Raw genomic sequence first — 57,671 nt, forward strand, 5'->3', positions numbered from 1 at the left:
ACGGATAGCTTTTGCTTTGCCAGTGTTGAGGATTGCTTGCACAATTTATTGATTCAAAATATCTTCAATCCAATTTATAAATCTGACTGCACTTCTAGTTTGAAAATGATTCTTATTCGGTATGTAATAGCAAAGTTCTGACTGAACGGGTCTCGTTTTGTATTGTTGGAGAAGATTAGATTTCAACAATCTATTAGCGAGCGTCGTAGAACAGAATACTAACCCATTTCCAGCCATAGCCTGCTGAATGCCGAACAGTTCTTGATCAAATTTTTTAAGTTTAATATTGGCCCCTTCCAATCCATTTGCCTTCAACCAAGTGTCTAATGGAGGCTTGGGTAATGATTTATTCTTCCATTGCGTTGTATACAAGGTAATGGGTTCATTAAACCAAGAGGGAGGCGCGACTCCATTAGTCCCAAATATATCGAATGACTCCGTTCTAATGACATCAAAATCTTCAACAGTTGAAATATCACCGAACCGAATGGGAATAGTATGTGATTGATTATCGAGTGATTCGCCAGTCGATATCTCCAGCGAAATACCTGGGTTGTTTTGTTCAAATTCATACTGGTAAGGAATCAACACCATAGCCGCTAATGATGATGTAGTTGTCACTCTGACCGTAGTGCCAACCTTTGCGACGTATTCCAGAGCATGATCAATTTTCAAAAACCCGTCCGTGGTTGCTCTCGCTAATAGTTTGCCTGTTTCTGTGAGTGAAACTCTCCTTCCCTGTCGATGAAACAAATTGACATTCAACCGACTTTCCAGATTGCTAATGTGGTGAGAAATGGCTGTCGGTGTCAATGCCAGTTCTTCTGCAGCTAACTTAAAGCTTCCCTGACGCGCAGCCGACTCAAAAACTTTCAACGCCTGTAACGATACCTGCAAATTTAATCTCCTAATAAACCATTAGCCGCTTGACTAAATAGATGATTTAAACTCATCTACAAGTGTAACTTTTTCGTTTGTACAACGCGAGAAAGACTCTCAGAATAGTACCTATCATTAATCAACTAAGGTCATCACTATGAGTACACTATTACATGTATATTCAAGCGTTAGAGCTGCTATCAATCCAAATCCAGATCACAACTCCATATCAAAAAATATTGCTATCCGATTTATTGATACATGGAGAAAGAATCGTCCTATAGATGAGTATATCTATCGTGATGTTGGTGTAAACCCTCCTGACTTCATCACTCAGGATTGGGTTGGCGCTGTGTTTACACCTGAGGAAAAGAGGACCCCAGCACAGAAAGAGACGCTGGCATTATCAGATAAACTGATCGCTGAAGTGGTAGCAGCCGATATTATCTTGATATCTTCTCCCATGTATAACTACGGCATGCCTGCTCAGCTAAAAGCATGGTTCGATCAAATTGTACGTATAGACAAAACGTTTGATTTCGATCTCGCACGAGGAGATTCCCCATTACAGCCACTACTTTCTGGAAAGACATTGATTATCGTGACCTCTAGTGGAGAGTTCGGTTTTCAAAAAGGTGGAATAAGAGAAGGCTCTAATCACCTGACGCCACACTTACTTACACTAAGTAAATATTTAGGAGCGGATACGGTGTATGAGATCGCTGCTGAATACCAAGAATTTGGCGACGATAGACATAGCAGATCTGTAGCTGATGCAAAATATCGCGCCGAGAGAATAGCCACAGAACTTAGCTTTCCGGTCGTGGCCACATCACCAGAAAATGTGGTCAAAAATCTGTAACCCTATTAATGAAGACATTCTCATCCATTTTGGAGAAGACATAGTTGATGAAGATATCATCTACGTTACGGGCTGTCCTGCCAGCTATTACCATCAATCAGCTTGTAACCTGATGTTACCAAACAAATGACTTAACGAAGCCTTGGATTAAACGCTTGTCGTAAAACACGATGAGCAATGGTGATGGGTAAGGACATATGATCTTCGTCTTCTTGGAGGTAATAGGCACTTCGCAAACCATAGGCCGACAGGGCTTTCATTCGGTCTGCCAGCAGTTCAATATCCTGCCGTTCCTGCACGTCATCGCCCTCTGCCACCAGCAGATACAGGCTTTTATCGACGAGTGATACTTCACCCGCTTTCACTTGTTCCATGAAGGTTCTCTCATGCGTTATAAGGTAACGGCTTGCCCACCACAAGCTGGGGCTGGAGACGATGTAATGTTGGAATAAGGTTGGCTGGGTGTACATCGCATAGAGTGTGAACATGCCACCGAAAGAGTGTCCATAGAGTGATTGCCTTTCTTGGTTAATGTCATAACGACGAGCGATTTCGGGCTGTAAGATGTTTTTTAAGAAGTCGACAAATTCATCCTGCCCACCTTGAGGTGGGTCATTCACTTCTTTGGGTACAGGTGGTGAAAAGTCATAAGAACGTCGATAAAAATCAAACGGCTTATCGGTGGGATAGGCCACCGCCACAATCAGTGTGTCGGCATAGTCTGATTCCATTCGCTTAGCATCATGAAAGGCAGCAAACACGGAGTTACCATCTAATATGTATAGCACCGGCATCGGTTTAGCTGGCGTTTGGTTTTTAGGCAAACTCACCATAATCTGATAATCCTGCCCTGCTTTGTTTTTCAGTGTGAACTGCTCAGTGGCAGGTAATGAAACGGACTGAGCCACTACCTGCAAAGGCAGGTAGCAGCATATGATGATGAGAAATTTAAGTATCTGTCTTAATCTCAACATCAGACTTACCAGTTGTAGTTAAAGCTGGCGATGACTTTTCGACCGATGCCACGGTAGCAGTAGCCCGCTTCACACACCTCATATTCTTTATCAAACAAGTTAGAGGCATTCACGGCAAGCGTTGCTCCCCTCACCCACTGATCCAGACTATAAGACGTTCTCGCTTCCACAATCGAGTAAGATTCGTTTTTATCGGTGTTCTCGGTATTGCTGTATGACTCACCGACATAACGGACACCTAATCCAGCTTGCAGGTCATGGGTCACATCATAGTTACCCCAGAAAGAAGCGAGATGTCTTGGCACACCAGTAAATTGATTACCTTCATCACCATCATTACTTTCGGTGATTTTGGCATCTTGGTAGGTATAGCTCGCCACCAGGTTCAGGCCAAAATCAAAGTTCATATTGGCTTCTAACTCCAAGCCTTGAACACGACGCTCGCCTTTCTGAATACTATTGTTAATGTTGTTAGGATCTTGTGTCAGCACATTGCTTTCAATCAAGTTAAACACGCTGGCCGTGAAGAAACTCTGATAGCCGACTGGCTGGTATTTGATCCCCGCTTCCCACTGCTCGCCTTCAGTTGGTTTGTAGTTTGAACCGTAAGCATTGGTACTAAACTGTGCAATGTATGACGTTGCATAGCTGATGTACGGGCTAATGCCGTTATCAAATGCATACAACACACCGGCACTACCCGTGGTTTTTTCATCATCGATGTCTGTCCAAATACCACTGAAGTAATTGTATGAGTCTTTATCCACCCAATCATGACGCAGCCCTAACGTCACACGCCATTTGTCGATACTGATCTGATCCTGCATATATAGACCAAACTGTTCATTTTCCGTTTGGGTATTACCGAATGAGTACAGTGTGGATGGCTTAGCAATAGATTGATGGTAATCCGGATTCCACATATCTATTGATGGTGCATCGCCATAGGCATATTTCACTCGGCTATTGACCTGATAAAAATCCAAACCGGTGAGTAATGTATGCGTCAGCTGACCGGTGGAAAAATGACTTTCTACGGCGGTATCAATGGCAGTGTTATGCATATCCTCATAGACGCCCGTTGCTGTGCGGTTCAGTGTATGACCATCCGCCGCCAAGGATGAACTCGTGTATTGATTGGTAGTATCAATATAGCTATATCTGGCATTTTGTCTGACAGTGAAGGTGTCATTAAAACGGTGTTCAAACTCATAGCCAATAGAGGTTTGTGTTTGCAAAAGCTTGTCGAAGTCTTCATCACCCGACCAGAAATCAGTCAGTTCACCAGAAGGTAGCTGGAATGGACGTGGTGAACCTGCCGTTTCATAACGTTGACGCTGTGCTAACAAAGTCAGGCTGGTATTGTCATTAGGACGCCATGTCAGAGACGGTGCGAAGTAGACATTATCATCAATCACACCGCGGATATCGGAATCACTGTTACGCGCCAAGCCGACTACCCGATAAGTCCACTCATCGGTTTCACCCAATTTACCGGCAAAATCAAATTGGCCTTGGTAGTGATCATCAGTGCCTGCCTGAACTTCCACTTCACGAATAGTTTCTGCTGTGGGGCGCTTGCTTACGCGGTTGACCAAACCACCCGGGCTGATCTGCCCGAATAAAACAGAGTCAGGTCCTTTGACGACTTCAATACGCTCCAAACCATACGGCTCTGTTCTGAAATACGATAACCAGCCGGTATTGGTTTGACGTAAACCATCACGGTAATCGGCATTGGTCGTCACTTCATATCCACGAATCGTAATCTGATCAAAGCGTGGGTCATAACCCGAACCACCAATTTGAACACCAGCAGCATAGGCCACGGCATCTTCAACGGTTTGCACTTTGCGATCTTTGATTTGATCGGCCGTTACCACCGTCACAGAGCGAGGTGTTTCAATCAGAGGCGTATCAGTTTTCGTGGCTGAGGCACTGCGTGTGGCTAAATAGCCATCCACTGGACTGGTGGCTGTTTCTCTCATGCCATCAGCATCAATGTTGACCACCGGTAAATCTACACCATCTTCTGAACCGTCTGTAACTTGTTTAACGGTATAGCTGGTCGCTGAGGTTTTAACGGCGACCAGGCCATGCGGTGATAACAAGCGCTGTAAGCCCGTTTGCACATCAACAGTGGAATCCAGACCACGACTGCGTTTATTGGCTGTGATTTGTGAGTTCACTGACAGATCGATATTCGCAGCCAAAGCAAAACGATTTAGCACATGATCAAGTGGCCCTGCAGGAATATTAAAGGCCTGTGTAGTGGCCTGAACGTTTTCAGCATGGACTTGGAAAGATGTAGTAACAACAGCTGAGCCAATAGCCACAGCCATCATCATGCTGAGAGGCAAGGTTTTAAATACGTGTCGATGTGGACGCGATGTTTTCAGGTAGGACATATCAACCTCATAGTGAATAAAGTGTCTTTACCTGTACTTCGATTGAACAAAGCAAATCCGTAATGTTTTTTTCAGTATTGATGAAATAATTTTTAACAGACTGAAAATAAATAACATTTCCATTTAAAGGCGTGCTTTCCATGACACTTATAGGAGAGTCATCACCAGAAAAGCAAAACGTAAAAAAACTTGATCAGGCGACCTTTAAACGATAATGTATCTCATTATCAAATGTAAGTCATTGTTTTCCACTCATGTCTCAACACAATATCGACACCTTATATCGGGAACACCATAGCTGGTTACATCGCTGGCTGCGTGGTCGTTTGGGATGTGAACACAGTGCCGCTGATATCGCTCACGATACTTACCTCAAAGTGATGCTTTCTAACGCACTGCCAACAGATGATCAGCCGCGACGCTATCTGACACGTATCGCCAAAAGCCTGATGATTGATTTATTTCGTCGTCGGCAAATTGAAGCAGCTTATCTTGAGACGGTTCGCTTATTACCTGAGCAGGAAGCACCCAGTGAAGAAACCCAACATATTGTGGTAGAAACCTTGTTGGAAATTGACCAGATGCTGCAAGCCTTACCTAAGCATGTGCGTCAGGCTTTTTTGATGAGGAAGCTGGACGGCCTGAGTTACAAAGAGATTGCCACGAAGATGAATGTGTCTGTGTCTTCCGTAGAAAAGTATGTGGCCAAGGCATTAACAGCCTGTTATCTCCAGAGTTTGAAAGCATCGTCATGAGTTCTTCTTCGCATCCACAACCCGAGATAATCGATACAGCCGCAACATGGATGGCCAGGCTCTGGGCAGATGATGTCAGCCCGGAGGATAAACAAGCTTGTGAACACTGGCGTCAGCAAAACCCGGAGCATGAAAAAGCCTGGCAAATTTTAGCGTCCATGGCTGAACGATTTGATCGCCTTCCAGAACATGCTGCCAACAGTACCTTACTCAATGCAACATCGACCAGCAGTCGTCGTCAGTTTTTACAATGGGTGGGAATATTTATCGGCTCTGCCAGTGTGGGTTATGGCCTGCAAAAAACACAACTCTGGCAACAGGCGATGTCTGATTACAGTACCGGTATCGGTGAAACGCGTGCTGTGCAGTTAGCCGATGGCAGTCATCTTAGACTCAATACCGATACGGCTATTGATGTTGTGTTTAATGGCAAACAACGTCTGATTCATCTTAAACACGGTGAAGTGTTTATTACCACGGGTCATGCAGCTGAGTTTGCTGGTCAGCCATTTATTGTGGTGACAGCTGAAGGGAAAATTGAGGCCCTGGGCACGCAATTTAATGTCCGACAAAATGCCGATTCAACCGAAGTTACCGTGGTTCAGGACAGCGTGTTAATCCATCATGCACAACAAAAACTCACCTTAAAAGCTGGCGAAAGGATTCGGTTTAATCAGCTTGAGTTAGCAGAAGCCGTTAAAGCGGACCCTGCCTTCACCAGTTGGACTCAGCATAAGCTGGTAGCAGAGCAAATGCCCGTGTCTGAATTTATTCATGAGTTATCACGCTATCGTTCCGGCACTTTACGCTGTGATGCAACGGTTGCTGATCTCAAAGTCAGTGGCGTTTTTCCACTTAATGATACCGATAAAGCCTTGCAACAAATGGCACAAGCGCTGCCCGTGTCTATTCAGTCTCGCACACGTTATTGGGTGACGGTTGTTCCAAGAGACCGTGGATTATGACTCAAGCGCTGACGAATTCAGATCCTATCAATCAAGCTTGCGTCTGGGCGGCAAGGCTCTGGGCAGATGATGTGTCTGAGCACGATAAGCAGGCCTTTCAAGATTGGCTTGATGCTGATCCTATCCATCAAAAAGCATGGCAACAAGTCGTTAATCTTCAGCAGCAATTCAATGCTGTGCCCGACAGACGAGTTGGTAGTCAAGTATTACAGCATCGCCCCGGTATAAGTCGTCGTCAACTGCTCACCGTCGTCGGTATTGGCGTGGGGATGGGCGCAATGGGTGTTCAGCACTGGGGATCTTTATCCATGCCTGGCACGCGATATGCCACGGCAAAAGGCGAGATTCGTCATTGGCAACTGACGGATGGCACAACATTGGCCTTGAATACCAATAGCAAAGTTGATGTCGATTATGATGCCGACACACGCAAAATCATATTGCATTACGGTGAAATCGCAATTGAGACTGGTAAAGATGCCCGACCTCTCACTATCGTTGGCCGAGATGGCGTGCTTGAACCATTAGGAACACGATTTAATGTGTTGCAATCTGAGCTAGAAACACAGTTATCGGTCTTTGAAGGCCGGGTGAGAATTACACCAACAGAAACACCGAATTCACAGACCATTATTCCTGCTGGTGAAGGCGTTACCTTTTCAGCAGTACAAATCGCTCAGCCATTCCAGACTGCTCCTGCCTACAATTTATGGCAGAAAGGTAAACTCGCCGTAGCTGATATGCCACTGGATGAGTTTGTCCGCCAATTAACCCGATACCGCTCAGGTATTGTTCGTGTCAGTCCTGAACTCAAACGGTTAACAATTACGGGTATTTTTTCTGTGCGAGATACTGATCGGGTACTGGAACAGCTCACTGAAATTTTGCCGGTGAAAGTCAGTTACTTCACCCCCTACTGGGTCACCATCAAACCACTGACATCTTAATTTTTTGTGTCATTAGCGACTTTTCCAGCTAATCATTCCGCTTAAATTTTTCTCATAAAAACAAATGGATAATCACTTCATATGCATCAACTCGCCTAACAGCCAGTTAATGCGAATAATTATTATTACGGGTTTTCATTCCACGTTCGGTATTACAAGTACAAACCACTTTTACTGACTAATAAATACTGAAGGAACTGAAACATGCCGTTACGTCGTTTTTTACGACTTCCCACTTTATTCATCACGCTTAATATGTGTGCTGTCACCGGCCTGTTTGCCGGTGTTAGCCAACACGTTTATGCACAAGACAGCAACACGGATGTTCAGTCTTTTTCTTTATCTGCAGGTAGCCTGGATCAGGTTTTACGTCAATTTGGCCTCAATGCCGGTGTCGCCTTGTATGTTGACTCATCTCTAGTCAATAAACAGCACAGCAATGGCTTGGTGGGTGACTATACCGCACAGCAAGGATTACAAACTCTATTGGCTGGCAGCGGACTGACCTCCGTCCAACAGCCTGACGGCAGCTATCGTATTGAACCCGTTACCACTCTCAGCCTTTCTGAAGATGAAAGCAGTGTGGATTTAGGAAAAATCGACATTGTGGGTGACACGATGCTGTTTACCCAAGACACTATTGGTTATAACGATGTATTTGATAAAAACATCTCCAGCACCTATGTCGGTAAACAAGAGTTAGAGCGATTCAAAGGTTCATCACCCGCCGATATGCTCAGTGGCATGCTCAATGTTTACAGTGCCGATGCCCGTAACAGTGGCGGTATTGATCCGAATATCCGAGGCATTCAGGGCCCTGGCCGTGTGCCACTCACCATCGATGGCACTGAGCAGGCGATTACTATCTGGCGTGGTTATAACGGTGCCAATAACCGAAGTTATATCGACCCGAACCTTATCGGTAATATCAAAGCGATAAAAGGCCCCAACCTGGAACGTAATGTTCATAGCGGTATCGGCGGTGCCATAGTGGCTAGCACGCTTACCGTGGATGACATCCTAAAACCGGGTGAAGAATTCGGCGGCGAACTCAAACTCGAAGGCAGCAATAATGCGGTGGATGCAAGTGTGCCACGTTTATCAGGTGGCCAGTCCTACACCGATATTCCCGGTTTTGATGCTCAAGGCGATATCTACGATCCAACGCTCTATGTCGAACCCCATTCAGGTGGGCAAGACTATTTCGATGACTATGCTTATCGTCTGGCTGTTGGTACCCGTCAGGAGGCATTTGATCTCATGGGGGCTTACGCTTACCGCAAGAAAGGTAACCATTTCGCAGGGAAACATCAGGATGGTTTCTACTCCCGTGGCTCAGATAATCTTCAAGACAATATGATCCCTGATATGGCCAACATCTATAAGCCAGGGGATGAACTGCCCAATACCTCAAGTGAAATGGAATCCTGGTTAGCAAAAGCCAAATTCAAATTCAGTGATAACCACAACCTATCATTTGGTTACCGCGATACTTCCACTACCTATGGCGAAATTTTCCCGTCCCGAATTTCATGGGAAAGAGCTGTCGATGAGGGTGTGCCACAATGGCCATTAAGTGAGGTCAAAGCCAAAGCGTATAACGTCGAATACGAGCTCAACCCTCAGACCAATCGTTGGGTCGACTTGTATGCCAGTGTCTGGAGAACGGATACCGTCAGTGATACCTACACGGCGGGCGGTTACCCGAATGAACCCTATGATCGTAATGCCTCGGGTAATACCACTCTTCGTAATACAGCACTAAGAAATGCCAAAGAAGATCGTCGAGGTGTCACCTTGAGCAATACCTTTGCTTTGATGGATAACCTCGATCTGACCGTGGGCGGCCGTTATCAGCATGAAAAATTACGTTCTGATGATCGTTATGATCCGACGGGTAGCTTCCGAATGTATCCCAAAGCTGGACGTCGTCAAGAAAAAGAAATGAATTTCAACTTTGCCTGGAAACCCACACACTTTCTTAGTGTGGATGCCGGCATGCGTTATTCCTCTTTCTGGACGTTTGATGATTTTCGTAAAAGCCAATTGGATGCGGGTAATACCAGTCTCAATAGTTATGCGCCTACTTTGGGAAGGACCATCTATATCGAATATGACAGAGTCATTACTCAGGCTGATGTGGACCCGCAAATACAAAGCTGGGAGGATAGCCGCGCGTTTTGGGAGTCATTGGGTGTTGACGTTGATGCAGCTATACAAGGTATTCAGGACACTGTCGGCACTACTGAAACTGCCACACAGGAAACGGTCTGGAAAGTCGGTAAAGATGGCAAATATTATAGAAATAATCACCCCTGCTTAACGGCTGATGTTGATGTGACGGCTTGTCTTAACGGAGCGACAGTCATTGGCAATGTGCAAACCATTAAAAAGGTGAAACACCTTAAAGGTGATGGTTGGGCTCCGGTTCTGTCTGTTGCGATGGATCTGAATGATGATAGTCGTATCTATGCTCGCCATAGCCAAGCTTATCGTTTCCCCAGTTTATTTGAAAATACCATCAGCTTTTCAGCCTCACTGCCCAATCCAAATTATGAGTTAAAACCAGAGCATATTTATAACTATGAGGTGGGTTATGTTCATAACCTGGCGGGGTTTTTTGATGCGGATTATGCCGATATCAAACTCAGTTACTTTTATAACCGCACTGAAAACGTTATCGAGCGAGATCCTAACCTCAACTTCAGTAACCTGGAGAAACAAACGCTGGAAGGGATTGAATTTCAGGGTCGCTATGACAACGGCGGTTTCTTCACCAACTTGAGCCTAGCCTATAACTTCGAAAATGAAGTCTGTGATGAATCCACTGCTGTTGTGCTCGATTATCGATCCACCAGTGATTGTGTTGAAGATGGCTTTGTCGGTGGTTATCTGGTGAGCATGGCCATGCCGGAATACACCGCAAACTGGACGCTGGGCGGGCGATTTTTCAATCGTAAATTAGAGCTAGGAAGTCGTGTCACCTATTACTACAAACACGAAGACAAGTTTGAAAGTAACTACCGTGATCCTTCAGCCATTAGTTACTACGCGAATACCCCCCTGTCATGGGACACCATTCTGCTATTTGATGCCTATGCCAGCTACCAGTTAAACGATGACATCAGTGTAGAACTGACCGGCACTAATCTTAGTAATGAATATTACATCGATCCGATGAGTCGTTCTGCTATTCCCGCCCCGGGGCGCACATTCAAACTCAGCCTCACGGCTAAATTTTAATCATGGAACAAGGAGGTGGTTTCTCAAAAAAAAGCAGCGTTACCGAATAACTAACTATTTTTTAAATACGAGGACAATATGATGAAAACAGTACAAAAACTATCAATTCTTGCTTTAGCTTTAGGTCTAAGTGGTATGGCTCATGCCACAGAGTCGGGCCAAAGCTATTTTGGCGATATTACTGTTGGTGGCACGACAAGTACCTCACCTGATCATCCAGGTACAGTTGGTGCTCCTGGTGTTGGTGTGACCGCTTTTTATGGTGGCGCGATGGTTAGCTTCTCAGGTCTCACCAGTATGGTCAGTGCTGATGGCAATGGTATCTATACGATTACTCCAGCCATGATGCCGCCTTCTCATGCCGCTTTGGGTTATTTTGACTTCGCTAAAGTATCAGGAGAGGAAGTTTACTTTGGTGAATGGTCACAAAATGGCACCACAAATGACCCAACCCGAGTGGTCTACTACTCTGGTGATGACACAGGCACTACCATGCCAACCACTGGTACAGCCGCCTACACTGTTAAAGGTATCAACAATTACAACGGCTCTAACTTACTGACCGGAACGCTGAATGCTAACTTCGGCACGGGTAACTTATCTGGAACAATGAGCCGAACTGGTCTGAGCATTGCTATCAATGCCTCGATTAATAGTGCTGATGCCAGCTTCTCAGGTGACGCTGTAGCTAATAGCTCAGCGATTGGTACATCTGAAGGTCACTTCTATGGTGCAGATGCTGCCGCTTTAGCAGGGATTGCTAAGTTTGCTAACCGTGATTATGACACTGCTTTTGGTGGTGCGAAGTAATCATTGTTAGTTCAAGGATGAAACATGGCCAGATGCTTTCGAGCATCTGGCTTTTTCCTTTTCATGAGTTTCAACATGATGTTTGATGTATACCGATCTCACCATTACCCCACCTCAGGATGGGTAGCGTTTTTGTGCCTGACCGTTCTATCGTTAACCAGTCCGAACAGTTGGGCAGATGATAAAGACACGTCTCTTCGTTTGAACCAGGGCATTGAGTTACGCGCTGATCAACAAGAGCAGGAAATCCTGAAAGATGAAGACTATCTGCGAGGTGAGCGACCCAGTTTAATCATCGATGGTCAGTCATATACCGTCCAGCACAACAGTAATGATGTCGGCCGTGCCTTGTATGTGTCATTGCAGAAAAAACAGTGGTCATCGGTGAAGTTTTTTCTAGAAGAATATGAAGAGTTTGCTGATGCAGATCCTATGCTGCTCGCTTATGCACGGGGCGCTATTGCTCGGATGGAAGGCAATCTGGAACAGGCAGAATCAGAATACCGTCAGCTTATCGAATTAAAACCCGACTTTTTACCCGGTCAGTTAGAGCTCGCACGCGTGCTGTTTGAAAATAGGAAAGATGCAGAGTCAGATAAGGTGTTTGGCAGCATTCAACAGACACTCAATCCCGCCGATGCACGTCAGCAAGGCGTTAGCACGACTGTAGATAGTTTTTTACAGGCGTTAGATAAACGCCAGTCATGGCAAGGCTCATTTTCTATTGGCCCCACCTGGGTTGATAACTTAAACCAATCATCTGAAAGTTACAGTTGTTTACTCTATTTTGGCAATGTCTGCTTCTACGAACGCGAGACACCCGAAGCAGTGGAGGCACATGGTCTGGACTACGAAGCCACACTGAATAAACGATTCGCTTTATCCGGTCATCATGGTGTGTTTTTCCGCTCATTATTATTTGGTCAAAGTTACAAAGACCACTCTGATTTTAATGAAAGCCAAATTACCTCACAGCTCGGTTATAGCTACCACACTCAACGCAATCAATTTTCACTAGCACCGTCTTTTGATTTCTCTCGTTATGGTCATCGATCCATGTATGGAGCCTGGGGACTACATAGTGAGTGGTTACATTATGTGTCCGATCGTGTGCTGTTTAAACTTGAAGCCGATTATAAAGATCAGCAATATCGACAAAAAGACTACGCTGCTTACAACGGTGATATTTGGTCAGCTTATGCCACCGCCTGGTATGTATTCCCTGATCAATGGACGCTATTTGGCGGGGTGGACTGGACCAAGAAAGAAGCAGAGACAGAACCCTTCGCTTATCAACAATATGGCATAAGAGCAGGTGTCTCCAAAGAGTTTAGTGACAACATCAATGCCGTCCTTTTCACCTCTGTGCGTCAACGTAAGCATGATGAATTTAACGCTTTACTGGGTGAGCAGCGTGAAGATATTGAACAAAACTACACCCTTATTGTGCGGTTTCCCGGACTGAGTTTTTATGGGCTGGAACCAAACCTTACCTTCAAGCATCGCAAAGTACATAGCAATGTGAATTGGCTTTATTCTTATGATAGGAATAGCGCCAGTTTGAAATTGGAAAAGCGGTTTTAATAAATTTCAAAAGCAGCCAAAAGCAGAAAATAATCAGGACTATTTATGTTGATACCACCCCCATTTTTTATCTTACTGGTTTGCCTCGTTTTCAATTCATTGAGTGTGCAAGCTGCTGAGCAAAATGAATGGCAACAGTGGCAGTCTGAAGCATCCAGCGCCTATCAAACGGGCAATTATGATGCCGCTGAAACTGCGATTCGTAAAGCCATTGCTCGTGCTGAAAAAGCTGATAATGGTGATATCTACAAAGCCAGCAGCCTCAATCTATTGGCATTTATTCAGGAGGCAAAAGATCAGCCTGAGCAGGCAATGGCCTCCTTATCAACCGCGGTGACCTTAGCCAAAAAAGCATCCGCTTCGCCTGATGAACAGCTCGCCACCTTATTATTTAATCAGGGCGTGTTACTGCAAAAAAATCATCAGCTAAATAAAGCCGATAGCGTGTTGGGTGAGTCGATAGAACAATTCCAGCTCAGCCAGAGTGATGGTAACGGCAAGATGTGGCAGGCCATTTTATTAAAGACGCAAATCCTGATCTCACTAGGCAATCAGCAGCAGGCATTACATCTGGTTTCAACCACCTTATCCGACTCAATGGATAAAACAGGTGCTCAATTACCCTTATCCATAGAAAGCGATTTAGTGTTATCAGCTGCTAATATTCAATTAAAAGAGGGTCAGTATTATCAAGCCATCACCTCACTTGAACAGATGAAAAAGAAACTCAATGATGAATCAAAACTGGCTGATGAACGGTTGTCAGAATTACTGAATTTACTCGCCATAGCCTATGACAAATCTGGTCAGACAGATAAAGCAGCTGCAATCCGAAAGCAAAGTCTCAATGCACAAAATGATAGCCCCTCCTCGATGGCAACCGTGATGCAGCTCAATGAATTAGGTTTATATCAGCAGCAACAAAACCATCTTGAACAGGCAGCACAGTATTATCAGCAAGCCTTGTCCCAACTTAAGTTATTGAACAAAGAACACAGTATTGAGCAAGCCACCATTTTAGGTAACCTCGGCGCGTTACAACTGGCGACACATGATACAAAAGCGGCTGAAGCGTCTTTATCGCAGAGCTTAGTGTTATATCAAAGTTTGCAAAAGCGGCCAGTTGAGGCAGCTGGCATCGCTGGTTATCTCGGCACTTTGTATTACAACAAACGGCAATTTGCTAAAGCCGAAACAGCTTTTTTAAGCGCCGTAGAGAACTTGCAAAAGACCCAAGCTGCAACAGATGAAAACCTGCTACTGGCTTTGCAAAATATACAGTCACTTTATATCGCTTGGGATAAGCCTGCTAAAGCCGCTCAGTACAATCAAGCCATCCAGAAGATTAAACAACAACTTCAATAAAAATCAGCTGCTGCATTACGGAAATCACCATCTGCTTCGGTATATCAGATAACACAGACATTTTATGAACAGGATAAACCGATGACAGACCAAATGACGCTTTCAAATGCTTTACGCAGCGAAACACATGATTTACATGAAGTACTGGATAAACGCGTGATGCAACTAAATCCGTTTGCTGATAGCAAACATTATCAAGGGTTTCTGCGTATGCAATTACGTCTGCATACTGCAGCAGAACCGCTCTATCACAATACCAAGCTCTTAAACTTACTGCCTGACTTGAGTGGTCGTAGCCGTCTTAATGCCGTTTTATCAGACTGTGACGACGTTGAATTAAATAATACGCTCATCGCAGAAGATCAGCGTATCGCAAGCTACATCAGGATTTCAGATGAATATGAGGGCCTTGGTTGGTTATACGCGCTTGAAGGTTCAACGTTAGGCGCGGCAATGTTACTCAAACATGTCAAAAACCAACTGAACTTGTCTGAAACGTTTGGTGCCAGCCACATGGCCGCACACTCGGACGGACGTGCTACTCACTGGAAACAGTTTAAAGCAATGTTAGATCAACTTGAGTTAACACAATCACAACGTGAAAAAGCATTAGTGGGTGCAACACAGGCTTTTATTTTTGTCACTGATGCCGTTAACGATGTAATGATAGATGATGCTGTAGCGAGTTAAACCATGGTTATAACCTTATTGTGGCGCCTTTTCGCATTGATTTTTCTCGGTATTGCCTTCGTAGGCCTGATATTACCGGGCTTGCCTACGACCGAGTTTGTCTTGATGGCACTCTGGTGTTCGGCAAAAGGCTGGCCACAATTGCACCACTGGTTATTACATCATCCACGATTTGGTCATATGATCCAGCAATGGCAGCAACACCGAGCAATACCGCGTCGTGCCAAAGTGATAGCTCTAGTGTCGATGACAATAAGCTGTTATCTGCTATTTTTAAGTGGACTACCACTGTGGGTGAAGTGTGTGAGTTCAAGCATGATGGTGGCGGTGTTGTACTGGTTAATCACCCGGCCAGAACCATCAAGCATCACGAGTTAGTCTGATGAGAGTGAGGCAGCAAGACATGCCTGCAAACCTTTGGCGATATATTTTTCCACTGAGGAGACAGAGACATTTAAGTGCTTAGCAATGTCCTTATAGCTCATGCCATCAAGTTGCCTCATCAATAGGGCTTGGCGCACATTGGCAGGCAAACGATGTAATAAACTATCAATTTGGGTTAAGGCTTCTATCATCAATGTTTGAGTTTCAACCGAATGGGCTGTGTCCTCCGGTTGTTGTTTCAGAAATTCCAGATAGGCTTCTTCAACACGACGACGACGAAACACATCAATCACCAGACCTTTGGCAATATGCGTTAAATATTTACGAGCATCTTTTTGCTCGGGTAGTCGACCATTCGTGAGTATACGTAGATAGGTATCCTGAATCAGGTCGGCGGTGGTTTCAGGGCAACCCATTCGGCGTTGAATAAATACCGACAACCAACCACGGTGCTCCAGGTACAGATTTTCAATAGTGTCTGTGTGTGTAGCACGCATGATGGTCTCCTTCTCTTATTAAAAGCCTACAAATCTTAACGAGAATCATTATCATCTATAAACTAAAAAATTGCAAATCAGTCTTTTAGTTAATAGTTAATTGATTTTTACTGGATTTATCCCCTCCGAGTCGCATCCTTTTCGCTAATCAGAATAGCTTAAGGATGGATAAATTCCGTTATTCGTTTTTAACTGAGATCACACAATGTTTGCCAAATCTTCAGGGAAAAATAGTAGCAACCAGTTCTGAAGGAGTGAGTTTGAAGCGTTTTTTAAAGGCCGTAATAAAGTTTGAGGGGTGTGCATAACCGGCTATAAAGGCGGCTTCACCAATGGATTTCTTGTCGACCAATAATGCTTTTTTTGCCATATCCAGACGTCGTTGGCGACAGTAATTATTCACTGTTACCCCATAGGTCGTTTTAAACTTACGCTGTAAAGTGCTCACACTCAGCCCTATCGCTGAAGCCATTTCTGCAACGGTCATGGATTGCATAAGCATGTCATCAATTTGATGTCTTAGCTGGTTTTCCTGTGATGCAGTTGCATAGAATTGACTTGTCTCCTGTGGCCTTTCTACTCGATGGAGTGACGATAGTACCTTTAAATTTTCAGCGATCAGTTGAAAGATGATCGCCTCTTTCAGTAACTCATCCTGAATAGTCGTGTGTTGGGCTTTAAATAAATAATCACTGGCCAGCTTTGCAACAACATCAGAAGCTTGCCAATGGTAAAAAGCAGCATGAGCTTGAAATAGCTGTTGAATATGCTGCTTTTCATCTGGTGTAGTCGCTCTTTCCTCAAGCCATTGTCGTTCGATAAATATATTGAGTTTATTCACATGCATACCGCGTTCGAAACGGCGACTAAGCATTTCAGGTTGATTAATAATAAAAGCGGAACACTCCACATGGCCCTCACCAAGACAACCTAGCTGATAACGTTGCGAGCCAAGCGAAAATGACACTTTTCCATCAAATAAGATGGTCATGCTGATCGCAGGAGGCAGTTCTGCAAAGCTGATTCTATCCGCCATTTCTATTAAGTTACCGGCATGCACAGACAGACCATGTCGATCAAAATGATGATGAAAGAGGCCTTTTAAAACGACTTCATCCTGTGCCGTGTCTTCTGAAAAGCTGAGGTAACGCACATTCATTCGGTTCAGTTCAGACAGATAAATCATATTATCCAGTCTCGCTGTCACCTGATTATCTTGTTTGTTTGGTGAATAGTCATTCTGTTCAGCTACTGTCAGGGCTGTTTTTTCATCATTTAATTGCACGCTTTCGAGTGACTGGTGATATTTCATAACACTATGACGTTTGCTCATAACTCTTTTTGGGAACTTGCTCTATAGCCACATTATATAATGATAATGATTTTCATTTACAAAAAATAACAAGAAAATCGGTCTACGCATAATGTTAAGGGGATTTATGAACAAACATATTTTAGCCATCGCAATATCAGCGTGTATGAGTACACAAGTCTTTGCTGACGACGCGGTAAACAGCAACTCAAAACAGAGCAACCGTGTTGAGTTAGGAAGCATCACTGTTGAAGGTGAAAAACAAACACGGACTCTGAAAGACACAGCTTCTTCCGTTTCTGTCATTGATCAAGAAGCATTGAAATCAAACCAATACCACACCTTGCGTGATGCTATTTCTTCTGTACCGAATGTTGTTGTACAAACCGGTGCTGTAGCGAATGTTCGTGGTGTTTTAGGTAATGGTGCTGCAGGTGGCTTTAATGCTGTAACAGGTGGAGCCAGTGCTCGTTTTTCAACATTGATTGATGGTGTTAACCAACCTTTTATCGCTGACTTAGTCGGTGATTCTGGCTTGTGGGATATTGAGCAAATTGAAGTCTTCCGTGGCCCTCAATCTACCAATAATGGACGTAATAGTATCGCTGGTGCCATGTATATCAAGACAGCTGATCCAACGTTTGATTGGGAAGGCAAAGTGAGATTGGGCTACCGTAATAACGAACGCTATATAGACAAAGCAGTCATGCTGTCTGGTCCTGTTATAGAAGATACATTGGCATTTCGTTTTTCTGGTCAGTTAATTGATGGACAAACCGATACCAGCAACGAACCCTATGAAAGTAATCCAACCAATATTGATTTGAATGAGCTTGATACCAAACAAGGTCGTTTCAAATTACTTTGGACACCGACTGATGATTTGGAGTTAATGTTCACTCACTCTCAATACACTGAAAAAGGTGATGGAGGCCGTCGCTATTTTGAAGATACTAACACCGATGCGTATTTCAAAACCTTTTTCCGTGATATGGACACAGAAAGTGTGATGAACAGCATTGATGCACATTATCAAATCAACACGCGTACTTCTGTAGACATTAAGCTGGCTCAATTAGACTACCAATATGCGTTTGAAACGTACCAAGCGGATCCTGCTGATACACAAAATCTGGATATTGATGATAAAAGCAGAAACATTGATGTGAAATTAAATTTTGGTGAAGGTAACCATGCCTTTAACGGGTTTATCGGTCTCGACTATTACAAACGTGATCAAGATATCGATAGTATTGGTGGCTCTGCTGACTATAACGGTGACGACACCACCGACTCAAAAGCAATATACAGTGAACTTAACTTCGGCTTAACTGAGAAGTTAATTTTAACAACCGGATTGCGTTATCAGGATGAATCTCAAGAGCGTGATTTTACTTATGGTGGGCTACCATATACGTTGAAAGAGGACGATACGATTTTGCTGCCCAAAGTCGCGTTGAAATATGACATCACGCCAGAAACTCGGATCGGTGTCAGTGCTGTAAAAGGCTATAACTCTGCCGGTGGTGCACTCTCTGTAACGGATAATGCCTATTACTACTTTGACGAAGAAAAAGTAGATACTTACGAGGCATTCCTTCGCACCAGCTTTGATGATAATCGCTACGAAGTCCATGCGAATGTGTTCTTCAATGACTTTGATGGTTATCAAGGTGTGAATTCGCTTCGCCGCATTGACAATATCAAGAAAGTGGAAACCTACGGAGCCGAAATAGAGGGTACAGCCTGGGTGACGGATAATCTTCAAACTCGTCTAGGAATCGGTTTATTACACACCGAAATCAAAGATGCTGGTGACGACTATACAGGGCTTGATGGTAATGAACTTAACTCAGCCCCCGATAAAACGGTCAATTTTGCTGCTACCTATTATGTGTCTGATGATTTTGATCTCGGCGGTAATATTCAATACACCAGTGGTTATTTCAGTGATGTAGAAAATACGAAAGAGCGTGAAGTCAGCGGTTTTACTTTAATAAACTTACGCGCCAATTATCGTATTGCTGATCTGGAGTTATCTGCATTTGTTAACAACCTGACCGATAAACGCGCTCGCCGTTCTCGTGAACCTGTTGGTGCTAGAGTCCCGGTAGCGTATGCAGACTTTGTTGAGGCGCGTAACGTCGGTATCTCTGCCACGTATTCATTCTTTTAAGCCTTAGTCACAGGTAAACCAAGCAGCCGTTATCGACGGCTGCTTTTATTTTTAGAGATCCCACAGTATGACCATTTATCCTTATCTTGCGCTAATGCTGTCGTTCGGCGGAAGTGTGTGTGTTTATTTAGCCTCACGTCACCAACTTTGGTTGAACAAGGTCTGGCCTGCCCCTTATTTACGCTATATAGGGTTAATTCTGCTCGGTATCAGTCTGGTGTTAGTGATCACCACCATGCAGCTTGTAGCAGGTGTGTTCATGCTGCTGGTCTGGGTAATGCTTCTCTTGGTCTTATTCCCCTATATTGGTGCCTGGAAATCACTGAGGAGAGCACGCTAATGACAAGCACGCCATTTCGAGCAGACTGGATCAGTAAATCTTTAGCCGGCATCGTCTTAGGCTTTTTTGCTGCGATGGCCATCTGCGGTTTGTTTTTTCTTTTGCCACTTCAGATAGGTCGAAGTGGTGAAGCTCAATTAATCATGTGGTTACTTGGCCCTATCTGGCTCACCATTCTCTGCACGTGTTTTTTATTTCGTTCTGGTGCTCGTGCCTGGTTTTGGCTGGGACTAACTAATGTTGTGCTGTATGCACTGTATTTTTTATTTAAATCCTTCTGAGATGACTCCCACATGAAAGTAAAAGCAGACATTATTCGTACCTATAAATCGCTGCATACCTGGGTGGGTATTATCAGCGGCATGGCCTTGTTCATCGCTTTTTATGCTGGTGCATTAACCATCTTTAAAGACCCCATTACCCATTGGGCTGCACCGCCTATTCAGCAATCAGAGCGTATTGATCTAGAAAAAATCCCCTCTGTGCTTGATCAGCTGATTGAGTCAGAACCATCCGCCGCACGAAATATACAAGTGAATTTAGACCCCGAAGCACATCACACCCGCCAGATCATGTGGACTGTTGAGGATGAAAAAGGCGGCGATCATGATGTGTCCTCACTGCGTTACTTCAGCGCTCATTTAGATAAACAGCAAACACTCGTCACTGAAGAAGTCAGCCCAGCCCCTGTTGCTCAATTTATTGATACCCTGCACCGAGTGATTGGTCTGCCGGTTGATAGTGATCCTAATCGCTGGATTATGGGTGTTTTTGCAGTTTTATATGCCTTGGCACTGGTATCAGGCTTGATTATTCTGCTACCTATTCTGGTCAAAGAGCTGTTTGCGTTCCGTCTGGGAAGAAAACCAAAACGGGTCTGGCTCGATGCCCATAATGTGGTCGGTGTGACCAGTTTGCCCTTTCACTTGATTATGGCGATCACCGCTTTTGGTTTTGCCTACCATGATCTTATCTATGACGCTCAGGATAAACTCATTCATGAAGGCCAGTTACGTCAGGCATTATTTTCCAGTGCCCCGCAGCCGAATCCTGAACAAAGTACTGATCCTGCAACGATGTTGTCACCAGAACGATTGCTGGCCACTGCCAGAGAAGTCGCACCGTCATTCGAACCTTATCAGCTGCAATATTCAGGTATAACCACACCACGAGCTAGTGTAATGATCTGGGGGCATGAAGCACATGCCATTGCTCCCCGAGCACCAGGAGGCTTTATTGCGATCAATCCATATTCGGGAGAAGTGCAATCGACCGATTATTTACCAGGCCAGCAGCCGACAGAAATGGTAGCTGTCAGTAGTTTTTTTGCTTTGCATTTTGCTACTTTTGGCGGCTCACCTATGCGTTGGGCATATTTCATTCTGGGTTTAGCCGGAGCATGGCTGTTTTATACGGGTAATTTACTCTGGGTAGAAAACCGCCGTCGCCGAAGTAAGCCCGATGGAACATTATTCACTCAACGAAAAGATGTAAAAGTGATGGCCTCACTCACGGTTGGCATTTGCTTGGGCAGTGTGTGTGGCATTTCTTTGATGCTCGCCAGTAGTAAATGGTTAGCATTAGAGTCTCAGGCCACCTATGCCCATTTCCAATGGGTGTATTACTTAATGTTTTTTGCCGCAATTGCATGGAGCTTCATACGTGGTGCTGCCCGAAGCTTGGTTGAATTGCTGTATTTAGCTGCCATGCTTACTGCTGCGATGCCACTGACCAGCTTACTGAGCATCCTCATTCCATCAACAGGGTTGTGGATGCATACTGAACTGGACACTTTGATGGTGGATAGTGTGGCACTTATTATGGCTGCCAGTTTTATCATGCTTGCCAAAGCAACCTATCAACGCGTGTATCACAGTCAAGTCATCGACAGCGTCTGGTCATACCGTCCAGCCATTCGCCCTGTATAAAAAGGACATTTTGTCGACGTTTTCTGATCGTGTTTTCACTATTGGCATCCACTGTTTTTGTACAGTACAGTGAAACCTTACCAAAAAATAAATAGAAACACAGAGAGAAAACGATGAGCAGACTGTACAACGATAAACATCGCGCCCTGCAAGATGCATTTAATAGCCGGGAAATGGCGGACCGGGTAGAGGAAGTGGCGCTTGTCACTGAAGTGGATGAGATGGCCAAAGACTTTATCGAAAGCCGTGATATGTTTTTTCTGACAACGGTAGATGAGCGTGGTCGACCAACGGTATCTTATAAAGGTGGTGAAGCAGGTAAATTTATCAAAGTCTTGGATGAAAAAACCATTGCGTTTCCCAGCTATGACGGCAATGGTATGTATTACTCGATGGGCAATATTCAGGGCAATCCAGAAGTCGGTTTATTGTTTATTAATTTTGAGACACCGCATCGCATTCGTGTGCAGGGTACAGCAACGGCATCGAGTGACGATCCACTGATAGATGAATGGAAAGAAGCTGAAATGGTAGTACGCGTGACCGTATCTGAATTATGGCAAAACTGCCCCCGCTATGTTCACCGCTATCAGAAAGTGAGAGACTCACGCTATATCCCCAAACAAGAATGCAAAACACCTATCGCCACATGGAAACGTATTGATAGCCTGCAAGATGTGTTGCGTGACCACGAGCTCCAACAGGTAGCCGAAGAAGGTGGCACCATGCCAATTGAAGAATGGTTTAGCTATATTCAATCAGGTGATGAGAAGGCTTAGTCTCTGACATGGATGGCTTTCCTCAACACGACCAACCGCTATTACATTTACACGAACTATGCGTAAAACAGATAAAAAAATAAACAATACCTTACGGTTACTCCTCACCGAAGTATGTGAGCAGGCATTGAAAGATATTCATGGCTTTGTGTGGTTAACCCACTTGGTGAACTATGACAATTATCCCACCAGCCTGAAGATCATCTATGTGTTTGATGACAATGAGAGTTTGGACAACTACCTTCAATCAGATAAGCACGATCGTTTGCTATTACTCATTGAATCAGAGCTTAAGAAACGTGATATCAAGTTGAAACGCCTAGCCGATCATGTGAGCTACGATACTGAGGAAAACTGCACACTTCAGCACAAAGGTCATTGGCCTACGAGGTTAAGTCAGTCATCCCCCACCCAGTAAGTATGGAGACGAAATCTACCTCAGAATCATCGTGTAATATTGTGCTACTTGATTTTTACTATTCATTTTCTGTAATAACAAATCACCTGCCCAAGTAACCTCAGGCAGGTGATTCAGACAGACTTACCAGTTATAAGAAGCGCTAACAGTGGCTGAGCGTTCTACCCCATAAAAACAAGCATAGCTACAGGTAGCGTATTCTTCATCAAACAGATTATTGATATTTAAGGCCAGTGACCATTCTGGCGTAAGACTGTAATTCACAACCGCATCAACAACGGTAAACCCGGGTACGTCGTATGTGTTGGCAAGATTATAGCTTCTGCCGTAATAACGTACCCCAGCTCCCAAGCCCAGACCTGGGATCGTCTCACTAAACTTATAATCTGCCCATAATGACGCCATATGCCTTGGCACTGCACCATAGCGATTGCCTTCCGTACCACTATTACTTTCAGTTACCGCATTATCAATATAACCATAGGAAGCAATCAGATTTAAATTATTGGTTAAATTGGCTTTGGCTTCCAGCTCAAAACCTTTCGATTCAACCTCTCCCTCCTGAATGGAAAAATCAGGATTATTCAGATCGGAAGTCATCACATTTTTTTGAGTCAATTTATAAACAGAAGCCGTTATGGATATGGCTTGCCCTTCAGGTTGATATCTCAGGCCGATTTCATATTGTTCACCTTCAGTGGGCTTAAAAGCCGAACCATTGGCATCCTCACCACCTGGAGGAGCTTCAAATGATTCGGAGTAGCTGATATATGGGGCAAAACCATTATCAAACAGATAAACCAAACCCGCCCGTCCGGTAAAAGCATCATCGTCATAATTTTCGGTCGAGACGTTTGTTAATCTGTTTTTCGTATCTGATTGCACTTTATCGTAGCGGCCCCCCAACATGACGACCCATTTATCAGCAATCTTGATATGCTCCTGAGCATAAATACCCAATTGCTTACTGTCTTGTTTACTGTGGCTGGCTGGAATGCTATTGAGCGTAACGGCTGAACCATAGATAGGATTAAATAGGTTCAAGTCACCTACGCTACCACGGTACTGCACCCGCTCAAAGGTCTGCTCGGTATAATCGAGTCCCATAAGTGAGGTATGTTGGGTAGCCCCCAGATCCCACTTAAATTCCAGTTGATTATCAATACTCCAGGAGCTGTTCTCATCCGCGCGAGAAGCAGCGCCACGAGAAAGTAACTGCTGACTAGCATCCAAACCACTTGCAGTAAGGTAGTTCCAGTCTGTATCTGCGCCAAAGTGAAGAAAGTTCTGACGGAAAGTTATCTGGTCATTGATTTCATGGTTGAGGAAGTAACCGAGGGTGTAGTTCCTCGCGTCATACTTGTCAAAATCAGGTTCACCAATGAAACGGTCACGATTGATATTGCCATTGATATTATCTGAAACTGTCCCAATTTCCGGCAGACCATAGACATACCCAATTTCGTTATTTTGATAATTAGCAAGTAACGTCAGGCTGGTATTTTCAGTTGGCTCCCAACGCACCGATCCCTGCACAAATTCACGATCATCGGGGATATAGTCAGTCATGGTATCGCTACGTCTGACTAACCCTGTCACCCGGTAGGTCAAGCTCCCATCATCGGTTAATGCCCCAGCAAAGTCTCCTGCCAGCTGCTTACGATCAAAACTCCCAGCCTGTACTTTTAGTTCTCGCAAAGTGTCGGCTTGAGGTTGTTTGGTGACCATGTTTACAATGCCGCCTGGAGCAGCATTGCCATACAAAACTGAAGCGGGACCTTTGAGTATTTCAATACGTTCCATCGCATAGGGCTCAGATACACCACTGAATGTATTACGTGAGAGTTTAGTGCCGTTCAAATACATAGGTGCTGAACCAGTGACATTAAAGCCGCGAATAATCATGCCGTCACTTGTCGTATTATCACTGCCCATGGGCACAATACCCGGTGTATATTTCAATGCCTGATGCAATGATTCTGCGTTTTGAATAGCTATTTGATCAGCGGTCACAATCGAGACTGACTGTGGTGTTTCGATAAGAGGTATGTCAGATTTTGCGGCAGTTATACTGCGTTTAGCGACATAACCTGATACAGCTCCTAAGCCGGTTTCATTAATGTAGTCACCTGACACGCTTACTTTGGGTAACTCAACTTTATCAGATGAAGAACGGCTTTCAAGACGATAGCTTTCACCATCAATCGTGATGATTTGTAAACCATGGCCCGCCAACAATTGTTGCAAACCAGTTTCTATTGAATACTGCCCTTTTAGTCCACGGCTTTGCTTACCCGACACTAAAGCGGGGTCAAAAGACAAGGTGATTTTTGCCTGACTCGCAAATTGTCTCAGAACTGTTGATAAACCTCCTGAAGCAATACTAAACGCTTGTACTTGTTGGCTCTGCTGAGTTTCTGCCTTAACAACTGACGAAGAAAGAAATGAAATCACAAGAGAAGCTGATAGCAGAAAAGCAGCATTAAGCTTGTTCTGTCTAGGTTTTAGGGAACTGGGTATCGTGTGGGCTTCGGACTGTTTACTTTTTTTCATTGAACTACCTGTTGTTTATAAATGTAAATAGAACTTGTTTACATCTATAGCCGTAGCACACAAAAAAAGAGGCCAAATTAATTTCGTTTATCGACCGTGACCCAATACGGCGTTCGATAAACGAGGCGAATGGGTAAAGTATTGGCCAGGTTTTGTAATACTTTATCGGTGTCATGTAACTGAAAGACGCCACTGACTTTCAAATTCGCCACTTCCGGGCTACAACGCAACCAGCCAGTTCGGTAACGACTGATTTCATGAATAACCAGGCTTAATTTCTCATCATCTACAATGAGTTGACCATCTACCCAGGCCGAATCAGCCGCATTACTCTGCTTGGGCTGACTAATATTTTGTTGAGAAAAGACAAGTTGCTGTCCTGCTTTTAGTAGCTGTTTCTCTCCTGACAAAGTCGTCACTTCAACAGTATCTTGTTGCACACTGACTGCGATTCCATCAGAAAGCTGATTCAACTGGAACACTGTACCTAATGCTTCAACCTGACCAAATTGTGTTGTCACAATAAATGGACGCGAGAGTGGATCCTTTACTGTAGATATCTGTATTTGACCACTAATTAAGTGAACCCTTCTAAGATGATCATCAAACAGAATATTCACTGCGGTTTGTGTATTCATTGTGACACGCGAACCATCAGCTAACAGTTGTGTAATCTGCTGACCAGTGGCGGTACTCAAGTCAGCAGACCAACGAGAAACAGGGAATGTTTTATATGCGATCACACCTGTAGCAGGTACCACCAGCAAACCGCTCAATAATTTGATTAATTGTCGCCGATCTTTTTGCGACCTTTTTAGAACAATATTGCCAAGATGACTCGGTACTGACTGAAATGACTGTGAAAGCGATTGAGCCATTCTCCAGGCTTTTTGATGATCTTGACTTTGATCATGCCAGCTATCAAATTGCTCCTGCTCCTGTTGAGTTAATGGAGATTCTTGTTTTCGAATCAGCCAGTCAGCTGCTTCAGTAATAATTTTGTTAGGCGGTCCGTCACTATTATTCACTGTCTTCAAACCAGCTAAGTGTTAAACAATGAATATAAGCTTGTTGCATATCCCTTTTGACCGTCCGTAAAGAGATACCCATTTTCTCCGCAATGGCAGCGTAGGTAAGACCATCAAGCTGAGAATATAAAAACACAGATTTCACACGTCTTGGCAGACGGTCAAGCAGTCTATCAAGTTGCTCCAGTGTTTCCTTTAATAAATAAAGCGTCTCTTCTGACAGCTGCGTTAATTCTGGAACTTCTTTTAACGCTAGCTGATAAGTTTGCTCCAGTGATTTTTTACGAAAATAGTCAACCACAAGCCCATTAGCCACCGTCCGAAGATAAGCTTTAGGCTGCTCTATAGTAAATTCACTTTGTTTGTGCTGAGTTTGTAATATGCGAACAAACGTATCGTGAGTCAGGTCTTCTGCCCGGTGCTGACAGCCTAACTTTTTTACTAACCAATTGAATAACCAAGGTTGGTTATCTTTGTATAAAGAATCGACAGATGATTGCGGCATATTGCAACAAAATAAAGATGATAATGAGATACATTAACATCTGGACTTTTTTCTAGCAATGTCTTCTTTGATGGGAGAAAGCCACCACATAGGTGGTGGCTTTTTGTCCTTCTTTAAAAGTCTAATGAGTATCCCAGCGTTAAGGTTCTGCCACGACCTTTGAAGTTACGGGCATCTGAACCATAACTGGTTTGTGATGAGTAGCTGAAATAATCCTTGTTCAACAGGTTGGTGACGCCAGCATGAAGCCTACCAGTAGAGAGTTTATAGGCCATCGTGGCATCAATCAGCCCATAAGCTTTGAACTGCTCTTCATCATTACCGGCTTCCTCATCAAAGTTACGATCGAAGTTGTAACTCGCTTGTACAAATGATGATAATTTTGACGTCCATTCTGCCTGCCAACTGGCAATTAATCGGTTAGGTGGAATATTTTGACCATTCAAATCGGTATCAACTTTACCATCATCATTACTGTCGTAACGACCACGAATATAGGAATAAGCCAGGTTGAGTTTATGGTCATCATTCACTTTCCAACCTAAGTTAGCTTCAGCACCATTGATTTCTGTTTTTTCACGATTCACAAAATATTCTGTTTTATCGGCATTGGCAGAAAGACGCGAACCCAAATCAGAGTCAGATTCATAGTAACTGATCTCGAAGTCGACCGTGTCCCAATCAAAACGTAAACCAATTTCTCTGTTGGTCGTCAGGATAGGTTCTAAATCCAGCAGACTATCGACACTCAGCCCAGCGACACTCACACCGCGTAATACACGCCCTACATCAGGCATACCAAAGCCTTCTGAATAATTTGCAAACACGCTCATCCACGAGAGTGGACGGACAACGATACCGCCATTAAATAATGTCTCACTGAAATCAGGATTACCGCCTTTTACGTCAACACTGCCCTTACCAAAGACAGTAGTGAAATCATCGACATCGAGCTCCGAGTGCTCATAGCGAACCCCCGCATGTAATACAACGGCGTCTATTGGTTGTAACTGTAATTGCACGAATGGTGCGTAGTTTTTATAAACCACTTCCGGAACGTAGTTTCGGTTTGTCATGGCTAGATTTTGTAATGAGCTGTCTTCAAGCAAATCCAAACCGGTCGTAACTTTTAGTCTGTCATCTAATAAACCATCTTTCACGAAGGTGAATTTTGCCCCTTTCTTCACCGATTCAATCTGCGTTTGATCAATGCTATCAGGCGCCAAAACAGGATCTTCAAAACTACTGGATGCTAATGCGCCGTATAAAGCTTCAAACTCTTGTCGATATGCCTGAGCAGTAAATTCCATACCCGCTAAATCATAATTTTGATATTTCAGACTGGAGGTTAATACCCTGTTATATGGCGCATCGCCGACTGGGGTTCCCCTGACTGAGGTGGTGGGTACGCCCTTATCGATATCACCATCAACGCTAATGTAATCATTGCCACCTTCTATCTGATATCGGTTCAGGGAGGCTTCTATGTGCTGATCATCATTTATCCAATAGCCCAGCTTAGTGAACAGGTCGTAACTCTTGGAGTTCATGATATCGCCCTGGACATTATCGACACCAATTTCGGTGCCATCAGCATCCAAAAACACACCTTGTCTCTCGTAACTCAGGCCAAGCGTATATTCAAAATCATTTTTGCTGCCACTCAGATTGTAATCCGTTCGGTAACCCGACGTTTCATCACCAAACTCTCCGGTTGGAGTCGTCATTTGTACATTCAGACTTTGTTTGAGTGAATCCTGACTCGGACGACGCGTAATAAAGTTGATAATGCCACCCGTCGCGCCAAGTCCATGAATAGCGCTGGCACCGTGGATCACCTCAACACGTTCCACCATCGACATATCAATGGTGTGACCATCACGCTGGCCATCACGCAATGGATTACTCTGAGGCACGCCATCAATCAAAAATAACGGCGAACGACCACGGAAGGTTTCACCACCACTGGTGAGCTTCTGCCGACTTGGTGAAAATGAAGGCAACAAATTACTCAAAATCTGAGAGGTGTCACTACTCATTTCCATCTGTTGCTCTATCTGAGCCCGGTTAATCACTGTCACAACTTGTGGCGAATCTTTTAGCTGGGTGTCAGAGCGTGTCGAGGTAATCAACATATCATCCAGCTCGACACTTTGTTTCTGCTTGGGTGTGACAGCAACGGGGGCTGACTTTCTGACGATAGAGTAACTGCCATTGGAGAGTAATGTCGCCTCTAAACCTGTATCAGCTAATAACTCTGTAAGTAGTGTGGAAGGGGCTTTAGTCCCTTGATGAGCTGAGGTTTGGATGCCGGCTACCACATCAGGGCTGAATGAGACAGTGATCCCACTCTGCACAGAAAATTGATTGAGTGCCGACTCGAGTGAGCCTGCTTGAATATGAAAAGTTTGTTGTTGGGTCACACTGTCTGCATGGCTGATGTTGGTTGTGAGATCAGTACTCACCATGGCGGTAGTTAACATCCCTGCCATGATGAGTTGTCGACTTAATGGCGACAACGTTAAAGGTAAGAAAGTGGTGTGTTTCATCACTAGTCCTGTTAGTTAATGGATATTAGCGTTGCGATAACGCTGCTATCTAACAGGCCGAACGACACAGCAGAATCGTTAACCCCTTAAACAAAAAAATATTCAGACGGGTTCAACTTGTGCCCAGAAACGCGTGAAATAACGGACTTTGACTGGCAAAGTGCTACTGAGATTTTCTAATACAGAACGGGTGTCATTGACATTAAACGCCCCAGAGATACGAAGTGATGCAACGCCAGCATCACAATGTAATGTCCCTTTGTGATAACGTCCGAGCTCATTTAAAAATTGATCCAGTCGCCAGTTGCTGACTATCAACATTCCCTGTATCCAGGCATCCATATTGACGGGCATCAAACTCACCGAGCCGTGTTTCAATGTGTTAAAACGCATACAATGGCCAGCTTGAACTTTGACAGCTTTACTGGCTTTTTCAGGCATGACTTCCACCGCATGTTGACTGACGCCGACCCAGGTTGCGTCAGGATGACATCGAACCTGAAAACGGGTGCCGAGCGCTTTGACTGTTCCTTGTGCCGTTTTTACAATAAAGTCTTGCTCAGGCATCTGTTTGCCTGTTTCAACAAGAATCTCACCACGATAGAGTGTTAACTCTCTGGCATGCTCACTGATATTCACATCCAGAGCCGTATCGGTATTAAGTGATACTTGGCTACCATCCGCCAACTGTATTGTTTTACGTTCACCCGTCCCAGTACGATATTGTGCCATCCAAGTAGAAAAAGTTCGTTGCTTATAGGCCACGCCACTAGCACCACCCACGCTTAAAACGACAACCAATGTTTTAATTAATTGACGACGAGATTGACGTGCCTTTTCCAGTGTGCTCTGCCTGATTTCATTGGGGACAATTTTCAATTGTTTTTGTAAACGTTCTACCCGTTTCCAGGCATCATAATGTCGACTATCAGCAGCAAGCCAGGCCTGATGAGCTTCATAAATAGCATCACCCGGTTGTGCACTTCGAAGATCTACAAACCAACTGGCGGCCTGCGTTAGGATGTCTTCGGTGAGTTTCATGGTGAGTCCTCAACCAATAACAAACACTGCGCCATCGCTCGAATAAAGTGCTTACGAACAGTCGGCACGGAGACATTTAAGTGCCGACTGATTTCAGCAAATGACAGCCCATCCAGCTGAGCGAGTAGAAAAATGTGTCGTCCGCGCTCACTCATCGCATCCAGCATATGTTCAATCTGTAGCAAAGTATCGATAATGAGATGGTGTTGCTCTGCAGACATCGCATGTTGCTCTGGTTCTATTTCCAGCGCATCGAGATAAGCCTGCTCTACTGAACGACGACGAAAAAAATCCACCAGCAAACCACGTGCAATGCTGCTTAAGTATGCTCTGGGTGAGTTCAACTCATGCTCACGCCCCTTCATCAATATCTTGATAAAGGTTTCCTGCGTTAAATCTTGCGCGTGCTCAACATGATTTAAACGAGAACGGATCCAGCTCTGAAGCCAGTCTTGATGTTCTGTATAAAGCGATTCCAGCGATTGCACAGCCATTATGAATAGAATTACGTGACAATTGATAATGAGATACATTATCGTTTTGGAAGTAATTTAGCAATAATAAAAATAACGGGCTGTTTGATTTATAAGGATTATTTTAAAAAAGCATGAAGTATAATTGGGCTGTTATAGCCTTAACTGGCTTCGCCTACGACTTTGAGCTTAGTAGCAATAAAGTCTTTGTGGGAAACGTATAACAAACTGGCGAGCTTACGAATCACATGTTCTTCAATATCTTGTAGTTCATGATCGGCCCAGGCTATTTGCCAAAGCATTTCGATGAGTTCGATTTTCTCTTGTTCGTTATATTGCTGATTAATATCGGCTGTGAAGTGATAAAAGTCAGTGGCTTCATTGTGCGCTCTCTCAGCTTCGGCAATCAATTTCTCAGCGTCGCTGTCTTCGACATCAAATTGACTAGCGAGGATTTGCCGCAGCATGGCCTTTTCAGTCTCATGCTCTTCATCATCGACCGCAATAATTTCAATCATTAATGCTACCGCCGCCAGCACTTTAGACTGCTGTTGATTCGCTAAATAGACATCGGTGTTATCACCCAAGGTGGATGAAAACATTTGTTTTAGTTTTTCGATCATAGTTATCTCCTGCAAGCAAAACCGACTGCCAGCAGTGAAGTAAAGTTCATTTCTTATTGGATGGACTGACAATGACAGCAGCTTGATAACGGGGTTTGCCGTAGCCAATCATACGGTTAAATTCTTTATGTGTAACGGGAATATAACCACTATCTGTCACACTTTTATTATCATCCCAATCCACATCCGGATCATGGAAATATACAAAGGTGTCAGAAACAGACACGACCAAAATCCAATGGGGGGATTTACTTTGATTCAGACGATATGAGCTTATCAAGACAAGCGCCAGTTCCCCTTTAGACAGATACTCGCTTAATAACGCCGCATCAACCGGTGCTTTTATTTGTTGAATATCGGACTCAGCAATTTTTTCGATAAAGTCCTGATGGACACATTCAATGACCGACTTCTTTTCCTCGCTACGTACGCCATTAATAAAAGGAATGTCATCTGAGTTACAAACTAAAGAGGTTTTCAGACCTCGATGATTGGCAGCTAAGGCCAGGCCTTGAGGACTACAACCGCCATGACCGGATGTCATAAAAATCGTCGTGGCTTCCCGCCATAACTGCAATTCAAGTTGGCGAGTGAGCGCTAACTCACTATCCATACATTTCATTGCCATCATCAGGCAAGCAGGCCCACAGGTAAAGTCGGTTGACTGAGAGTAGTGGGCAACCTCAGGGTGTGTGACTTCAGGCACATGATGCAGCACTTTCATCATACGGATAGCGTCGGCATGATCTTCATAAAAGTCAGTGACAATATCAAACGGCTGATAGCCGAGTTTTTCATATAACTTAATGGCACCGAGATTATCAGGCCGTACTTCCAGACGCAGAAAGCTTCGCCCATCATCCAGCGCCTGTGTTTCGGCTTCCTGCATTAATTTAGCGGCAATACCGGCTTTTCGATAATTCGCATCAACCGCTAATGAATATACCCGGCCAAGTGACGTTCCTTGTGAGTAAAGTAACAACACATAGGCCACCAGAGTGTCACTGGTGGTCGCCACCAACAATAAGCTGTGACCTTTTTTGATCATCCATTTAAAGCTGCGTCTTGAAATACGATCCGTTTCAAAGCACGCTTCTTCTAACTCACTGAGCGCGTTAACATCATCAAGTGTTGCTTCACGCAGCACAAACTCAGCGGGCGTTGTGATTGGCATGTTCAGTTAATCCGTCTAACGCCATTTCAATAACCTGACGGCCACGGAACAATACTAATTCCTGCCACTGTTTTTGATCAGGGCAGAAAAAATCTTGCATAGCGTGTTTTACATCCATCGTGGCATCATCAGACCAGTCCATTTTGCCTTTCTGTTGTAGTTTTTGATCATCCGATAACACTTGCAACATCTGCTGAGTACCAAACGTACCAAACTCCAAGGTTAAAAAGCACACATTATCGCCTTGCTGATGCCAGAAATAATCATGCAAACCGAGTTTTGTTCCAGAGCTGGATGTCCCCAGTGAAGGTTCAGTGACTGTTGCACCAAATAACTCGACAGCATATTGGTGACCCTGACTGTTAACAGGATGATCACAGATAAGCTCACCAAAACCATAGGGGCCCAATCCACTGTGAATATCAATCACGATCACTTGTTTACGTTTGGCAGGTTTAATTTGTGCGGCCAACTGTTCAATAAGCTGACGTGACCATGTGGGTTCGCTGCCGCCATAATAAGGTGCTGAAGCTTGTTCGTATTGACCTTCTGACAATAAATCAAACTTTTCCCTGTCCTGAGCGACGGTGGCAATATCGGTTTTACCTTGTTCCAGTTCTTGCCAGATTTTTGCTGCTTTTGAGGCCGGTAACTCACTGTTGAAATCAACAAAGTTACGGTTCACATCCACACCTTGATCATCACCACGACTGGCCCAGGCAAATCCCCATGGATTGATCGCATGAACCAGGACCACACAGACATCCTGAGGCAGACGACGATAACGTGTCACAAAATCTGCTTGAATTGCTGAGCCAGCGCCACCTTCTACACCGTGTAGTCCGGACACTAATACAATAATATTTTCTGCTTTTGGATTACCCGCCCAGGCAATATCACAAAATAACTTTTCGTTTTTCGGGCCTTTAAGTGGATGAGGATGATGCGTTAGTCTTTCAATAATCGAGCTGGTTTCGACATTATTGATGAATTTATCTCTTGCGCTGGAATAGCGCTGCGAAAATACGCTTAAAACGGCATCTGCATACATTTTAATGGGCCTCCTGTGCAAAATTTTCGCGAAGGATATGTGAGTTTTGCCATTTTGACCAGCAAATAAAAAGGGATGCAAAATTTTTTATTACATCACCTGTCTATTCACTTTATGATTCGCTTTTAGAAAGCCTTTTGACACTACCATCACCAAGGACCAGACATGACTAAGCATTTGATAATAGTTGAAAATATTGATGACTGGAGTCCTTACTTTCCCAGCGAACAAGTGATCGATGTTGATACCTATCTACAATCCTTATCGCAAAATACTCATGCCCCTGCGCAAATTCTTAATTTATGTCGAAGTCTGGATTATCTCAGTCGCGGCTATTATTGCTCGATGGTGGCAGAAGCCAGAGGGCACCGTGTTTTGCCCGGACTTCGCACTATTAATGACTTATCTCGCAAAAGCCTTTATGCCTACGACTTGTCGGATTTATCCACTCAGCTTGATAAACAGCTCAGCATGGCTTCAGGTGAAAGCTTCGTGCTGAAAATCTGTTTTGGGCAAACACCTATCAGCTCTTTACAGAAGCTGGCCCGACAAATCTTTGAACAATTCCCCTGCCCTATTCTGGAAGTCGAGTTTAGCTTTAACACACACTGGATTATCAGCCAGATAAAAGCCGGTGCGATTAATAAGCTCACAGAAACCGAGCAAGATTTTTTTGCAGAAGCTTTAGATAACTTCAGCCATCGCTTGTGGCGGAAGCCGGCCAAGCGTCGCCAGTTTCGATATGACATGGCCATTTTGCATAATCCTAAAGAAACCATGCCGCCGAGTGATATGGCCGCATTGAAGAAATTCATCAGTAGTGGACGTCGCATTGGTATTGATGTGGAGCTGATTACCCCCAAAGATTACATTCGCCTAGCAGAATATGACGCCTTATTTATTCGTGAAACTACCGCTACACATAATCACACCTACAAATTTGCCCGTCGTGCAGAAAGTGAAGGTTTAGTAGTGATTGACGACCCCACATCCATTATTCGCTGCACGAATAAAATTTATTTAAAAGAACTCTTGTCAGCCAACAACCTACCGATGCCGGATTCACACCTGCTATATCGTAATGATACCGCTGGTCTGGACAAACTTTGTGAAACAGCCACCTTTCCATTGGTGATGAAAATTCCGGACGGGGCTTTTTCAAAAGGTGTGATTAAGGTAAACAATGCAGACGAGCTTCGAGAGCAAGCGCCTGCCTTTTTCCAACAGTCGGCCATTATTCTCTTGCAAGAGTTTATGTATACCGACTACGACTGGCGTATTGGTATGTTTAACAACAAACCTATCTATGCCTGCCAATATTTTATGAGTAAAGGCCATTGGCAAATCTATAACCACAACACCAAAAAAGGCACTTCCAGTGGTAAGTCTTCCGCCATCCCGATGAGCGAAGTACCAGAAAAAGTGCTGAAAATTGCGACAAAAGCGGCGAAATTGATTGGAAATGGTCTATATGGCCTGGATATCAAACAAAGCGGTAACCGTATTGTCATTATTGAAATTAATGACAACCCCAGCATTGATAGCGGTGTCGAAGATCATTATCTCGGTATGGCTTTATACGATGACATTATGCGAGAGTTTTTAAGACGGCTGGAAGAACGCCGGGCTGCGAGTCATTAATCTTTTTTCCACACAAATAAAAAAGGCGCTGATAATCAGCGCCTTTTTTGTGAGACAAACTCGCTTTATTTAAAAGCGGTAACTTGCACCAACATGAACGTAACGTTTCTCACCAACAAAATAACGGTAATCACCGTCACCACCGCCACCAAAATCAGCGCGCTCTGCATATTCGGTATCGAATAAGTTATGAATGCGTCCATATAGGGTGACATTGTTATTCAACTCATGAGAAGCTCTGAGCGTGAAGACATCATGTCCATCATACTTAGCAGTATTGCCGTCGTTCACGTAATACTCACCCATATGAACCCACTCAAGCTCTGTGCGAGTTTTTGCTGTTGGGTTCCAACCTAAACGGACATTAGCCATTTGTCTCGGTGCTGTGACTAGGTAATCGCCCTTTTCAATACCTGAACTGTCTTTATCAAAGTCATATTCATGTTTGGCAAAAGTTAAATTAGCCGCGATATCAAACTGGCTATTGAAAGGATAAAACATGCCTAGCTCTAAACCTGTGTGCTTAGTTTTTCCATTTGGCACATTTTCGTTATCACTATCAGTGAAGAAGTAATCACGTTTTCTCATTTGGTAAGCAACAATCTCATACTGCAAACCTTGCCCTACTTTTCTTAAGCCAACCTCAATGCTATCGATTTTTTCAGAGTCAGCACGTCCAGTCTGAGAAGGGCCGACTTGGGCACGGTACAAATCCGTGGTTTGAGGTGCACGAGAACCACGTGAATAGTTCACAAACATCGCCGTATCTTCGGTCAATTGTTGAACAACCCCGAGTTTAGGGCTGACATTATGGAATGTATCGTCACGGCTGTCTGGTCTTAGATAGCGAGAACCAAACGTTAATGAATCTGTATGGTTGGTGTAATCATACTTCGTGTACTCATAACGAACACCTGCGGTCACACGTGTTTTTTCAAGTACCTGCCATTCACTATGCACATACGGTGCAATAACGGTGGCATCCACATCATAGTCGTAATGTGTGCCTTGAAGAAACGAAAATCGAGTTGGGTTGTACTGAATTTCTGTCAGCTCACCTTCGGTGTATTCAAAGTCAGTACCAACAATGATTTTATGTCCACCATCTAGCTGTTTTGTAAATGATGATAATAAACCTACGCTACTATGTTCATTGGTTTCTGTCGCCTGACCGGGCAAAAAGTGCATCAAGAATTCCATTTCGGTATGACGTACATACGGCGTCAGCGTGAATGATGCTGAATCACTTAGTTCGTGAATCCATTCGGTAGATAAACGGTATGATTTCGCATCCCGATAGGCCTCAGGATCAGGGTTTGTGCGAGAAACACTCTCATCCCGATAGATTTCGTACCCATAAACATAACCTGCCGTTTCTTGATTTAGATTGGTATAGCTGAATAAGGTTTTGAAGCTATCCTTTTCACCGTAGTAGTCATGGCGAAAACTGACTTTTTGCTGGTCATAACCAGAGTCGCTGGCATAACCACCATCAGACGTACCATTCACACTTAAACGATAACCATGGTTGCCCACTGTATTGCTTATGGAAGCTTTTGTTTGGTAGAGGTCATGTGGACCTACTGAAATATCAATCTCACGCTCGAGATCTAAGGATGGTGCACGACTCAAAACATTGACCATGCCATGAACAGCATTTGAACCATAAAGTGCACTACCGGGCCCACGAACAACTTCAATACCACCTGCCTGCTCATAGTTAACTTCAAACAGACCGTTTACATTGGCAAAACCCGCTGCTCGGAGTGGAATACCATCTTCGAGATAAAGAAATGAGCCTGCACCAGCACCACCCGTGAGCACAGGTGAGCGAATCGACGTTAAATGCTCTTGACCATTACCGCGCTGAATATTAACTCCACTAATTCTATTGAGGACTTCGGTTACATGGTCAGGTCGAATAAGATCGATTTCTTCTTCTGAGACTTTGCCTGTGTTACCTGCTTGTTCAAGCAAAGGGGTTTCTGAACGTGTGCCTGTTACCACCATGCCACCCAGTGACACTTCACTATCACTGGTTTCTTCAGCAAAAGCGGGTTGCCACATTGTGGTCGCTGCGGCCGCCACCATTAATGTGAGTTGTTTTTTTGAAAACATAATCCAATTCTCTCTTTTAAATATTCATTAATCCGTGATTGGGGAAAATTTTCCCATACAGGCTGTTTTAATTCATCAGAAAAATCCCTAAACCCATTGAAAACAGACATTGAAATCCCCAATTACATGATCAAGATCAATTTCAGGTAATGAATCCATTTATGGAATACAAAGACTATTACAAAATTTTGGGCGTCGCCCGTGATGCTTCTCAGGACGAGATAAAAAAAGCCTATCGAAAACTGGCCAGAAAATATCACCCTGACGTCAGTAAAGAAGCCAATGCCGAAGACAAATTTAAGGAAGTAGGTGAAGCCTACGAAGTCTTACGTGACGAACAAAAACGAGCTCAATACGACCAGTTTGGTAGTAATTATCGTCATGGTCAATCCTTTAACCCACCACCTGGCTGGGATGATCATGCTGGTTTTGGTGGCGGTAACTTTAGCAGCTTCTTTGAAAACATGTTTGGCGGCATGGGAGGTATGGGCGGCGGCATGGGTGATAATTTCTTCGCCCGTGGTGAAGATGTTAACGCCAAAATTACCATCTCACTGGAAGATGCATTCAACGGTGCCACCAAGACTATTCGTCGTCCTGCTGGCGCCAGTCAGTCCGGCACCATTAACGTAAAAATACCAGCCGGTATTGCCTCTGGTAAAAAAATTCGTTTGTCCGGTCAGGGAAAATCTGGCGGTGGCGGTAAGTCGGGTGATTTATATCTCGAAGTGAATGTGGCACCACATCGTTACTTCCGTCTGGAAGAAAAAGATGTGTATCTCGACTTACCTATTGCACCATGGGAAGCGGCATTAGGTGCAAAAGTTACTGTGCCCACACTCGCTGGCAAAATTAATCTGACCATTCCTGCAGGTGCACGCAGTGGTCAAAAAATGCGACTAAAAGGTCGTGGATTACCAGGCAAAGAACCTGGCGATGAATTTGTGGTCTTGCAGATAATAGTGCCGCCTGCAGACTCTGATAAAGCGAAAAAACTCTATCAACAAATGGCAGAAGAAATGGCATTTAACCCGCGTGAGTCATTGGAATAAAGTATCAGGAGGCATTGTGAAGTTCAGCTTTAAATCATCCATTGTCTGGTTAGCCGCTTTTGTTTTGATTGCTCAAGTCGCATCAGCTGCTCTTCCACTTAACTGGTTTTCTGATAAAGATGAAATGCCCACATTGGCGCCAATGCTAGATCGCAGCAAACCTGCCGTGGTCAACATAGCGACAAAGAGTGAAGTCAGAGTTCAAGATAACCCTTTCATGAATGACCCTTTTTTCAGGCACTTTTTTAATGTGCCCGAGCAGCCAAGGGTCAGACAACGTCAAAGTCTGGGGTCAGGCGTCATTATTGATGCCAAAGAAGGCTTAGTCATTACTAATAACCACGTCATACGCGGCGCCGATGAAGTGACGGTCTCACTTAATGATGGCAGGACTTTCCAGGCTGAGATTGTTGGTAGCGATCCTGCCACCGATGTGGCACTCATTAAAATTCCAGATGACAACTTATCTGCTCTTCCTTTGGCAGACTCCGACTCACTGCGCGTTGGTGATTTTGTTGTCGCCATCGGTAACCCATTCGGTTTGGGACAAACAGTCACCTCAGGTATTGTTAGTGCTTTGGGAAGAAGTGGCCTCGGCATTGAAGGCTATGAGAACTTTATCCAAACAGATGCCTCCATTAACCCTGGTAACTCAGGTGGTGCATTAGTTAACCTGCGTGGCGAACTGGTGGGTATCAATACCGCTATTTTTTCACCAGGTGGTGCTTCATCTGGCAATATCGGTATCGGCTTTGCTATTCCCAGTAACCTCGTTAAACAAATTACCGATCAGCTCTTAGAACATGGTGAAGTGCAGCGTGCTTACTTAGGTGTTCAAATGCAGGATATTACGCCTGAATTAGCACAAGCCTTTAATATTGAGCGTCAACAAGGCGCCGTTGTGAGTCATGTGATTCCTGATTCAGCTGCCGCGGATGCCGGCTTGAAAGTCGGTGATGTGATCACAGCAGTCGATGACACGCCATTGCTGAATGCGGATAGCCTAAGAAATACCATTGGTTTGATGGTTGTTGGTCAAACTGTGAAGCTCGATATTATTCGCAATGGCAAAGCCAAAACCATTAAAGCAACAGTAAAACAAACGCGTAAGACAGCATCTGATGGGTTAGTGCATCCTAAGCTTTCTGGTGCCACCTTTGGTGATATTGAGCAGGACTCGCCCTATTACGGTCAGATTGAAGGCGTGGTGGTGTATTCAGTCAAGCGTGGCAGCCCCGCCTGGAAAGCAGGCCTAAGACCCGATGACATTATCACCTCGGTCAACCGTCAGCCAGTCAATGCACTAGAGCAGTTCAAGCCAATGGTAAGCAATGCGAAGGAATTATTATTTAATATTGTTCGCGGCCGCCGTGCGATGTTCTTGTTACTTAAATAAGTCAAAAAAGAGCCTGACTATTCAGGCTCTTTTTTTAATTTCTGGTGAGATTAAGCTTCTGAGTAAAAACGTAGACACCGTTAGTAAACAATGACCATTCCACATAGAGCTCATCATCATTAGGCGCATCAATGGTAATCATATACTCTAAATAACGAACACCAGCATTAGGACCATTCGAAGCAAACTCACGTTGATTCGCCTCAATATGTCGACCGCTTGCACTCAGTCCATACAAACTTTCGATATTAATCAGACCTAAGGTCTCCGAACGACTGACACGCTCTGCCGGAAACACTTTTTCTAAACGTGCTTTAAACAACACAATACTGCTTTCTTCAACATCAGCTTCGACTTGCATTTGTTTATGTAGTTTTAGTGGATTGTTATCCGAACCTTTACAGGAAATTTCCTCGCCAGTGCCTGTCCATTGTCCTTTCAGTTGTTTGAGAAACTGGAGCGCTTCTTCATTTTTATCTATGACAAGGCTTTTATCATTATTACGATACTCCTCTTCCAAAGACTCGGCTGTAGGAGAAGGTTGATAACAGTCATAGGCAGCCGCAACAGGTGAATGTAAACACCACCCCAACACCCAGATCAAAACATACGATTTTCTCATTATAAAAGGTCCATTTGCGTCGTGATTAACTATGATCAAATGCTTTTCATTATGTGTTGTCAATCGAAACGGACAAATTTACATGCCAGCGTAATTTGCTAAAGCAGAAAACTCACCCGTATATTGAGTGTCAGTAGCAGAAGCACTCACTATTTGTCTGTCTTCATTTACTCAACAACAGGATATAAGCCGAGAACAATGGAATCTATTTATCAGCAAATTATCAGTCGTAACCCGGGTGAACCAGAATTTCATCAAGCCCTTTATGAGGTTTTGGAAACATTAACACCGGTGTTAGAACGTCACCCTGAGTATCACCAAGAAAAAATTATCGAGCGCTTATGTGAGCCAGAGCGACAAGTGATATTTCGTGTGCCCTGGGAAGATGATAATGGCGAACTCCATATCAACAGAGGTTTCCGCGTTGGTTTTAATAGTTCATTAGGTCCATACAAGGGTGGCTTGCGTTTTCACCCCAGTGTCACGCTTGGCACAATCAAATTTCTCGCCTTTGAACAAACTTTCAAAAATGCGTTAACAGGCCTGCCTATTGGCAGTGGCAAAGGCGGAGCAGACTTTGACCCCAAAGGTAAATCTGATCGTGAGATCATGCGTTTTTGTCAGAGCTTTATGACTAGCCTTTATCGTCATATTGGTGAGTCTACCGACGTACCTGCTGGTGATATTGGTGTTGGTAGTAGAGAAATTGGTTATCTGTTTGGTCAATACAAGCGTATTACACAACGTTATGAAGCTGGCGTAATCACTGGCAAAAGTCCAAGCTGGGGTGGCACATTAATTCGTAAAAAAGCCACCGGCTATGGTGCCGTCTTTTTCTGTGAAGATATGCTCAGAGCTGTTCATGATGAGGAATTGAAGGACAAAGTTGCCTTGGTTTCGGGCTCAGGTAATGTGGCGACTTATGCTATGGAAAAACTGCGGGCTTCTGGTGCAAAAGTCATTGCCTGCTCAGATTCTGGTGGTGTCATCGTGCATGAACAAGGTATTGATGTTGATGCCATTATTCGCATTAAGGAAGTAGAAAGACAGCGAATCTACACTTACCTCGATATTCATCCTGACGCCAAATATATTGAAAATGGCAATATCTGGGATATTCCGTGTGACATTGCATTCCCCTGCGCGACCCAAAATGAATTGGAAGAAGAAGACGCACAAAGCTTAGTCAACAACGGTTGTATTGCTGTCTGTGAAGGTGCCAATATGCCCAGTACACCAGAAGCGATTAAAGTCTTTCAGACGAATAATGTCGCTTTTGCTCCAGGCAAAGCCGCCAATGCGGGGGGTGTGGCTTCATCCGCCTTAGAAATGCAGCTCAATGCCACTCACAGCAGTAGTTATGAATACAGTGAAGATCGTCTGCATGAAATCATGAACCACATCCATAAAGCTTGTTGCCAAACCGCTGAAGAGTTTGGTGAACCACACAATTATGTACTGGGTGCCAATATTGCCGGCTTCAGACGTGTGGCAAATGCCATGTTAGCCTTTGGTCTGATATAGAAAAACGGGCCAGCCTGAATTGGGGCTGGCCCATCTTTTTAAAACAATTTCTTCATGCCAGTCACAATGGATAACACCATCACACCCGCAATCAGGCCAACACCACCATTAAATAACACAGGCATCATAACGGTCATGACTGCACCCATTGATGCATTCAAACCCTCTAATAGATGATGTAAAAAAGGGAGTCCATGCACCAGAATACCGCCACCGACTAAAAACATGGCGATCATGCCCACCACCGATAGAAACTTCATCAACTTGGGCGCGAGAAATAAAATGACCTGACCCAGCTTACGCTGGAAACCATCAAAGCGGCTATCGCCCTGTCCAGCTTTGACTAAAGCCAAACCGGCATCATCGAATTTCACAATACCCGCTACCAGGCCATAAACGCCTGAGGTCATCACAATGGCTATTAAAGACACCACGATGGCTTGCGTCAGTAGACTTTCACCCTGAGCCACACCAAGCGCGATCACAATAATCTCTGCGGAAAGAATAAAATCTGTTCTGATCGCCCCTTTTATCTTTTTACGTTCATAAGCTTTGATATCAATATTTTCATCTGCCGTTGCTGCGGCCAGTTTTTTCTTATGCTCGTCATCACTTTCTTCATGCGGTAACCATTTATGAGCCAGCTTTTCCATGCCTTCGTAACAAAGAAATAAACCACCAAGCATCAATAAAATCGTCACACCAATCGGAAAAACAGCACTGATGATCAAAGCCAAAGGAACAAGAATCAGCTTATTAAGAAATGAACCTTTCGCTACCGCCCATACGACAGGTAACTCTCTTTTGGGATCAACACCTGTTACTTGTTGTGCATTAAGTGCAAGATCATCACCTAATACGCCCGCCGTTTTTTTTGCCGCCACCTTTGTCATCACTGATACATCATCAAGTAATGATGCAATATCATCGACCAGAGCTAATAAACCAACACTTGCCATAGTTTTTATTCCTATATGATTTGCAGGTAGCGTATTTGTTTACTTTCCTGCTGTCTACCTGACTTTTATCAGACAAAAACGTCAGGATTTTATTGTGGATGAAGTCTATATCTCGTTTATATAAATAAAGCTAAGAATGGCTCGAGCAAATACATTAGTACAGAAATCAGAGCGGTTAAGAGAACGAGCCAAAGATCACCAAAAGTCTTCGCTAACAATTTAATAGTGAGTTTATTCGGGTTATTTCGCGATCCAAACGACCTCTTCGCTTTCCAGTAATTTTGTTAAGTCTGGATAAATGACATAAATGCTTTTGCTGCTGGACTGGGTCTAGATGACCAAATCATATACAAAGCACGCTTTGGGGCTTCTTTTATTGGTATAGCCACAGCATCTGAGAATTGTTCAGACAAAGGCTTCGGAACGATGGCATAAGCCAGACCAGACGCAACTAATTGCTCAATTAAACTGATGTGGTCAACCACAAACTTTACTTTAGATACCAGCCCCTGACTTGCAAAGGCTTCATCAGTCTGTCTTCGAGCACTACTTTCTTTTGGGTAGTTAACCATCGGCTCAGAGGCAAGTTGATGTAATGACAACAGCTGATTCTTTGCCAAGTGATGTTCGCATGGAAGCACGGCGACCAGAGGCTCTTCAGCCAGTTGAGTATATTCCACCCCAGATATGGATTCATCGACCCATAAGCCAATCAAAGCTATATCGAGACGATGGTTTGTCACATCGGTAATTAATACTTCACTACCTGCTGTTTTTAAACCAATATCAACCTCTGGATAATTTTGGTGAAACTCTGCAAAGACATCTACGATATTGACTATAGTCATTGCTGAAATCATGCCGACATTAAGGCGGCCAGCAACAATTCCCGTTGTTGCTGTCACGTCAGTGTAAATTTTTTGCACTGAATCTAAGGTATGTTTAGCCTGCTCCACAAACGATTGTCCCGCCAGCGTTAGAGAGACCTTTCTTGAAGTACGTTCAAAAAGGGATACGCCTAACTCCTCTTCTAGCTTTGCAATCTGATGACTTAATGCCGACTGAACGGTGTGGCAGCGTCTAGCTGCCAGGGTAAAACTTGATTCTTCGGCTACAGCTACGACATATTCAATTTGTCTTAGATTCATTGATCTATCTCATTTAAAGATAGCTCCAATGATAACAATGCATTTGAATCATTAATACTTACATCGCATAGTATGGCTAATTCACTCTCTGAAATGCCTTATGACAAAACAACAAACCGTATTAACGCAAGGCTTAGTTTTATTGATGGCAACCGCCACCGGCATTGCCGTAGCAAGTAATTACTACGCCCAACCATTACTCGACACAATAGCCAATGAATTCAGGCTAAGTCACTCCCTAGCCGGCAATATCGTCACCACAGCTCAACTGAGTTACGGCATAGGCTTGTTGTTTTTAGTGCCGTTGGCAGACAGGCTAGAGCGCCGTCAACTTATTGTTGTCATGAGCCTATTCGCAACCGTTGGTTTGTTAATAAGTGGCTTTGCTGGAAGTTTGCCATGGTTATTACTCGGCACAGCCATCACAGGCCTTAGCTCTGTTGTCGCGCAAGTATTATTGCCACTGGGCGCCACACTGGCCTCAGAACAGCAACGAGGCAAAGTCATTGGCACAATCATGGGCGGACTTTTGCTGGGCATATTGTTGGCTCGTGTTGTGGCGGGCGGTTTATCCAGCTTGGGTAGCTGGCGATTCATTTATTGGTTTGCTGCTGTTGCTATGTTCATTACAACATTGGCTTTGGCTCGTTATTTACCGACTTACCATAACAATAACGATATGAGCTACAAGCAGATATTAGGCTCTGTTATGGGCCTGTTTATCAAAGAACCAATACTTCGTTATCGATCTATTTTGGGGATGTTGTCATTTGCCTTGTTTAGTATGTTTTGGACGCCCCTCGCCTTCCTATTAGCCGAGCCTCCCTATGAATATAGCGACGCTACTATCGGCTTGTTTGGTCTTGTTGGTGTGGCAGGTGTATTTGCTGCGTCATGGGCTGGTAAATTAGCCGATGCCGGAAAAGGCGATCTTGGTACTCGTTTAGGTTTATCAGTATTACTGTTTAGCTGGCTACTGCTCTTTGAGGCGCCAAGTTCACTTATTGCGCTTCTAGTTGGCGTATTACTGTTGGATTTGGCTGTACAGTTAGTGCATGTCAGCAATCAAAATAAAATTTATTCTTTACACCCTGACATCCGCAACAGACTCACTTCAGCCTATATGACCTGTTATTTTATCGGTGGTGCATTTGGGTCCTGGTTCTCAGTTTTGCTTTACCAACATTATGCTTGGCATGGAGTTGTTATCGGCGCCTGTAGTATTGCTATCATCGCCTGCTTTTTTGGGTTCAGATCAAAAAAGTATTAAAAGTGTAAACACTCACTCACAATTGAGGCTCAATATCCAGGTGTAGACCATAGGTACATACTGGCCTGTTTATTTAATATAGATAGAGAATACACAGCATCACAAGCTCGCCCAGCAGCACCATAACAAACATGAAGGGGTAACAGATGTTCTTCTCTGGGGTGACAATAGCGTGCGTAAGGCGCTTCATCCCAGTGTTGCAAACGCGTCTTCCTATCTTGCTCGCTGATATTAGCACTTGAGCACGTCTCAACCAGCCAGTCTTCAAAAGACTGATTCATTTGTGCATGAGTCGGATCGTCTTTGCTAAAAAAAGCGCGCATATTATGAAATGAAAAACCCGAACCAATAATAAGCACATCTTCAGCCAGAGTGTCTGTCAGTACTTCTCCGATCTTTAGATGAAGCTCAGGATCCAACCCATTGACTAAAGAAAGCTGAATACAGGGAATATCTGCATCTGGATACATAATGGTTAGCGGCACAAACACCCCATGATCCAGCCCCCGCTCTTCCTCAAGCTCCGCAGCTATATTGGTGGCATTAAGTTTTTTCACTATCTGTTCAGCTAACTCAGGTGCGCCATCACAAGAGTATTTAAACGTATAAGAAGCCTCAGGAAAACCATAATAGTCATAGAGCAAACCAGGCTGTTTTTGATGTGTGATGCGGACATGATTTGCTTCCCAGTGCGCACTGATCACAATAATCGCTTTTGGTTTTTTTATCTTTGTTGAGAGGGTAGTCAGTGTCTCAACTAACTCTTGATGTGAAGGGTCACCTAATAGCGGTAAAGGCCCACCTCCATGCGAAATGAATACGATATCTGCCATCATTTCACCTCGATAAACCACTTTGGCTTCATTCGGCCAAAGTCTGTTCTGATAGGTGATTTCAATCGTCTGGCAGAATCAATGACCACAGCATTATCGTCATCACGCATAAACACCGCCCAATGCCAGAATGGCTTTCCTTGCTCCCTATGCCACTTTAGAGCGATAAGCGCTCTATCAGGCAATCTGTCCCATGACACAAAAGTCGTTTGCTTATCACTGACTGAGATATGCAATGCAGAGAGTAACTGCCTGACATGGCAAGTCTCGGACCAAAGCGTTTTATCCTCGGCAAAGATACCCAATGAATTGGCTAGCTGTTTGGCTTCGGCATAGCTTATCTGGGCTAAATTAGCACAGGCAGCGATACCACAGCCTGAAGGCTCTTCTTGAACTACTGCCCAACCGCTCACTTGTGTTTTCATTTGCTACTTCAAACTCACGATGCTGAACATATAAACGGTAAACATGACTTCCATCTCAACAGCAACACATCTGCTGACATAGCAATAATATGCCCTTAAATAAGAGCGAGCTAATGAGATCTATACATGGCAGGCTATGAAAAGTATCAGGCTTTTTTAACAAACTCAGATTTGAGTTTCATGGCGCCAATACCATCAATTTTACAATCGATATCGTGATCACCACCGACCAAACGGATATTTTTGACTTTGGTACCTACCTTCACCACAGCCGAAGATCCTTTTACTTTCAGATCTTTAATCACCGTAACCGTGTCACCATCCTCCAAGACATTACCGTTTGAATCACGAATAACATCTTCATCAGCCGCTGTACTATTCTCACCTTCCTGCCACTCATGCGCACACTCAGGACAGACAAAAATATCTTGATCCTGATAGGTATATTCAGAACCACAGGCAGGGCAATTCGGCAAATCACTCATAATATTTCCAGATAAACAAAAGGGTTATTCTAACCGATATAAGTGTTAAAACCTGTTTTATCTGCATAAAAAAGGCCCCTCTCGGAGCCTTTTTAATTCTAAGAAATACTGATTAGAAGTGGTAACGAACATTACCTGTAATATTACGACGCTGTGCATAACCACAATCTTGTCCAGCCCCTCGACACCATGCTGTATAGACTTCGTCAGTCACATTCTGGGCATTAACTGTAAAGTCCCAGTTTTGATATGTGTACCCCAGCATTGCGTCGACCAAAATCTCCGATGGAATATAGGGTGCGCCACCTGAGCCAGTTCTACTACCCAGATAGCGAACACCGGCACCTAAACGCCAATTAGTGCCAATGTAGAATTTATTCCACCACGAAGCATTCCGTTCTGCTACAGAGCCAAGACGTTTACCGTTCGCGTCATCAGCGTGGAGCTGCGTGTAGGCTAACTGCGTTTCGAAATTATCCCAGCGTTTATTGGCCTGAACTTCCCAACCATCAACTGTAGCACCCGTTTGCGAAACGCCCCCCGGTGTTGAACCCTGCTCTACACGATTTTGTTGGGTAATATCAAAGTAAGCTGCTGTGATAGCTAAACTACGATCATCAGATAAATATTTGACACCGTACTCACGTTGCACACCTGTCGTTGGCTCTAGTGTGCCACCAGCCCCATCTGTGCCCAAGTTCATGACAAAGGCTTCGGTGTAACTGGCATATGGTGAAATACCATTATCAAAACGGTACATTAATCCAATCCGCCCAGTATTCACTTTCTCATTACTTTCTGTATCTGGACCAGTTTCGGCGAGAGAGATATTTTTTGCCCAATCATGACGTAATGCAGCAGAGATAACTACGGGACCAATTTCCATTGAGTCGGCGACATAAACCCCTGTTTGTTCAATACGATTATCATCGGGGTTTGAGTATGAAATAACACCACTTTGTAAGTTACCGTATTGAGGATTATAGACATTAATGGTGCCGCCTAAGCCAGTACCGTAAAAGTAGTTATCTTCTTCGTAGGTAGCCTCTTGACGATCAACACCAACTACGAAGGTATGATTAGTCATACCTACATCAAACATACCTTCCAATCTGGCATCAAAATTAAGTGCTCGTACTTCTTTATCGACGGTGTAAATAGTACGATTTACCGTGCCATCAGCGGCTGGTATAGATGGAATATCAACCCAATGTTCGCGCGTCCAGCTTTGTGATTCTAAATAACGAGCAACCGCAGAAAATGTCCAGCTATCATTAAAGCGATGGTCAAACATCGTGGTGAATGATGTCATCTCGGTATCGTATCGGTCCCATCCCGGCTCACCAACAAAGGTATCAGTATCGATATGACCTAATGGGCCATCGTATAAAGTACCGACAGAAGGTAAAAACTGAGTAGACACCACACTATCTGTTTTCTGTCTGGTAAATAACACCGATAAATTTGTATCGTCACTGATCCGCCAGGTCAGAGAAGGCATAATCAAAAAGCTATCGTCATTCACGTGATCAACCTGTGTGTCACTATCGCGGGTAATCCCTACGAATCGATACAGAAGTTGACCATCCTCATCCACTGGGCCAGTGACATCAACACCCAATTGTTTACGATTATGCGAACCATATTGAGCCCAAACTTCGCCTTGCTGCTCAGCTTTAGGCATCTTTGAGTTCATATTCACAATACCGCCCAAGTCACCTTGACCATACAGTGTTGCTGATGGTCCTTTTAATACTTCTATATTTTCAAGAGCATAAGGGTGGATACGCACCGTATTGTAGTAACCATAGTTATACCGTAAGCCATCAACATAGGATGAAGGATCTAAGCCACGAACTTTTGCTGAATCAATACGCGTATCGAAACTCCCCCCCACATAAATACCAGAGGTATAGCCCAATGCATCTTGTATGGAATTTGCCCCAAGATCTTCCATAAAGTCATCTGAAATGGTGGCAATAGAAAAAGGCGTGTTTTCTGCTGAGACACTCATTTTCCCCACTTGTGGTTCCTTTTCCAGATCAATATAACCATTACTTTCTTTATATTGATTAGATGTCACTTCCACTCGCGGAAGATCCACGCTGTCATCTGCATGAACAGGCAAGCTTGCCAAAATCAGACTGCTTAACAATAGGAGAGATGAGCCTGGCCGAATAGCCTGACTATTTGCTTGATTCATTTTATGCCCCGTAAACTAAATAACAATGATTATTATTTGTAATAATTTACGGAAATTAGCGTTTTATGTCAAAACAAAACTCAGGAATGACGACGTTAAAAAAGGCGAGTAAACGCTGTTAAATCATCCAACCTTCATATTCCTAAGCCAACGCCTCAGTTAAGGTGTTATAAAAACTCATATTTTTCTGATACTGCTCAAAAGACATCATATTGTGGTTGTATTGATACTCCACACTTTCGATAATCTCTGAAACCGCCGCACCATAATCATAGTCGGGGCTGGCATAAGGGTTAACCCAATTAGGGTCACCTGGTTCACGCCCAATATTTGCTAACCCTACGGCAAAGATCATGTGAGTTGGAATGTCCATAGTTGATAGCCCATCAGAGGCTTCTTCCCAAGCTGCTTTAAATGAAGCGGGTGCATTGTCCGGAGGGAAAGTAAGCATATTACCCTCACCAATTGTGGTTAGGCCGTCATTATTTAAATCCTTGGTATGACCTGGAGCATTCAATAGATTAGCTGCGCCTTCGTCAGATAACACCGAAATATTAATGGACTCAGCCAAGCTATGAGCTTGTCTGACCACATCAAGCTCTTCAGCAGACAAGCTCCTCAATGCGGCTTTGGGATCATGAATTTCTTGTACTTTTTGTAAGATATTCTGAAAAGTTGTCACAGCTTCATCAGACATGCTGCGTTGGTGCATTAAAGCCACCGATTTGTCTGACAGGGCGGTAATATTTGCCGTTAGGTCACGTGCTGATTGGCTGGAAATCGTCATCTTATGTCCTCATCCTGAAGTGCAATGATAACGTAGCAATCTCAATGCCAGAACATTAGTGCTGAACAGGGCTCGACTCCACCTCGATAGCATCCAGATGGTGTAGTACAAGATTCGGATTGTAGCCACGCACCACGTGTTTATTGACGACTAAGAAAGGTACGCCACCACCGCCTAGAGCATCAAAATTACGTTTTGCCTGAGCTGACTTTTCAATATCCAGATCATCATAAGCGATATTTCTTCGCTCCATAAATGCCCGCATTTTTGCACAGTAACCACACCATTGCGTGGAATACATCGTGACGTAGGTGGCAGGTAAATAAGCATAATCTTTCGGCGGATAAAAGAAGTCTTTCACAGTATGCCACTGCTGCACCAGCACAAACACTGCTAAAAATAACAGAAACTTCTTCATTTTCCAGCCTGATTATTCATTGGATAACCGGAACTTTCGTTTGCCAGCCTGCAGGCAAACACCTCACGAGCTGAGCGCGTACCTTGTGCCAGAATCCTGATAGAAGCAGCAAAGAAAAGCCAATAAACACGCCGACATAGGCAAAGCTGTCGCCCGCCAGCCCATAGGTATCTAATAACTTGGTTAAGGCCACCAGCACATAGATCAACGCTGATACCATAAAAGCACGGCGATCAATCACTAACGACACTAAGGTCAGCAATACATATAAGCCCATAATCAAAGCCAATGTGGAGCTACTGTGTTGACCATCAAATATGCCAAGAGTGGAAAAGATGGGGTGCACTATTAAAGGTGCTGCAGTGAGATGTAACCAAAATGCCACATCAGACTTCCCCGTCACACGTTTTAGATCGGCTGCATCCCAACGCATGGCGACACTAAACACCACCAAGCCACCGCCAAACATTAACCAGCTTAAATAACTTTTTAGTGAAGGGAACAGTGAGACCAGCAGTGACACGATAAAAACCACGGCTGAAGCTGTGCCAGCAGCCACAGTGATCGGCACTTTAAAGCGCTTCCAATGACACCATGCTGCAACAGCTGCGACCGAGCCCGCCAGCATAAAGCCATTTTCAGATGGCAAACCCAGCGCTAAAACAACGGCAGCAAATATACCGCCTACAAAGCTGACTAGTAAGAAAATCCCGGGCAAGGCCATTTTTCGCTTCAATACGAAAAACTCAGCTAATCCCCACGACAACACAGCGACAACCAACGCAGCTAGAGGTGGACTTATCGCTTGCAACACCCAAGCCGTGGATAACAGCAACAAAGCGCAAGCCATCAACACAAAGATATCGTTAAAACTGGATACTAGCTTGAAGTCTTCTTCATCGGCGAAGTGAGTATTGCGTCTTTGCAACCTGTCTTGCCGAAATTGCTCTACAGCTGATGCGGTAAAAATGCCTTTTTCTATGGCCTGCTCTAAATCATTCTCGGTATACATTCGTACCTCAGATTGTTCATTGAGTAGCAAGTCTAACAATTAAGCTCTTCGCTTGTTACCCAAAAATCGCTATCGTATTCATTACCTTCCAGTTTTGTTGAATATGTTGAATATAAAGATGATATCTCTAAAACAATTACGCTATGCACTCACTGTAGAGGAAACCTTACATTTTAAAAAGGCAGCGGAGCAATGCAATATCAGTCCGTCAGCATTGAGTACAGCACTACATGAACTTGAACAACGACTGGGACTACAAATTTTTGAGCGTGACAATAAAAAGGTATTGATCACCCCTATCGGCAAAAGAGTGTTACTTCAAGCACGCTCGATCATGTTGCAAGCAGAAGATTTGCAGAACTTTGCCCAAACACAAAAAAGCCTGTTCAGCTACCCGCTGAATATTGGTGTGATACCTACTATTACACCTTATATTTTACCTAAGCTGCTATTGCTGATTAAGCAGCATTACCCACTGGCACAAATTAATATTCTTGAGAACCAATCACACATCCTGGTAGAAAAAGTAAAACAAGGCGAGCTCGATACCGCATTGTTAGCCTTACCGTTTCCCTGTGAAGGTCTGTTAGAGATGCCTTTTTGGGATGAAGACTTTTTCTTGGTTAACCGCAAAAATGAATCTAATGCCCAACTCACAGAAATCACTAGTGACAAGCTTAACCTCAATCAGCTCTTGCTATTAGAGGATGGCCACTGTCTGAAAGACCATATTCTCAATACCTGTCATGTTTCATCTAAATCGGTGAATCAAAGTTTCCGCACCAACAGCCTCAATACACTTTTACAACTGGTGTCCAATAATATGGGCACGACTTTGGTTCCAGAAATGGCGATTGACCAACTCAAATCACACTATCCGGATCTCGCCATTATGCACCTAGATGAACCCGGTCCACATCGTCAATTAGCCTTTGTCATGCGACCCAATTTTACTCGTCTAAGCAGCATCGAAAAATTGATAGACATGTCTAAATCCGTACTTGACAGACATCATTCAAAATAACTGAACATTATCTTTGAATTATTCAAATTTACTAATCATTATCAGCAATTGATACTCATTCTCACTCCACAAAAACAACAGGAGGGAGAATATTATGCTGAAAAAAACACTACCTTTAGCAACCGCCATCGCGATTGCTCTATCCAGCACCAGCGCATTTTCAGCTGGTGAACCTAAAACACCGTCATTCTGGTGGCCAGATCAACTGAATTTGATGCCACTCCGACAACATGCAGAAAAATCTAACCCTATGGGTGAAAATTTTAACTATGCAAAGGCCTTTAACTCTCTTGATCTAGAATCAGTTAAAACAGACATTAGAAAAGTGCTGACAACCTCACAGGATTGGTGGCCTGCTGATTATGGTAATTACGGTCCATTCTTCATTCGTATGGCTTGGCACAGTGCTGGTGTATACCGAATCTTTGATGGTCGAGGCGGTGCTTCTGGTGGTCAACAACGGTTTGAACCACTGAACAGCTGGCCAGACAACGTTAACCTTGATAAGGCACGCCGTCTGCTCTGGCCTATCAAACAGAAATACGGTAACAAGATTTCTTGGGCGGATCTGATGGTACTGACAGGCAACGTCGCGCTTGAATCTATGGGCTTCAAAACATTTGGTTTCGCTGGCGGTCGTGAAGACGACTGGGAGCCTGAAATGGTTAATTGGGGTGAGGAAAAAGAATGGCTATCCGATGCCAAACGTTATCATGGTGACAGACAACTAGAAAAACCTCTTGCAGCCGTACAGATGGGTCTGATTTACGTTAATCCAGAAGGTCCAGGAGGTAATCACGATCCCATTTCAGCGGCTGATGATATCCGCACCACTTTCGGTCGTATGGCGATGAATGATGAAGAAACCGTTGCCTTGATTGCTGGTGGTCATACTTTTGGTAAAGCCCACGGAGCACACAATCCGGAAGAATGTGTCGGTGCAGAACCCGCCACAGCAGAGGTTGAACAGCAAGGCATGGGTTGGATTAACAAATGTGGCACAGGTAAAGGCGCAGATACTGTCACTAGCGGCTTGGAGGGCGCATGGACGATTACTCCGACGGCCTGGAGCATTAACTATCTGCAGAACCTGTTAAATATGGATTGGGTGACAACAAAAAGCCCAGCCGGTGCCACTCAGTGGATTCCTAAAAACGCCGATGAAGTGAAATTCGTCCCTGATGCCCATATCTCTGGGAAACGTCATGCTCCTATTATGTTCACGACGGATATCGCGCTGAAGAAAGATCCCAAATATCGTGAAATTTCCGAACGCTTCTTGGCCAATCCCGAAGAGTTTGATTTGGCTTTTGCTAAAGCTTGGTTCAAGTTGACCCATAGAGACATGGGTCCTTATGCCCGTTATCTAGGTGCAGACGTCCCACATGAAAAACTGATTTGGCAAGACCCACTACCTGAACTTAATCATCCTTTGATTAACGATAAGGATATAGACCAAATCAAAGCACAAGTCCTCGACTCAGGTATCAGTGTTCCTAAGCTGATCAGAACCGCTTGGGCTTCCGCTGCCAGCTTCCGTGGTACGGACATGCGTGGTGGCGCTAACGGTGCTCGTGTTCGGCTAGCGCCACAAAAAGATTGGCCAGCCAACAGTCCGGAAGAGCTAGCGGAGGTACTGACTGTGCTGGAAGGCATTCAGCAGAATTTCAATACCAACTCAGCTGAAAGAAAAGTGTCACTTGCTGACGTTATTGTGCTCGCTGGAGCGGCAGGACTAGAAAAAGCCGCACAGAATGCAGGTTATAAAATCGATGTGCCGTTCAAACCAGGACGCGTGGATGCCCTTCAGGAACAAACTGATATCGCATCATTCAACGTACTTGAACCGACAGCGGATGGTTTCCGGAACTATTTCAGCTCTGATAATAGTCGTTCACCCACTGAAATGCTGGTTGAACGGGCTAACTATCTCAGTTTGTCTGTACCAGAAATGACCGTTTTAGTGGGAGGCATGCGTGCACTTGATGCCAACACCAACGGTATTTCACATGGTGTTTTTACTGACAAGGCCGGCACGCTAAGCAATGACTTTTTTGTGAATTTACTGGACATGTCGACTAAGTGGGTCAAAGCTGATGAAGCAGGTCTCTATAAAGGAGTCGATCGTGACTCTGGTCAGCAGAAATGGACTGCAACACCTGTTGACCTAGCATTCGGCTCAAACGCTGAGCTCAGAGCAATTGCCGAAGTCTATGCGGCGAATGGCAACGAACAAAAATTCGTGGATGACTTTGTTGCAGCCTGGGTCAAGGTAATGACACTAGATCGTTTCGACCTAGCACAACGTTAGAGAGCAATCTTTATGACCTGGCAGGTAGTGCTACCTGTCAGGTCTCTTTATTTAATACTCTACAAACTTAGAGTTAGGTCGAATGCTCGCCATACAAGTTCATTTAGCCTTATTCATAGTAACGTCAACTCCTATAACACGATTCCGGCCTTGCTCTTTCGCTTGATACAGCAAGTCATCTGCTTCACCGAATATCCACATTTCATCATTGGACTCAGGATAGACAGTCACCACACCAATACTGCAAGTTAATATGGGTTTTGTCGGTGCGTTTTTATTGGGGATAGCAAGCTTTTCCACTCGCTCAAGTAGCTCGTTCGCCATAGCTTCTGCTTCTAAAGCCACCAACCCACCCCAAATCAAAGCAAAGCAAACTCTTCACCACCATAACGAGCACACAAATCACTGGGTCTTTTTACAAAATTCTTCAATACGCGAGCGACTTGAACTAAGGCTTCATCCCCCACCTGATGTACATACGTATCATTTAAAAGTTTAAAGTGATCAATATCCAAAACAGCCATGGAAAAAGGCAATGTCAGACGATGACAGCGTCGCCACTCTCGTTTGAGAAAGACATCAAAATGGCGTCTATTGGCAATTTGCGTTAATCCATCAATACGGGACAGCTCTCGTACACGCTCCTCAGCCACCTTACGTTCAGTGATATTCTGGTGACTTACTATGAAGTGAGCCCCCACTTTCACATCAAGCGGCAAGACTCTCATCATAAACCAACGCTGTTCTTCAGGACTGTGACAGGGATATTCGTAATAAAAGGAGTGTTGTCTATCAGCGATAACGTCTTTAATACCGACTCCAACAGCCTCACCGATTTCATCCCCCATACTGGCAGCTTTTTCACACTCCTTGATGTAATTAATGCCACACCAGTCTTCTATCGTCGATTCATTATCGCTGGCGAAAGTACACCAACTTTGGTTGACAAAAACAATCTCGCCCTGGTTATTAATGACGACAATATGTTCGGTAAGTGAGTTAAGGATTTCCTTAAGAAAATCGTAAGAATCAATCAAGTCGCTGCCCTAGGATGTGGAACTGATAGACATCATCATTGTGGCAGTGAACGTCACAAGATAATGGTGAATGCGTTAAACAGCTAGACCATAACCTATTAACTGGGCTGAGTAATTAACCTAGATTATCTCAACCAACAACACGCTATAGAGATAGTCATAATTGGCTGCTCAGCTTGGATTCAATTACAACCAACCTTTGCGTTTAAAGTAGAAATAAGGCGCCATACCGGCAGCTACCATTAAACCGATTGCCATAGGGTAGCCGAATTCCCAATCCAGCTCTGGCATGACGTGGAAGTTCATACCGTAAATACTCGCCACCAATGTGGGTGGTAAAAACACGACGGCGGCAATCGAGAAGGTTTTAATGATCTGGGCTTGTTGAATATTGATAAAGCCCTGTGTCGAGTCCATCAGGAAGTTGATTTTATCGAACAGGAAGGTGGTGTGAGACATCAACGTTTCCAGATCTCGCAGGATCTCATATAAAGTTTCACGTGACTCAGTCGCCTCACGTAGATTTCTGAGCAGAAAGGAAATATCACGCTGCGTATCCATCAAACACAGACGAATCTTTCCGTTACTGTCTTCCAGCCTGGCCAACTGGCTGATGCAATCTTCCAAATCAGCCGCTTCATCTTCCAAAACTAAATGGCTGACTCGTTCCAGTTCACGATGGATATCTTCCAGATTATCCGCATGGTTTTCGACCTTTTGTTCCATCAAGGTGATGAGTAACTCACGTGGTGTTTTGCAGCTGATTTGCCCACGGCGGGCACGCATACGCAGCAAACGGAAGTCACTCAGCTCACCATCTCGAATCGCCACCAAGCGATCTTCTTGCAGGATGAAGGCAACAGAAACCGTGTGATGTCGCCCTTCTGAATACCCCAGAAATAATGAATGCACATGCAAACCGTCCTGATCCGTAAAACAGCGTGCTGACGCTTCGATTTCTTCGACATCATCCACATCAGGCACTTCATCACTAAACAAGGTACCCAGTAACGCCCGTTCGTCATCATCTGGTTCAAGCGCATCAATCCAATCAGCCTCTCGCAATTGCGCGGCAGAAATCTCTCCCTCAACC

Annotated in this window: 51 protein-coding genes (1 of these 51 running past the window's edge); 23 read left to right on the forward strand and 28 right to left on the reverse strand. The window is 44.2% G+C overall.

Translation table 11 applies throughout. From position 1 onward, the window contains the following. Positions 1–45 precede the first annotated feature (45 nt). Positions 46–897: a LysR family transcriptional regulator gene (locus B3014_RS06480; RefSeq protein ID WP_289243480.1), complete on the reverse strand. Its 852-nt coding sequence runs from the start codon at positions 895–897 to the stop codon at positions 46–48. A 139-nt stretch (positions 898–1,036) separates the two neighbouring features. Between B3014_RS06480 and B3014_RS06485 the strand changes: the two genes are divergently transcribed. After that, the gene (locus B3014_RS06485; protein WP_289243481.1) at positions 1,037–1,741 is read left to right on the forward strand and encodes an FMN-dependent NADH-azoreductase; all 705 of its coding nucleotides are present in this window, start codon (positions 1,037–1,039) and stop codon (positions 1,739–1,741) included. A 131-nt stretch (positions 1,742–1,872) separates the two neighbouring features. On the opposite strand, the gene B3014_RS06490 is transcribed toward B3014_RS06485, so the two are convergent. Further along, positions 1,873–2,715: an alpha/beta hydrolase gene (locus tag B3014_RS06490; protein WP_289243482.1), complete on the reverse strand. Its 843-nt coding sequence runs from the start codon at positions 2,713–2,715 to the stop codon at positions 1,873–1,875. Positions 2,716–2,720: 5 nt separating this feature from the next. Next, positions 2,721–5,123, reverse strand: a complete 2,403-nt coding sequence (locus B3014_RS06495) for a TonB-dependent siderophore receptor (protein ID WP_289243483.1) — start codon at positions 5,121–5,123, stop codon at positions 2,721–2,723. 254 nt (positions 5,124–5,377) lie between these two features. Here B3014_RS06495 and B3014_RS06500 point away from each other — a divergent pair, with 254 nt between their 5' ends. The 9 genes from B3014_RS06500 to B3014_RS06540 all read left to right on the forward strand — a co-directional run bounded on the left by B3014_RS06500 (position 5,378) and on the right by B3014_RS06540 (position 15,860). After that, the gene (locus tag B3014_RS06500; protein ID WP_289243484.1) at positions 5,378–5,878 is read left to right on the forward strand and encodes a sigma-70 family RNA polymerase sigma factor; all 501 of its coding nucleotides are present in this window, start codon (positions 5,378–5,380) and stop codon (positions 5,876–5,878) included. Beyond that, complete coding sequence (locus tag B3014_RS06505) at positions 5,875–6,843, forward strand: FecR domain-containing protein (RefSeq protein ID WP_289243485.1); 969 nt, start codon at positions 5,875–5,877, stop codon at positions 6,841–6,843. The genes B3014_RS06500 and B3014_RS06505 overlap by 4 nt, the downstream gene beginning before the upstream one ends. Beyond that, complete coding sequence (locus tag B3014_RS06510; RefSeq protein ID WP_289243486.1) at positions 6,840–7,790, forward strand: FecR domain-containing protein; 951 nt, start codon at positions 6,840–6,842, stop codon at positions 7,788–7,790. Before B3014_RS06505 ends, B3014_RS06510 begins: the two co-directional genes overlap by 4 nt. A gap of 204 nt (positions 7,791–7,994) precedes the next feature. After that, positions 7,995–11,033, forward strand: a complete 3,039-nt coding sequence (locus tag B3014_RS06515; RefSeq protein WP_289243487.1) for a TonB-dependent receptor — start codon at positions 7,995–7,997, stop codon at positions 11,031–11,033. 78 nt (positions 11,034–11,111) lie between these two features. After that, positions 11,112–11,843, forward strand: coding sequence for a Slam-dependent surface lipoprotein (locus B3014_RS06520; protein WP_289243488.1), 732 nt, complete (start codon positions 11,112–11,114; stop codon positions 11,841–11,843). A gap of 75 nt (positions 11,844–11,918) precedes the next feature. Further along, the gene (locus B3014_RS06525) at positions 11,919–13,427 is read left to right on the forward strand and encodes a surface lipoprotein assembly modifier (protein WP_289243489.1); all 1,509 of its coding nucleotides are present in this window, start codon (positions 11,919–11,921) and stop codon (positions 13,425–13,427) included. A 45-nt stretch (positions 13,428–13,472) separates the two neighbouring features. After that, positions 13,473–14,792, forward strand: coding sequence for a tetratricopeptide repeat protein (locus B3014_RS06530; protein ID WP_289243490.1), 1,320 nt, complete (start codon positions 13,473–13,475; stop codon positions 14,790–14,792). Positions 14,793–14,873: 81 nt separating this feature from the next. Beyond that, positions 14,874–15,482, forward strand: coding sequence for a biliverdin-producing heme oxygenase (locus B3014_RS06535; RefSeq protein ID WP_289243491.1), 609 nt, complete (start codon positions 14,874–14,876; stop codon positions 15,480–15,482). A 3-nt stretch (positions 15,483–15,485) separates the two neighbouring features. Then, entirely contained in the window at positions 15,486–15,860 is a 375-nt protein-coding gene (locus B3014_RS06540) for a YbaN family protein (RefSeq protein WP_289243492.1), read from the forward strand. Here B3014_RS06540 and B3014_RS06545 read toward each other — a convergent pair. Together B3014_RS06545 and B3014_RS06550 are read right to left on the reverse strand one after the other, a co-directional pair. Continuing rightward, positions 15,857–16,363: a sigma-70 family RNA polymerase sigma factor gene (locus B3014_RS06545; protein ID WP_289243493.1), complete on the reverse strand. Its 507-nt coding sequence runs from the start codon at positions 16,361–16,363 to the stop codon at positions 15,857–15,859. The genes B3014_RS06540 and B3014_RS06545 overlap by 4 nt on opposite strands. A gap of 220 nt (positions 16,364–16,583) precedes the next feature. Beyond that, the gene (locus tag B3014_RS06550; protein ID WP_289243494.1) at positions 16,584–17,696 is read right to left on the reverse strand and encodes a helix-turn-helix transcriptional regulator; all 1,113 of its coding nucleotides are present in this window, start codon (positions 17,694–17,696) and stop codon (positions 16,584–16,586) included. A 106-nt stretch (positions 17,697–17,802) separates the two neighbouring features. On the opposite strand from B3014_RS06550, the gene B3014_RS06555 reads away from it, so the two are divergent. The 6 genes from B3014_RS06555 (at position 17,803) to B3014_RS06580 (ending at position 23,316) form a co-directional block, all read left to right on the forward strand. Further along, complete coding sequence (locus B3014_RS06555; protein WP_289243495.1) at positions 17,803–19,851, forward strand: TonB-dependent receptor; 2,049 nt, start codon at positions 17,803–17,805, stop codon at positions 19,849–19,851. Between the two features lie 67 nt (positions 19,852–19,918). Continuing rightward, positions 19,919–20,191, forward strand: coding sequence for a hypothetical protein (locus B3014_RS06560; RefSeq protein ID WP_289243496.1), 273 nt, complete (start codon positions 19,919–19,921; stop codon positions 20,189–20,191). Further along, positions 20,191–20,472: a hypothetical protein gene (locus tag B3014_RS06565; protein ID WP_289243497.1), complete on the forward strand. Its 282-nt coding sequence runs from the start codon at positions 20,191–20,193 to the stop codon at positions 20,470–20,472. Before B3014_RS06560 ends, B3014_RS06565 begins: the two co-directional genes overlap by 1 nt. Positions 20,473–20,484: 12 nt before the next feature. Continuing rightward, positions 20,485–22,119, forward strand: a complete 1,635-nt coding sequence (locus B3014_RS06570; protein ID WP_289243498.1) for a PepSY-associated TM helix domain-containing protein — start codon at positions 20,485–20,487, stop codon at positions 22,117–22,119. A 113-nt stretch (positions 22,120–22,232) separates the two neighbouring features. After that, entirely contained in the window at positions 22,233–22,898 is a 666-nt protein-coding gene (locus tag B3014_RS06575) for a pyridoxamine 5'-phosphate oxidase family protein (RefSeq protein WP_289243499.1), read from the forward strand. A gap of 58 nt (positions 22,899–22,956) precedes the next feature. Continuing rightward, a complete protein-coding gene (locus tag B3014_RS06580; RefSeq protein ID WP_289243500.1) occupies positions 22,957–23,316 on the forward strand; it encodes a Fis family transcriptional regulator in 360 nt (119 codons plus the stop codon). 123 nt (positions 23,317–23,439) lie between these two features. Here the strand turns inward: B3014_RS06580 and B3014_RS06585 are convergent, their stop codons facing one another. From B3014_RS06585 to B3014_RS06625, 9 genes are all read right to left on the reverse strand, one after another. Further along, positions 23,440–25,869, reverse strand: a complete 2,430-nt coding sequence (locus B3014_RS06585; RefSeq protein WP_289243501.1) for a TonB-dependent siderophore receptor — start codon at positions 25,867–25,869, stop codon at positions 23,440–23,442. A gap of 77 nt (positions 25,870–25,946) precedes the next feature. Beyond that, on the reverse strand, positions 25,947–26,897 hold the full coding sequence (locus tag B3014_RS06590) for a FecR domain-containing protein (protein ID WP_289243502.1): 951 nt from the start codon (positions 26,895–26,897) through the stop codon (positions 25,947–25,949). Continuing rightward, positions 26,890–27,402, reverse strand: a complete 513-nt coding sequence (locus tag B3014_RS06595) for a sigma-70 family RNA polymerase sigma factor (protein ID WP_289243503.1) — start codon at positions 27,400–27,402, stop codon at positions 26,890–26,892. Before B3014_RS06595 ends, B3014_RS06590 begins: the two co-directional genes overlap by 8 nt. A 113-nt stretch (positions 27,403–27,515) precedes the next feature. Then, on the reverse strand, positions 27,516–29,951 hold the full coding sequence (locus tag B3014_RS06600; protein WP_289243504.1) for a TonB-dependent receptor domain-containing protein: 2,436 nt from the start codon (positions 29,949–29,951) through the stop codon (positions 27,516–27,518). Positions 29,952–30,053: 102 nt separating this feature from the next. Further along, positions 30,054–30,992: a FecR domain-containing protein gene (locus tag B3014_RS06605; protein ID WP_289243505.1), complete on the reverse strand. Its 939-nt coding sequence runs from the start codon at positions 30,990–30,992 to the stop codon at positions 30,054–30,056. Further along, positions 30,989–31,486, reverse strand: a complete 498-nt coding sequence (locus B3014_RS06610) for a sigma-70 family RNA polymerase sigma factor (protein ID WP_289243506.1) — start codon at positions 31,484–31,486, stop codon at positions 30,989–30,991. The genes B3014_RS06605 and B3014_RS06610 overlap by 4 nt, the downstream gene beginning before the upstream one ends. Positions 31,487–31,626: 140 nt before the next feature. Beyond that, entirely contained in the window at positions 31,627–32,088 is a 462-nt protein-coding gene (locus tag B3014_RS06615; protein WP_289243507.1) for a TerB family tellurite resistance protein, read from the reverse strand. A gap of 46 nt (positions 32,089–32,134) precedes the next feature. Beyond that, entirely contained in the window at positions 32,135–33,262 is a 1,128-nt protein-coding gene (locus tag B3014_RS06620) for a GNAT family N-acetyltransferase/peptidase C39 family protein (RefSeq protein ID WP_289243508.1), read from the reverse strand. Continuing rightward, the gene (locus B3014_RS06625; RefSeq protein WP_289243509.1) at positions 33,240–34,313 is read right to left on the reverse strand and encodes a DUF2817 domain-containing protein; all 1,074 of its coding nucleotides are present in this window, start codon (positions 34,311–34,313) and stop codon (positions 33,240–33,242) included. Before B3014_RS06625 ends, B3014_RS06620 begins: the two co-directional genes overlap by 23 nt. 165 nt (positions 34,314–34,478) lie before the next feature. Between B3014_RS06625 and B3014_RS06630 the strand changes: the two genes are divergently transcribed. Further along, positions 34,479–35,954, forward strand: a complete 1,476-nt coding sequence (locus B3014_RS06630) for a RimK family protein (RefSeq protein ID WP_289243510.1) — start codon at positions 34,479–34,481, stop codon at positions 35,952–35,954. A gap of 69 nt (positions 35,955–36,023) precedes the next feature. Here the strand turns inward: B3014_RS06630 and B3014_RS06635 are convergent, their stop codons facing one another. Next, a complete protein-coding gene (locus B3014_RS06635) occupies positions 36,024–38,072 on the reverse strand; it encodes a TonB-dependent receptor (RefSeq protein ID WP_289243511.1) in 2,049 nt (682 codons plus the stop codon). Between the two features lie 161 nt (positions 38,073–38,233). On the opposite strand from B3014_RS06635, the gene B3014_RS06640 reads away from it, so the two are divergent. Beyond that, the gene (locus B3014_RS06640; RefSeq protein WP_289243512.1) at positions 38,234–39,124 is read left to right on the forward strand and encodes a DnaJ C-terminal domain-containing protein; all 891 of its coding nucleotides are present in this window, start codon (positions 38,234–38,236) and stop codon (positions 39,122–39,124) included. A gap of 16 nt (positions 39,125–39,140) precedes the next feature. Next, positions 39,141–40,520, forward strand: a complete 1,380-nt coding sequence (locus tag B3014_RS06645; protein ID WP_289243513.1) for a DegQ family serine endoprotease — start codon at positions 39,141–39,143, stop codon at positions 40,518–40,520. Positions 40,521–40,554: 34 nt separating this feature from the next. Here the strand turns inward: B3014_RS06645 and B3014_RS06650 are convergent, their stop codons facing one another. Beyond that, positions 40,555–41,142, reverse strand: coding sequence for a hypothetical protein (locus B3014_RS06650; RefSeq protein ID WP_289243514.1), 588 nt, complete (start codon positions 41,140–41,142; stop codon positions 40,555–40,557). Between the two features lie 198 nt (positions 41,143–41,340). Between B3014_RS06650 and gdhA the strand changes: the two genes are divergently transcribed. Continuing rightward, the gene (gene gdhA / locus B3014_RS06655; protein WP_289243515.1) at positions 41,341–42,666 is read left to right on the forward strand and encodes an NADP-specific glutamate dehydrogenase; all 1,326 of its coding nucleotides are present in this window, start codon (positions 41,341–41,343) and stop codon (positions 42,664–42,666) included. Between the two features lie 38 nt (positions 42,667–42,704). Here the strand turns inward: gdhA and B3014_RS06660 are convergent, their stop codons facing one another. Both B3014_RS06660 and B3014_RS06665 read right to left on the reverse strand, forming a co-directional pair. After that, the gene (locus B3014_RS06660; protein ID WP_289243516.1) at positions 42,705–43,625 is read right to left on the reverse strand and encodes a DUF808 domain-containing protein; all 921 of its coding nucleotides are present in this window, start codon (positions 43,623–43,625) and stop codon (positions 42,705–42,707) included. 284 nt (positions 43,626–43,909) lie between these two features. Then, a complete protein-coding gene (locus B3014_RS06665; RefSeq protein ID WP_289243517.1) occupies positions 43,910–44,773 on the reverse strand; it encodes a LysR family transcriptional regulator in 864 nt (287 codons plus the stop codon). A 100-nt stretch (positions 44,774–44,873) separates the two neighbouring features. On the opposite strand from B3014_RS06665, the gene B3014_RS06670 reads away from it, so the two are divergent. Beyond that, on the forward strand, positions 44,874–46,043 hold the full coding sequence (locus tag B3014_RS06670; RefSeq protein ID WP_289243518.1) for an MFS transporter: 1,170 nt from the start codon (positions 44,874–44,876) through the stop codon (positions 46,041–46,043). Between the two features lie 29 nt (positions 46,044–46,072). On the opposite strand, the gene B3014_RS06675 is transcribed toward B3014_RS06670, so the two are convergent. The 7 genes from B3014_RS06675 to B3014_RS06705 form a co-directional block, all read right to left on the reverse strand. Further along, entirely contained in the window at positions 46,073–46,879 is an 807-nt protein-coding gene (locus B3014_RS06675) for a DODA-type extradiol aromatic ring-opening family dioxygenase (RefSeq protein WP_289243519.1), read from the reverse strand. Continuing rightward, the gene (locus B3014_RS06680; protein WP_289243520.1) at positions 46,876–47,301 is read right to left on the reverse strand and encodes a hypothetical protein; all 426 of its coding nucleotides are present in this window, start codon (positions 47,299–47,301) and stop codon (positions 46,876–46,878) included. Before B3014_RS06680 ends, B3014_RS06675 begins: the two co-directional genes overlap by 4 nt. Before the next feature lie 146 nt (positions 47,302–47,447). After that, positions 47,448–47,786, reverse strand: coding sequence for a zinc ribbon domain-containing protein YjdM (locus B3014_RS06685; RefSeq protein WP_289243521.1), 339 nt, complete (start codon positions 47,784–47,786; stop codon positions 47,448–47,450). 112 nt (positions 47,787–47,898) lie between these two features. After that, positions 47,899–49,989, reverse strand: a complete 2,091-nt coding sequence (locus tag B3014_RS06690; RefSeq protein WP_289243522.1) for a TonB-dependent siderophore receptor — start codon at positions 49,987–49,989, stop codon at positions 47,899–47,901. 142 nt (positions 49,990–50,131) lie between these two features. Continuing rightward, positions 50,132–50,776, reverse strand: coding sequence for a hypothetical protein (locus B3014_RS06695; RefSeq protein ID WP_289243523.1), 645 nt, complete (start codon positions 50,774–50,776; stop codon positions 50,132–50,134). A gap of 55 nt (positions 50,777–50,831) precedes the next feature. Next, positions 50,832–51,194 carry a glutaredoxin family protein gene (locus B3014_RS06700; protein WP_289243524.1) on the reverse strand — a complete coding sequence of 121 codons (363 nt, stop codon included), beginning with the start codon at positions 51,192–51,194 and terminating at the stop codon, positions 50,832–50,834. A 16-nt stretch (positions 51,195–51,210) separates the two neighbouring features. Continuing rightward, positions 51,211–52,245 carry a hypothetical protein gene (locus B3014_RS06705; RefSeq protein WP_289243525.1) on the reverse strand — a complete coding sequence of 345 codons (1,035 nt, stop codon included), beginning with the start codon at positions 52,243–52,245 and terminating at the stop codon, positions 51,211–51,213. Positions 52,246–52,324: 79 nt separating this feature from the next. Here B3014_RS06705 and B3014_RS06710 point away from each other — a divergent pair, with 79 nt between their 5' ends. Together B3014_RS06710 and katG are read left to right on the forward strand one after the other, a co-directional pair. After that, a complete protein-coding gene (locus tag B3014_RS06710; protein WP_286306041.1) occupies positions 52,325–53,230 on the forward strand; it encodes a hydrogen peroxide-inducible genes activator in 906 nt (301 codons plus the stop codon). Between the two features lie 94 nt (positions 53,231–53,324). Next, positions 53,325–55,541: a catalase/peroxidase HPI gene (gene katG, locus B3014_RS06715; protein ID WP_289243526.1), complete on the forward strand. Its 2,217-nt coding sequence runs from the start codon at positions 53,325–53,327 to the stop codon at positions 55,539–55,541. 99 nt (positions 55,542–55,640) lie between these two features. On the opposite strand, the gene B3014_RS06720 is transcribed toward katG, so the two are convergent. The 3 genes from B3014_RS06720 to corA form a co-directional block, all read right to left on the reverse strand. Beyond that, the gene (locus B3014_RS06720; protein ID WP_289243527.1) at positions 55,641–55,886 is read right to left on the reverse strand and encodes a diguanylate cyclase domain-containing protein; all 246 of its coding nucleotides are present in this window, start codon (positions 55,884–55,886) and stop codon (positions 55,641–55,643) included. A 14-nt stretch (positions 55,887–55,900) separates the two neighbouring features. Continuing rightward, positions 55,901–56,578, reverse strand: a complete 678-nt coding sequence (locus B3014_RS06725; RefSeq protein ID WP_289243528.1) for a sensor domain-containing diguanylate cyclase — start codon at positions 56,576–56,578, stop codon at positions 55,901–55,903. A gap of 186 nt (positions 56,579–56,764) precedes the next feature. Further along, positions 56,765–57,671: the 3' portion of a magnesium/cobalt transporter CorA gene (gene corA / locus B3014_RS06730; protein WP_289243529.1), read on the reverse strand. The gene runs 47 nt beyond the window's last position; only the last 907 of its 954 coding nucleotides appear in the window; its start codon lies beyond the right edge, outside the window — the gene reads right to left on this strand; it ends in the stop codon at positions 56,765–56,767.

It is taken from the genome of Methylophaga sp. UBA678 (assembly GCF_002299105.1).
GTDB lineage: Bacteria > Pseudomonadota > Gammaproteobacteria > Nitrosococcales > Methylophagaceae > Methylophaga > Methylophaga marina.

What these genes read in the sequence shown, in the direction of transcription:
- B3014_RS06600 (WP_289243504.1), bottom strand. Translation starts at nt 29,951, where the DNA reads ATGAAACACACCACTTTCTTACCTTTAACGTTGTCGCCATTAAGTCGA.
- B3014_RS06515 (WP_289243487.1), top strand. Translation starts at nt 7,995, where the DNA reads ATGCCGTTACGTCGTTTTTTACGACTTCCCACTTTATTCATCACGCTT.
- B3014_RS06615 (WP_289243507.1), bottom strand. Translation starts at nt 32,088, where the DNA reads ATGATCGAAAAACTAAAACAAATGTTTTCATCCACCTTGGGTGATAAC.
- gdhA (WP_289243515.1), top strand. Translation starts at nt 41,341, where the DNA reads ATGGAATCTATTTATCAGCAAATTATCAGTCGTAACCCGGGTGAACCA.
- B3014_RS06500 (WP_289243484.1), top strand. Translation starts at nt 5,378, where the DNA reads ATGTCTCAACACAATATCGACACCTTATATCGGGAACACCATAGCTGG.
- B3014_RS06610 (WP_289243506.1), bottom strand. Translation starts at nt 31,486, where the DNA reads ATGGCTGTGCAATCGCTGGAATCGCTTTATACAGAACATCAAGACTGG.
- B3014_RS06565 (WP_289243497.1), top strand. Translation starts at nt 20,191, where the DNA reads ATGACAAGCACGCCATTTCGAGCAGACTGGATCAGTAAATCTTTAGCC.
- B3014_RS06580 (WP_289243500.1), top strand. Translation starts at nt 22,957, where the DNA reads ATGCGTAAAACAGATAAAAAAATAAACAATACCTTACGGTTACTCCTC.
- B3014_RS06690 (WP_289243522.1), bottom strand. Translation starts at nt 49,989, where the DNA reads ATGAATCAAGCAAATAGTCAGGCTATTCGGCCAGGCTCATCTCTCCTA.
- B3014_RS06630 (WP_289243510.1), top strand. Translation starts at nt 34,479, where the DNA reads ATGACTAAGCATTTGATAATAGTTGAAAATATTGATGACTGGAGTCCT.
- B3014_RS06635 (WP_289243511.1), bottom strand. Translation starts at nt 38,072, where the DNA reads ATGTTTTCAAAAAAACAACTCACATTAATGGTGGCGGCCGCAGCGACC.
- B3014_RS06605 (WP_289243505.1), bottom strand. Translation starts at nt 30,992, where the DNA reads ATGAAACTCACCGAAGACATCCTAACGCAGGCCGCCAGTTGGTTTGTA.
- B3014_RS06675 (WP_289243519.1), bottom strand. Translation starts at nt 46,879, where the DNA reads ATGATGGCAGATATCGTATTCATTTCGCATGGAGGTGGGCCTTTACCG.
- B3014_RS06640 (WP_289243512.1), top strand. Translation starts at nt 38,234, where the DNA reads ATGGAATACAAAGACTATTACAAAATTTTGGGCGTCGCCCGTGATGCT.
- B3014_RS06650 (WP_289243514.1), bottom strand. Translation starts at nt 41,142, where the DNA reads ATGAGAAAATCGTATGTTTTGATCTGGGTGTTGGGGTGGTGTTTACAT.
- B3014_RS06710 (WP_286306041.1), top strand. Translation starts at nt 52,325, where the DNA reads ATGATATCTCTAAAACAATTACGCTATGCACTCACTGTAGAGGAAACC.
- B3014_RS06665 (WP_289243517.1), bottom strand. Translation starts at nt 44,773, where the DNA reads ATGAATCTAAGACAAATTGAATATGTCGTAGCTGTAGCCGAAGAATCA.
- B3014_RS06490 (WP_289243482.1), bottom strand. Translation starts at nt 2,715, where the DNA reads ATGTTGAGATTAAGACAGATACTTAAATTTCTCATCATCATATGCTGC.
- katG (WP_289243526.1), top strand. Translation starts at nt 53,325, where the DNA reads ATGCTGAAAAAAACACTACCTTTAGCAACCGCCATCGCGATTGCTCTA.
- B3014_RS06680 (WP_289243520.1), bottom strand. Translation starts at nt 47,301, where the DNA reads ATGAAAACACAAGTGAGCGGTTGGGCAGTAGTTCAAGAAGAGCCTTCA.
- B3014_RS06560 (WP_289243496.1), top strand. Translation starts at nt 19,919, where the DNA reads ATGACCATTTATCCTTATCTTGCGCTAATGCTGTCGTTCGGCGGAAGT.
- B3014_RS06510 (WP_289243486.1), top strand. Translation starts at nt 6,840, where the DNA reads ATGACTCAAGCGCTGACGAATTCAGATCCTATCAATCAAGCTTGCGTC.
- B3014_RS06550 (WP_289243494.1), bottom strand. Translation starts at nt 17,696, where the DNA reads ATGAGCAAACGTCATAGTGTTATGAAATATCACCAGTCACTCGAAAGC.
- B3014_RS06540 (WP_289243492.1), top strand. Translation starts at nt 15,486, where the DNA reads ATGGTTATAACCTTATTGTGGCGCCTTTTCGCATTGATTTTTCTCGGT.
- B3014_RS06570 (WP_289243498.1), top strand. Translation starts at nt 20,485, where the DNA reads ATGAAAGTAAAAGCAGACATTATTCGTACCTATAAATCGCTGCATACC.
- B3014_RS06620 (WP_289243508.1), bottom strand. Translation starts at nt 33,262, where the DNA reads ATGCCAATCACAACGCCCGCTGAGTTTGTGCTGCGTGAAGCAACACTT.
- B3014_RS06585 (WP_289243501.1), bottom strand. Translation starts at nt 25,869, where the DNA reads ATGAAAAAAAGTAAACAGTCCGAAGCCCACACGATACCCAGTTCCCTA.
- B3014_RS06525 (WP_289243489.1), top strand. Translation starts at nt 11,919, where the DNA reads ATGATGTTTGATGTATACCGATCTCACCATTACCCCACCTCAGGATGG.
- B3014_RS06695 (WP_289243523.1), bottom strand. Translation starts at nt 50,776, where the DNA reads ATGACGATTTCCAGCCAATCAGCACGTGACCTAACGGCAAATATTACC.
- B3014_RS06530 (WP_289243490.1), top strand. Translation starts at nt 13,473, where the DNA reads ATGTTGATACCACCCCCATTTTTTATCTTACTGGTTTGCCTCGTTTTC.
- B3014_RS06555 (WP_289243495.1), top strand. Translation starts at nt 17,803, where the DNA reads ATGAACAAACATATTTTAGCCATCGCAATATCAGCGTGTATGAGTACA.
- B3014_RS06535 (WP_289243491.1), top strand. Translation starts at nt 14,874, where the DNA reads ATGACAGACCAAATGACGCTTTCAAATGCTTTACGCAGCGAAACACAT.
- B3014_RS06595 (WP_289243503.1), bottom strand. Translation starts at nt 27,402, where the DNA reads ATGCCGCAATCATCTGTCGATTCTTTATACAAAGATAACCAACCTTGG.
- B3014_RS06700 (WP_289243524.1), bottom strand. Translation starts at nt 51,194, where the DNA reads ATGAAGAAGTTTCTGTTATTTTTAGCAGTGTTTGTGCTGGTGCAGCAG.
- B3014_RS06485 (WP_289243481.1), top strand. Translation starts at nt 1,037, where the DNA reads ATGAGTACACTATTACATGTATATTCAAGCGTTAGAGCTGCTATCAAT.
- B3014_RS06670 (WP_289243518.1), top strand. Translation starts at nt 44,874, where the DNA reads ATGACAAAACAACAAACCGTATTAACGCAAGGCTTAGTTTTATTGATG.
- B3014_RS06575 (WP_289243499.1), top strand. Translation starts at nt 22,233, where the DNA reads ATGAGCAGACTGTACAACGATAAACATCGCGCCCTGCAAGATGCATTT.
- B3014_RS06505 (WP_289243485.1), top strand. Translation starts at nt 5,875, where the DNA reads ATGAGTTCTTCTTCGCATCCACAACCCGAGATAATCGATACAGCCGCA.
- B3014_RS06625 (WP_289243509.1), bottom strand. Translation starts at nt 34,313, where the DNA reads ATGTATGCAGATGCCGTTTTAAGCGTATTTTCGCAGCGCTATTCCAGC.
- B3014_RS06660 (WP_289243516.1), bottom strand. Translation starts at nt 43,625, where the DNA reads ATGGCAAGTGTTGGTTTATTAGCTCTGGTCGATGATATTGCATCATTA.
- B3014_RS06545 (WP_289243493.1), bottom strand. Translation starts at nt 16,363, where the DNA reads ATGCGTGCTACACACACAGACACTATTGAAAATCTGTACCTGGAGCAC.
- B3014_RS06495 (WP_289243483.1), bottom strand. Translation starts at nt 5,123, where the DNA reads ATGTCCTACCTGAAAACATCGCGTCCACATCGACACGTATTTAAAACC.
- B3014_RS06685 (WP_289243521.1), bottom strand. Translation starts at nt 47,786, where the DNA reads ATGAGTGATTTGCCGAATTGCCCTGCCTGTGGTTCTGAATATACCTAT.
- B3014_RS06520 (WP_289243488.1), top strand. Translation starts at nt 11,112, where the DNA reads ATGATGAAAACAGTACAAAAACTATCAATTCTTGCTTTAGCTTTAGGT.